At 56.8% G+C, this 57671-nt stretch carries 57 protein-coding genes (1 of these 57 running past the window's edge); 56 read left to right on the top strand and 1 reads right to left on the bottom strand.

Going from position 1 to position 57671, the window contains the following annotated elements; genetic code table 11:
• From rimP to O9H32_RS10805, 51 genes are all read left to right on the top strand, one after another.
• Nucleotides 1–159 carry the final stretch of a ribosome maturation factor RimP gene (gene rimP / locus O9H32_RS11055; protein ID WP_269866147.1) on the top strand. The gene continues 300 nt to the left of window position 1, outside the view, so the window shows 159 of its 459 coding nt (coding positions 301–459); the start codon falls outside the window, past its left edge; its stop codon occupies nucleotides 157–159.
• A 59-nt stretch (nucleotides 160–218) separates the two neighbouring features.
• Nucleotides 219–1316, top strand: coding sequence for a transcription termination factor NusA (nusA, locus tag O9H32_RS11050; RefSeq protein ID WP_269866145.1), 1098 nt, complete (start codon nucleotides 219–221; stop codon nucleotides 1314–1316).
• Between the two features lie 41 nt (nucleotides 1317–1357).
• The gene (gene rnpM / locus O9H32_RS11045; protein WP_269866144.1) at nucleotides 1358–1675 is read left to right on the top strand and encodes an RNase P modulator RnpM; all 318 of its coding nucleotides are present in this window, start codon (nucleotides 1358–1360) and stop codon (nucleotides 1673–1675) included.
• Nucleotides 1665–1961, top strand: coding sequence for a YlxQ family RNA-binding protein (locus O9H32_RS11040; protein ID WP_269866142.1), 297 nt, complete (start codon nucleotides 1665–1667; stop codon nucleotides 1959–1961). The genes rnpM and O9H32_RS11040 overlap by 11 nt, the downstream gene beginning before the upstream one ends.
• A gap of 25 nt (nucleotides 1962–1986) precedes the next feature.
• Nucleotides 1987–4938, top strand: a complete 2952-nt coding sequence (infB, locus tag O9H32_RS11035; RefSeq protein WP_269866141.1) for a translation initiation factor IF-2 — start codon at nucleotides 1987–1989, stop codon at nucleotides 4936–4938.
• Nucleotides 4939–4942: 4 nt separating this feature from the next.
• Complete coding sequence (gene rbfA, locus O9H32_RS11030) at nucleotides 4943–5299, top strand: 30S ribosome-binding factor RbfA (protein ID WP_269866139.1); 357 nt, start codon at nucleotides 4943–4945, stop codon at nucleotides 5297–5299.
• Complete coding sequence (locus O9H32_RS11025) at nucleotides 5296–6285, top strand: DHH family phosphoesterase (RefSeq protein ID WP_269866137.1); 990 nt, start codon at nucleotides 5296–5298, stop codon at nucleotides 6283–6285. The genes rbfA and O9H32_RS11025 overlap by 4 nt, the downstream gene beginning before the upstream one ends.
• The gene (gene truB / locus O9H32_RS11020; RefSeq protein ID WP_269866135.1) at nucleotides 6282–7199 is read left to right on the top strand and encodes a tRNA pseudouridine(55) synthase TruB; all 918 of its coding nucleotides are present in this window, start codon (nucleotides 6282–6284) and stop codon (nucleotides 7197–7199) included. Before O9H32_RS11025 ends, truB begins: the two co-directional genes overlap by 4 nt.
• A 109-nt stretch (nucleotides 7200–7308) precedes the next feature.
• Nucleotides 7309–8271 carry a bifunctional riboflavin kinase/FAD synthetase gene (locus O9H32_RS11015; RefSeq protein WP_269866133.1) on the top strand — a complete coding sequence of 321 codons (963 nt, stop codon included), beginning with the start codon at nucleotides 7309–7311 and terminating at the stop codon, nucleotides 8269–8271.
• 191 nt (nucleotides 8272–8462) lie between these two features.
• Complete coding sequence (gene rpsO / locus O9H32_RS11010) at nucleotides 8463–8732, top strand: 30S ribosomal protein S15 (RefSeq protein WP_269866132.1); 270 nt, start codon at nucleotides 8463–8465, stop codon at nucleotides 8730–8732.
• Nucleotides 8733–9007: 275 nt separating this feature from the next.
• Nucleotides 9008–11110 (top strand): polyribonucleotide nucleotidyltransferase, encoded by a 2103-nt coding sequence (gene pnp, locus O9H32_RS11005; protein WP_269866130.1) that lies wholly within the window; start codon nucleotides 9008–9010, stop codon nucleotides 11108–11110.
• A gap of 172 nt (nucleotides 11111–11282) precedes the next feature.
• The gene (locus O9H32_RS11000; RefSeq protein WP_269866129.1) at nucleotides 11283–12326 is read left to right on the top strand and encodes a polysaccharide deacetylase family protein; all 1044 of its coding nucleotides are present in this window, start codon (nucleotides 11283–11285) and stop codon (nucleotides 12324–12326) included.
• Between the two features lie 144 nt (nucleotides 12327–12470).
• Nucleotides 12471–13721 (top strand): M16 family metallopeptidase, encoded by a 1251-nt coding sequence (locus O9H32_RS10995; protein ID WP_269866127.1) that lies wholly within the window; start codon nucleotides 12471–12473, stop codon nucleotides 13719–13721.
• Nucleotides 13714–14169 carry a dUTP diphosphatase gene (dut, locus tag O9H32_RS10990; RefSeq protein WP_269866125.1) on the top strand — a complete coding sequence of 152 codons (456 nt, stop codon included), beginning with the start codon at nucleotides 13714–13716 and terminating at the stop codon, nucleotides 14167–14169. Before O9H32_RS10995 ends, dut begins: the two co-directional genes overlap by 8 nt.
• Nucleotides 14170–14487: 318 nt before the next feature.
• Nucleotides 14488–15387, top strand: coding sequence for a dipicolinate synthase subunit DpsA (gene dpsA / locus O9H32_RS10985; RefSeq protein WP_269866124.1), 900 nt, complete (start codon nucleotides 14488–14490; stop codon nucleotides 15385–15387).
• Nucleotides 15384–15977: a dipicolinate synthase subunit B gene (locus tag O9H32_RS10980; RefSeq protein WP_269866123.1), complete on the top strand. Its 594-nt coding sequence runs from the start codon at nucleotides 15384–15386 to the stop codon at nucleotides 15975–15977. Before dpsA ends, O9H32_RS10980 begins: the two co-directional genes overlap by 4 nt.
• Nucleotides 15978–16021: 44 nt before the next feature.
• Nucleotides 16022–17062 (top strand): aspartate-semialdehyde dehydrogenase, encoded by a 1041-nt coding sequence (locus O9H32_RS10975; protein WP_269866121.1) that lies wholly within the window; start codon nucleotides 16022–16024, stop codon nucleotides 17060–17062.
• Between the two features lie 87 nt (nucleotides 17063–17149).
• The gene (dapG, locus tag O9H32_RS10970) at nucleotides 17150–18367 is read left to right on the top strand and encodes an aspartate kinase (RefSeq protein WP_269866119.1); all 1218 of its coding nucleotides are present in this window, start codon (nucleotides 17150–17152) and stop codon (nucleotides 18365–18367) included.
• Nucleotides 18368–18642: 275 nt separating this feature from the next.
• The gene (gene dapA / locus O9H32_RS10965) at nucleotides 18643–19506 is read left to right on the top strand and encodes a 4-hydroxy-tetrahydrodipicolinate synthase (protein WP_269866118.1); all 864 of its coding nucleotides are present in this window, start codon (nucleotides 18643–18645) and stop codon (nucleotides 19504–19506) included.
• A gap of 348 nt (nucleotides 19507–19854) precedes the next feature.
• Nucleotides 19855–21531, top strand: a complete 1677-nt coding sequence (locus O9H32_RS10960; RefSeq protein WP_269866117.1) for a ribonuclease J — start codon at nucleotides 19855–19857, stop codon at nucleotides 21529–21531.
• Between the two features lie 168 nt (nucleotides 21532–21699).
• Entirely contained in the window at nucleotides 21700–22449 is a 750-nt protein-coding gene (locus O9H32_RS10955; protein WP_406627300.1) for a ClpP family protease, read from the top strand.
• Complete coding sequence (locus O9H32_RS10950) at nucleotides 22446–22679, top strand: YlzJ-like family protein (protein WP_269866115.1); 234 nt, start codon at nucleotides 22446–22448, stop codon at nucleotides 22677–22679. The genes O9H32_RS10955 and O9H32_RS10950 overlap by 4 nt, the downstream gene beginning before the upstream one ends.
• Before the next feature lie 68 nt (nucleotides 22680–22747).
• Nucleotides 22748–25351 carry an FtsK/SpoIIIE family DNA translocase gene (locus tag O9H32_RS10945; RefSeq protein ID WP_269866113.1) on the top strand — a complete coding sequence of 868 codons (2604 nt, stop codon included), beginning with the start codon at nucleotides 22748–22750 and terminating at the stop codon, nucleotides 25349–25351.
• Nucleotides 25352–25479: 128 nt separating this feature from the next.
• A complete protein-coding gene (gene sleB / locus O9H32_RS10940) occupies nucleotides 25480–26307 on the top strand; it encodes a spore cortex-lytic enzyme (RefSeq protein WP_269866111.1) in 828 nt (275 codons plus the stop codon).
• Nucleotides 26308–26391: 84 nt separating this feature from the next.
• A complete protein-coding gene (gene yfmF / locus O9H32_RS10935) occupies nucleotides 26392–27696 on the top strand; it encodes an EF-P 5-aminopentanol modification-associated protein YfmF (RefSeq protein ID WP_269866110.1) in 1305 nt (434 codons plus the stop codon).
• A 3-nt stretch (nucleotides 27697–27699) separates the two neighbouring features.
• Nucleotides 27700–28992 (top strand): EF-P 5-aminopentanol modification-associated protein YfmH, encoded by a 1293-nt coding sequence (gene yfmH, locus O9H32_RS10930; RefSeq protein ID WP_269866108.1) that lies wholly within the window; start codon nucleotides 27700–27702, stop codon nucleotides 28990–28992.
• Entirely contained in the window at nucleotides 28976–29743 is a 768-nt protein-coding gene (gene ymfI, locus O9H32_RS10925) for an elongation factor P 5-aminopentanone reductase (RefSeq protein WP_269866106.1), read from the top strand. The genes yfmH and ymfI overlap by 17 nt, the downstream gene beginning before the upstream one ends.
• Before the next feature lie 78 nt (nucleotides 29744–29821).
• Nucleotides 29822–30076 carry a DUF3243 domain-containing protein gene (locus tag O9H32_RS10920; protein WP_269866105.1) on the top strand — a complete coding sequence of 85 codons (255 nt, stop codon included), beginning with the start codon at nucleotides 29822–29824 and terminating at the stop codon, nucleotides 30074–30076.
• 237 nt (nucleotides 30077–30313) lie between these two features.
• Nucleotides 30314–31066 (top strand): hypothetical protein, encoded by a 753-nt coding sequence (locus O9H32_RS10915; protein WP_269866103.1) that lies wholly within the window; start codon nucleotides 30314–30316, stop codon nucleotides 31064–31066.
• Between the two features lie 91 nt (nucleotides 31067–31157).
• On the top strand, nucleotides 31158–31937 hold the full coding sequence (locus O9H32_RS10910; protein WP_269866101.1) for a DUF3388 domain-containing protein: 780 nt from the start codon (nucleotides 31158–31160) through the stop codon (nucleotides 31935–31937).
• Between the two features lie 184 nt (nucleotides 31938–32121).
• The gene (locus tag O9H32_RS10905; protein WP_269866099.1) at nucleotides 32122–32985 is read left to right on the top strand and encodes a helix-turn-helix domain-containing protein; all 864 of its coding nucleotides are present in this window, start codon (nucleotides 32122–32124) and stop codon (nucleotides 32983–32985) included.
• A 144-nt stretch (nucleotides 32986–33129) separates the two neighbouring features.
• A complete protein-coding gene (locus tag O9H32_RS10900; protein WP_269866097.1) occupies nucleotides 33130–33621 on the top strand; it encodes a YajQ family cyclic di-GMP-binding protein in 492 nt (163 codons plus the stop codon).
• A gap of 174 nt (nucleotides 33622–33795) precedes the next feature.
• Nucleotides 33796–35124, top strand: a complete 1329-nt coding sequence (gene rimO, locus O9H32_RS10895) for a 30S ribosomal protein S12 methylthiotransferase RimO (RefSeq protein WP_269866096.1) — start codon at nucleotides 33796–33798, stop codon at nucleotides 35122–35124.
• Nucleotides 35124–35702, top strand: a complete 579-nt coding sequence (gene pgsA / locus O9H32_RS10890; RefSeq protein WP_269866094.1) for a CDP-diacylglycerol--glycerol-3-phosphate 3-phosphatidyltransferase — start codon at nucleotides 35124–35126, stop codon at nucleotides 35700–35702. Before rimO ends, pgsA begins: the two co-directional genes overlap by 1 nt.
• Before the next feature lie 45 nt (nucleotides 35703–35747).
• On the top strand, nucleotides 35748–36995 hold the full coding sequence (locus O9H32_RS10885) for a competence/damage-inducible protein A (protein WP_269866093.1): 1248 nt from the start codon (nucleotides 35748–35750) through the stop codon (nucleotides 36993–36995).
• Nucleotides 36996–37175: 180 nt separating this feature from the next.
• Entirely contained in the window at nucleotides 37176–38231 is a 1056-nt protein-coding gene (recA, locus tag O9H32_RS10880; protein ID WP_269866092.1) for a recombinase RecA, read from the top strand.
• A gap of 123 nt (nucleotides 38232–38354) precedes the next feature.
• The gene (locus O9H32_RS10875; protein ID WP_269866091.1) at nucleotides 38355–39068 is read left to right on the top strand and encodes a RecX family transcriptional regulator; all 714 of its coding nucleotides are present in this window, start codon (nucleotides 38355–38357) and stop codon (nucleotides 39066–39068) included.
• A 289-nt stretch (nucleotides 39069–39357) separates the two neighbouring features.
• A complete protein-coding gene (gene rny / locus O9H32_RS10870) occupies nucleotides 39358–40899 on the top strand; it encodes a ribonuclease Y (protein ID WP_269866089.1) in 1542 nt (513 codons plus the stop codon).
• Nucleotides 40900–41201: 302 nt separating this feature from the next.
• Complete coding sequence (locus tag O9H32_RS10865) at nucleotides 41202–41504, top strand: hypothetical protein (RefSeq protein WP_269866088.1); 303 nt, start codon at nucleotides 41202–41204, stop codon at nucleotides 41502–41504.
• A gap of 331 nt (nucleotides 41505–41835) precedes the next feature.
• Nucleotides 41836–42630: a TIGR00282 family metallophosphoesterase gene (locus O9H32_RS10860; protein ID WP_269866087.1), complete on the top strand. Its 795-nt coding sequence runs from the start codon at nucleotides 41836–41838 to the stop codon at nucleotides 42628–42630.
• Nucleotides 42631–42766: 136 nt separating this feature from the next.
• Nucleotides 42767–43027, top strand: a complete 261-nt coding sequence (locus O9H32_RS10855) for a stage V sporulation protein S (RefSeq protein ID WP_006286829.1) — start codon at nucleotides 42767–42769, stop codon at nucleotides 43025–43027.
• A gap of 128 nt (nucleotides 43028–43155) precedes the next feature.
• Entirely contained in the window at nucleotides 43156–44106 is a 951-nt protein-coding gene (locus tag O9H32_RS10850) for a dipeptidase (RefSeq protein ID WP_269866083.1), read from the top strand.
• Between the two features lie 311 nt (nucleotides 44107–44417).
• On the top strand, nucleotides 44418–46175 hold the full coding sequence (locus tag O9H32_RS10845) for a 2-oxoacid:acceptor oxidoreductase subunit alpha (RefSeq protein WP_269866082.1): 1758 nt from the start codon (nucleotides 44418–44420) through the stop codon (nucleotides 46173–46175).
• On the top strand, nucleotides 46163–47029 hold the full coding sequence (locus O9H32_RS10840; RefSeq protein ID WP_269866080.1) for a 2-oxoacid:ferredoxin oxidoreductase subunit beta: 867 nt from the start codon (nucleotides 46163–46165) through the stop codon (nucleotides 47027–47029). Before O9H32_RS10845 ends, O9H32_RS10840 begins: the two co-directional genes overlap by 13 nt.
• A gap of 114 nt (nucleotides 47030–47143) precedes the next feature.
• A complete protein-coding gene (gene pduL, locus O9H32_RS10835; RefSeq protein ID WP_269866078.1) occupies nucleotides 47144–47713 on the top strand; it encodes a phosphate propanoyltransferase in 570 nt (189 codons plus the stop codon).
• 111 nt (nucleotides 47714–47824) lie between these two features.
• Nucleotides 47825–49291: a tRNA (N6-isopentenyl adenosine(37)-C2)-methylthiotransferase MiaB gene (miaB, locus tag O9H32_RS10830; protein WP_269866393.1), complete on the top strand. Its 1467-nt coding sequence runs from the start codon at nucleotides 47825–47827 to the stop codon at nucleotides 49289–49291.
• Nucleotides 49292–49314: 23 nt separating this feature from the next.
• Entirely contained in the window at nucleotides 49315–49761 is a 447-nt protein-coding gene (locus tag O9H32_RS10825; protein WP_269866077.1) for a RicAFT regulatory complex protein RicA family protein, read from the top strand.
• Nucleotides 49762–49965: 204 nt separating this feature from the next.
• The gene (locus tag O9H32_RS10820) at nucleotides 49966–50133 is read left to right on the top strand and encodes a hypothetical protein (protein WP_269866076.1); all 168 of its coding nucleotides are present in this window, start codon (nucleotides 49966–49968) and stop codon (nucleotides 50131–50133) included.
• 181 nt (nucleotides 50134–50314) lie between these two features.
• Nucleotides 50315–50812 carry a nickel-responsive transcriptional regulator NikR gene (nikR, locus tag O9H32_RS10815; RefSeq protein ID WP_269866392.1) on the top strand — a complete coding sequence of 166 codons (498 nt, stop codon included), beginning with the start codon at nucleotides 50315–50317 and terminating at the stop codon, nucleotides 50810–50812.
• A 415-nt stretch (nucleotides 50813–51227) separates the two neighbouring features.
• The gene (locus O9H32_RS10810) at nucleotides 51228–53456 is read left to right on the top strand and encodes a heavy metal translocating P-type ATPase (protein WP_269866074.1); all 2229 of its coding nucleotides are present in this window, start codon (nucleotides 51228–51230) and stop codon (nucleotides 53454–53456) included.
• Nucleotides 53457–53539: 83 nt separating this feature from the next.
• Nucleotides 53540–54232 (top strand): sulfite exporter TauE/SafE family protein, encoded by a 693-nt coding sequence (locus tag O9H32_RS10805; RefSeq protein WP_269866073.1) that lies wholly within the window; start codon nucleotides 53540–53542, stop codon nucleotides 54230–54232.
• Nucleotides 54233–54318: 86 nt separating this feature from the next.
• On the opposite strand, the gene O9H32_RS10800 is transcribed toward O9H32_RS10805, so the two are convergent.
• Nucleotides 54319–54759 (bottom strand): FixH family protein, encoded by a 441-nt coding sequence (locus O9H32_RS10800; protein WP_269866072.1) that lies wholly within the window; start codon nucleotides 54757–54759, stop codon nucleotides 54319–54321.
• Nucleotides 54760–55005: 246 nt separating this feature from the next.
• Between O9H32_RS10800 and O9H32_RS10795 the strand changes: the two genes are divergently transcribed.
• The 5 genes from O9H32_RS10795 (at nucleotide 55006) to O9H32_RS10775 (ending at nucleotide 57491) form a co-directional block, all read left to right on the top strand.
• Nucleotides 55006–55191: a hypothetical protein gene (locus O9H32_RS10795; protein WP_269866071.1), complete on the top strand. Its 186-nt coding sequence runs from the start codon at nucleotides 55006–55008 to the stop codon at nucleotides 55189–55191.
• A complete protein-coding gene (locus O9H32_RS10790; RefSeq protein ID WP_269866070.1) occupies nucleotides 55191–55403 on the top strand; it encodes a YwbE family protein in 213 nt (70 codons plus the stop codon). Before O9H32_RS10795 ends, O9H32_RS10790 begins: the two co-directional genes overlap by 1 nt.
• A 99-nt stretch (nucleotides 55404–55502) precedes the next feature.
• The gene (locus O9H32_RS10785) at nucleotides 55503–55904 is read left to right on the top strand and encodes a YmaF family protein (RefSeq protein ID WP_269866069.1); all 402 of its coding nucleotides are present in this window, start codon (nucleotides 55503–55505) and stop codon (nucleotides 55902–55904) included.
• A 340-nt stretch (nucleotides 55905–56244) separates the two neighbouring features.
• Nucleotides 56245–56877, top strand: coding sequence for a chromate transporter (locus O9H32_RS10780; protein ID WP_269866068.1), 633 nt, complete (start codon nucleotides 56245–56247; stop codon nucleotides 56875–56877).
• Between the two features lie 77 nt (nucleotides 56878–56954).
• Complete coding sequence (locus tag O9H32_RS10775) at nucleotides 56955–57491, top strand: chromate transporter (protein WP_269866067.1); 537 nt, start codon at nucleotides 56955–56957, stop codon at nucleotides 57489–57491.
• The last annotated feature ends 180 nt before the right edge of the window (nucleotides 57492–57671 follow it).

The raw sequence follows: 57671 nt of genomic DNA, 5'->3' as shown, positions 1-57671 counted from the left end.
GTGTTTGTTACTACATACGAGCCGGTAAACGGGCTGAAGGAATTCGAGGGGACGCTGGTGTCCTTTGACGAAGAGACGGTTGTCGTCTCCATCGGGAAGAAGGTACACAGCATTCCGTTTGCCAAAGTGGCCAGCGCCCGCTTGGCCATCTTATTTTAGGATCCGTTCGGTGCAAGTGCGAACGGTTCGTATTTTATGAGAGGGGGAACTCCATTCACATGAACATGGATTTTATTGAAGCATTGAATGAAATCGAGAGAGAGAAAGGCATCGCCAAGGAAATTTTGATCGATGCCATTGAAGCGGCGTTGATTTCGAGTTATAAACGGAATTTCAACACCGCTCAGAATGTGCGGGTTGATATTAATCGCCATACCGGGTTAATAAAGGTATATGCCCGCAAAGCCGTTGTGGAGGACGTGCTCGATCCGCGGCTTGAGATTTCGCTGCCTGCTTCCAGGGAGATCAGCCAAAACTATCAGCTCGGCGATATCGTCGAGATTGAAGTGACGCCGAGAGACTTCGGCCGGATCGCAGCGCAGACGGCGAAGCAGGTCGTGACCCAGCGAATCCGCGAAGCGGAGCGGGGGTTGATCTACAATGCTTATGTCGACAAGGAAGAAGATATCGTCAACGGTATCGTGCAGCGTCAGGATCAGCGGAACCTGTACATCGACCTCGGTAAGATTGAAGCGGCGATGCCGCTCAGCGAACTGATGCCGACCGACAAGTTCAAGCACGGGGACCGCGTCAAGGCCTACATCACCAAGGTGGAGAACACGACGAAGGGGCCTCAAATCATCCTGTCCCGTACCCATCCGGGGCTGCTCAAGCGTCTGTTCGAGCTTGAGGTGCCGGAGATCTTCCAAGGCGTCGTCGAGATCCGTTCGGTAGCCCGCGAAGCCGGCTTTCGTTCCAAGATCGCCGTGCACTCCCGTAACCCGGAAGTGGATCCGGTCGGCTCCTGTGTCGGTCCGAAGGGTATGCGGGTGCAGACGATTGTGGGCGAGCTCAAGGGCGAGAAGATTGATATCGTACGCTGGATGGAGAGCGTGGAGGACTATGTCGCGAACGCGCTGAGCCCTTCGAAGGTGCTGGAAGTCCAGGTGTTCGAAGCCGAGAAGATGGCCCGCGTCATCGTGCCGGACTACCAGCTTTCCCTGGCGATCGGGATCAAAGGCCAGAATGCCCGCCTTGCGGCGAAGCTTACGGGCTGGAAGATCGATATCAAGAGCGAGACGCAAGCGGAGCAGGAATATGGCCGCGAACGCACGTATACCGAAGAAATGCACCAGGATTCGATCAGCATCGATTAGCCTGCCGGCTGTCGCTTGTTGTACGGAAGGGGGAGAGCCGGATGAAACCCAGAAAAATACCGCTTCGCAAGTGTGTGGCCTGCAATCAGTCCATGCCCAAAAAGGAATTAATCCGGGTCGTCAAGACCCCGGATGACGTACTGCTGATTGACCTGACGGGCAAGAAGGCCGGCCGCGGCGCTTACTTGTGCGGGAAACAATCCTGCTTCAGGCTTGCGAAGAAGTCGCGCGCCTTGGACCGCGCTTTGAAGTCTCCTGTTTCTCCCGACATCTATGATGCGCTGGAGCAGGACTTCATAAAAGTGGAAGATGAGTTTATTGCCGGTAAAGAAGCGGTGGATGATAAGCATGACGAATAACAAATTTTTTAACAATTTGGGCCTAGCTATGCGGGCCGGCAAAGTGATAACGGGCGAGGACATGGTCATTGATTCTGTCCGGCACGGAGGAGCGAAGCTGGTCATCATCGCCGAAGACGCCTCTGCGGGGACCTATAAGAAAGTAAACGATAAATGCAGCTATTATCAAGTACCTCTTCATCAGTATGGACTTAGGGAGCAGCTTGGAGCAAGCATTGGCAAAGAGGCAAGGGTTGTCCTAGCCGTTACCGATGCGGGATTTGCGCGCATGTTGTTGAAACAGTAGGAAAACGTTTCGGAGGTGGACTGTATTGACGAAACAAGACAATAATAAAGACAAGCTGCGCGTGTACGAGTACGCAAAGTCTCTGAACATGAGCAGCAAAGAGATTATTACCATCTTAAAAAGACTGGGTCGTCCGGTCAACAATCATATGAGTGTAATGGAGAATGATGCGGTGGATAGTGTAGAGAAGTTTTTCAAAGACGTAAAGGCCAATGCAGCAGCTAAAAGAACAGAGAACAATGCAGTACCCGCTACGAATAAAACAGTAGCAGTAACCCCTAAACCGGAACAGCGCCAGCCATCGGCGCAGGCTTCTTCGCCTACGCGGAGCAGCGGCGACAGTGCGCCGGCAAGCCAGGCATCGCAAGGATCTAGCGATGCTCCGTCTGCTGAGCGCAGCGGCAGCCAAGGTAGCAGCGGCGGCGGTCAAGGCGGCGGCGGATACCGTGGCGGCCAAGGCGGCAGCAGCGGCGGTCAAGGCGGCGGCGGATACCGTGGCGGCCAGGGCGGCAGCGGTGGCGGTCAAGGCGGCGGCGGATACCGCGGCGGCCAGGGCGGCAGCAGCGGCGGTCAAGGCGGCGGCGGATACCGTGGCGGCCAAGGCGGCAGCAGCGGCGGTCAAGGCGGCGGCGGATACCGTGGCGGCCAAGGCGGCAGCAGCGGCGGTCAAGGCGGCGGCGGATACCGCGGCGGCCAAGGCGGCAGCAGCGGCGGTCAAGGCGGCGGCGGATACCGTGGCGGCCAAGGCGGCAGCAGCGGCGGTCAAGGCGGCGGCGGATACCGTGGCGGCCAGGGCGGCAGCAGCGGCGGTCAAGGCGGCGGCGGATACCGTGGCGGCCAGGGCGGCAGCAGCGGCGGTCAAGGCGGCGGCGGATACCGTGGCGGCCAAGGCGGCAGCGGCGGCGGTCAAGGCGGCGGCGGATACCGTGGCGGCCAGGGCGGCAGCGGCGGGGCAGCTCGGCCGAGCGGCGGAGCTGCTCCTGCAACAGGACAGCGTCCGGACTCGCGCCGCGGCAACTTCGACCAGCGCAATCGTACGGCAGCGTCCGGGGGCAAACCTGTGGCAGCGGTCATTGATAAGGACGGCGAAGAAAAGATCAAGAGAAGCCGCCCGGCCGGCAAACGGTTTGATGATAACAAACCGGGTACTGGCAGAGGCGCAGGGCGCAATAATCGCGGTAAGGGCGGACGGAATCAAGAGCCACCGAAGCCGAAGATCGACAACACGCCGAAGAAGATTATCGTGCGCGGCACGATGACGGTCGGCGAGCTGGCTAAAGCGCTCCATAAGGATGCTTCCGAAGTAATTAAGAAGCTGCTGTTCCTCGGCACGATGGCGACCATCAACCAGGAACTCGATCTCGATGCGATTCAGCTTCTGGCAGCCGATTATGGTGTCGAGGTTGAACTCAAAATTCCGGTGGAGGAAGATAAGTTCGAGCAGTTCGAAGAGAACGACGAAGAAGCCGATCTGATCGAACGTCCACCGGTTGTTACCATCATGGGGCACGTTGACCATGGTAAAACCACCCTGCTCGATGCCATCCGCAGCACGAACGTCACCGAAGGAGAAGCTGGCGGCATTACCCAGCATATCGGTGCGTACCAAGTGGAAACTCATAATAAGAAGATCACGTTCCTTGATACCCCGGGTCACGAAGCGTTCACTTCCATGCGTGCGCGCGGAGCCCAGGTTACGGACATTACGATCATCGTTGTGGCAGCCGACGACGGCGTTATGCCGCAAACGATCGAAGCCATCGCTCACGCGAAGGCGGCGAAGGTGCCGATTATCGTAGCCGTGAACAAGATCGATAAACCGGATGCGAATCCGGATAAGATCAAGCAGGAACTGACGGAGTACGAACTGGTTCCCGAAGAGTGGGGCGGAGACACCATCTTCTGCAACATTTCGGCGAAGCAGCGTCTGGGACTCGAGAATCTGCTCGATATGATTCTTTTGGTGGCGGAAGTGCAGGAGTTCAAGGCGAACCCTAACAAACGCGCCAGAGGTACGGTTATCGAAGCCGAGCTCGACAAAGGCAAAGGCCCTGTGGCCCGCGTCCTGATCCAGCACGGTACGCTCAAAGTCGGCGATAGCTTCGTAGCGGGTGTATGCTTCGGCCGTGTCCGCGCGATGGTCAACGACAAGGGCAAGAAGCTTAAAGAAGCCGGGCCATCCACGCCGGTGGAGATTACCGGTCTGACGGAAGTGCCGCAGGCAGGTGATCCGTTCCTTGCTTTCGAAGACGAGCGCAAAGCCCGCGATATCGCGGACAAACGCTCCATCACGCTTCGCCAGTCCGAGATTACGGCCAATTCCCGCGTAACCCTTGACGATCTTTACAAGCAGATCAAGGAAGGCGAGATTAAGGATCTGAACGTCATCATCAAATCCGATGTTCAAGGTTCGGCCGAAGCGCTGAAGGGTTCCCTCGAGAAAATCGATGTGGAAGGCGCACGCGTCAAGATCCTGCTCAGCGGCGTAGGTGCCATCACCGAATCCGACGTTATTCTGGCATCCGCTTCGAACGCGATCGTCATCGGCTTTAACGTTCGTCCAGAACCGCAAGCGATGAATACGGCGGATCAGGAGAAGGTAGACATCCGTCTGCATACCATCATCTACAAGGTGATGGAAGAGATCGAGTCCGCGATGAAGGGTCTTCTGGATCCGACATTCAAGGAAGTCGCTATCGGTGCGGCCGAAGTGCGGAACGTCTTCAAAGTATCTAAAGTCGGTACGATTGCAGGCTGCATGGTTACTTCGGGTAAAATCAGCCGGAACGCACAGGCTCGTCTCGTCCGCGGCGGAATCGTCGTGTACGAAGGCAAGATCGATAACCTCAAACGCTTCAAAGACGATGCTAAAGATGTAGCGCAAGGGTACGAGTGCGGTATCTCCCTCGAGAAGTACAACGATATCAGAGAAGGGGATACCATCGAAGCTTACGTTATGGAAAAAGTAGAGAGGTGATCGCATGGCTAAAATTCGTGTCGGCCGGGTTGGGGAACAGATCAAGAAAGAAATTTCCCAGATTATCCAATCCGAACTGAAAGATCCGCGTATCGGGTTCATCACCGTTACCGGAGTCGATGTAACGAACGAGTTCTCTCAGGCCAAAATTTTTCTGAGCGTGCTAGGCAGTGACGAACAGAAGGAAGCGACGCTGAAGGCTCTCGCGCGCAGCACGGGTTTCATCCGCTCTGAACTCGGCAAGCGGATTCGTATGCGCAAGGTACCGGAACTTCTCTTCAAATTCGATGCATCCATCGATTACGGCAGCAAGATCGAGTCGCTCCTCCACCAGATCAACGAGGGGAATGCGAATCTATGACCGAAGCGGATTATGCCGCCTCGTTTCGTGCGGCGGCAGACTATATCCGGGAAGGCGATGATTTTCTGGTCGTGTCCCACATGCAGCCCGATGGGGATGCGGCCGGATCTACCTTTGCCGTAGCCTGGATGCTTCAGGCCTTGAACAAAAGCTATACCTTGGTGAACGAAGGCCGCATGCCGGAGAAGTACATGTACATGGCTTCCGGCGTCGGCCCCATCCATGCTTATGATACGAACCCGCCCGAACGCAAGTTCGAGCGGGTCATATCCGTGGATTGCGCGGATTATGAGCGGATTGGCAGAGTCCACAAATGCATCTCGCCTACGGCGGCCCTGCTGAATATCGATCATCATGCGACCAACGATCATTTTGGTACGGTAAATCTTGTTGTTCCGGATGCGGCGGCGACAGTAGAAGTGCTGTATGACCTCGTGCAGGAACTGGGGCTCTCTATGCCCTTGGGACTTTGCAGCTGCATCTATTCCGGACTGCTGACCGACACCGGAGGGTTCCGTTATTCCAATACGACTCCCAAGGTGCTTGGTATCGCGGCAGACCTGCTCGGCCGCGGTGTTCAAGGACATGAGCTTGCCGAAAGGCTGCTCGAAACAATGACTTACGGGCAAGTGTCCCTGCTCAAACAAAGCTTGAACACGCTTCGGTTTTCACATCAAAACCGCATTGCCTGGCTTAGCGTCTCGCTGCAGGACCGCGAGTCCACGGGGGCTTCGTCCGAGGATATGGACGGCCTCGTGAACTATGCGCGCAATGTGGAGGGAGTGGAGGTCGGGATGCTGTTCAAGGAAAAGCAGCCCGGCGTCATCAAGGTTTCGCTGCGTTCCGGCGGAACGGCCGACGTAGCGGCCATCGCCCAAACCTTCGGGGGCGGGGGTCACGTGAAAGCGGCAGGCTGTACGTTCCACGGGACCATGGATGAGGCCGTTGCAGCGATAGTCAGTGAAGTGGGGAAGGGAATCGCATGACGCTTGAAGGCATACTGCCGGTCTGGAAACCGGCTGGGTTTACCTCACATGATGTAGTGGCCAAGGTCCGGCGTATTCTGAAGATCAAGCGCATCGGGCATACCGGTACGCTGGATCCGCAGGTGACAGGGGTACTCCCCCTGTGCATCGGCCGGGCCACGCGTCTTGTGGAATACATACAGGAGCTGCCGAAGGAATACGAGGCGACGCTCCGTCTCGGGATAGCCACGGATACGGAGGACTTGTCCGGTGAGGTGCTTCGGAGGGAAGAAGGCTTATCTTTGAAGCTGACGCCAGAAGAAGTTACGGAGGCGGTCAGCCGGTTCGTCGGCGAGATCGAGCAGGTACCTCCTATGTTCTCCGCTGTTAAAGTGGATGGGAAGCGCCTCTATGATCTCGCCAGACAAGGTGTGGAAGTGGAACGCAAAGCCCGCAAGGTGACGATTCACCGCATCGATGTGCTTGATACGGATTGGACGGGAGTTTACCCGGAAGTCCGGTTTCGCGTCGCCTGCTCCAAAGGTACGTACATCCGGACGCTCTGCGTCGATATCGGAGCGGCGATCGGTGTCCCTGCCGTCATGGCGGAGCTGGTTCGCACGTCAACCGGCCACATCGGTCCTGAAGCATGCCTCACGTTCGAACAGATCGAAGACATGCAGCGGGAAGGCTCGCTAGGGGCGCGGCTCATTCCTATGGACCAGGCTTTACAGCATCTTCCTTCGGTGTCTCTGAACGAGATACAGACCGTGAAGGCGCTGCAAGGCCAGAAGATCCGGGTACTGCCTGAGGCGGTATCCCATTTGACGGGAGGCGAAACCGCTGCCGCTTATTCTCCGAACCGGGATTTAATCGGAGTATACGAGTGGGATCCGGCCCAAGGCATGCTTCTCCCTGTGAAGATTTTTTCGTAAAATAGATGGTCAACAAGCGCGCCGGCTCTCTGCATGCAGGGAATCGGCCGCTGTGTATCCCGGACCTGCGGCGGGCTGCCGCCAAGGTCTGAAGTAGGTGAACGAAGCGATGATGAGAACGATACAACTCACATTCCCGCTGCCGCAGCCGGGGCGTGCAGGATGGCCCTGCGGGGTACTGGCGATCGGTGACTTCGACGGGGTCCATCGGGGCCACCAGGAAGTGATCAGCCGGGCCGTGGAGCGGGGCAAGGAACTCGGCTTGCCGGCCGCGATCATGACGTTTCATCCGCATCCGAGACAGGTGCTCGGTATGGACAAGTATACGCGGCTGCTTACGCCGCTCTCGGCCAAGGAAGAGCGTCTTCGGGAGCTGGGAGTCGACACCCTGTACATAGTTGATTTCAGCAAATCGTTTATGTGCGTAACCCCCGAGCAGTTCGTCGAGGAGATGCTCGTTCCGCTGGGCGTGAATACCGTCTTCGTCGGATTCGATTTTACCTTCGGACACCGGGGGGCCGGAACGCCGGATACGCTGTGCGAACTCGCAGCGGGCCGGTTTGCCGTGGAGGTGGTGCGTCCGTACCATATCGACGGTCACAAGGTAAGTTCCACCCTGGTGCGAGAGGCGCTGCTTGCCGGGAGGATCCGGCAGGCTACCCATCTGCTTGGCCGGCCTTACCACGTACGGGGCAAGGTGGTCCATGGGGACGGCAGGGGGCATTCCATCGGATTCCCAACTGCCAATGTCGAAGTGACAGCCCCTTATGTGGTTCCGGTGAACGGCGTATACGCCGTTCAGGTGGAAGTGCGCGGACACAAACGGGCGGGCGTCATGAACCTGGGCGTTAAGCCTACGTTCGGTTCCCATGTTGAGGAACCTGTGTTCGAAGCGCATCTGTTTGACTTTGACGATTCGTTGTACGGGGAAGAAGTCCGCGTGGATTTCATCGAATATATTCGCGCCGAGCGCAAGTTCGAATCCGTTCCGGAATTGATCGAACAGATCGGCCGGGATGCCCGGGAAGCCCGTTCTCTGCTGTCGGAAGAAAATTCCTCCGAACTCTCGTAATTCATTTTACTTTTTATATTCCTCTGTGCTATACTGGTTAACGTTGCTGTTTTCGCTGCAAGCGAAACGGATGCTAGCGGGATACAGACAAGCAGAAGAAACAAAGCAGAAGTAACCATGGCATGGAGACTCGATTCTCCGACGGTCTCTGGGCTAGAGGCAATTACATGAATAATGGAGGTGAATTACCAATGGCACTTACACAAGAACGCAAACAGGAACTGATTGCTACTCACAAGACTCACGAGAGCGATACGGGATCTCCTGAAGTTCAAATCGCAATCCTCACGGAAAACATCGTGAACCTGACTGGCCATTTGAAGACGCACAAGAAGGATCATCACTCTCGTCGCGGTCTTCTGAAGATGGTCGGACAACGCCGTAAACTTCTGACGTACCTGAAGAATAAGGACGTTCAGCGTTACAGCGACCTGATCGCGAAACTCGGTCTTCGCCGCTAATTGGCAAAACCACAAAGCAACCACGTTCGTCCTTTGTTCCCGCCGGACTTCCGGTAGGGGGCATGGGAACACGGGGTTGCTTTTTTTCGAGATGGGGCCGGGACAGAGGAATTGCGGTGCCATGGGATTTCAAGGGCCGCATGGTCCAATAATGTTTTCCCTAAAAGCAGGAAATACTAGCCAAGATGAAGAATGGTAAAATGAAGAAGAACCCGGAGTTTCCGGGTTCCGTGCAGCTGGGTGTAAGCTGTGCGCCAATCCTGAGGAGGTTGTTTATGCAGAAGCAGGTGCAGATGGATCTGGGCGGACGTACGCTGATCCTCGAAACCGGGCGTCTGGCCAAGCAGGCCAACGCCGCCGTCGTAGCCAAATACGGCGATACGGTCATCTTATGTACGGTGACGGCATCGTCCGAGCCGAAAGATCTTGATTTCTTCCCGCTCACCGTGAACTATGAAGAGCGCTTATACTCGGTCGGTAAGATCCCTGGGGGATTCATCAAGCGTGAAGGGCGTCCAAGCGAAAAAGCGATCCTGGCGAGCCGTCTGACGGACCGTCCGATTCGTCCGCTGTTCCCGGAAGGCTTCCGTAACGACGTACAGATCGCGAACATCGTCATGAGCGTGGACCAAGACTGCTCGCCCGAGATTGCTGCGATGATCGGTACCTCTGCGGCGCTGAGCATCTCCGATGTGCCGTTCAACGGTCCGGTAGGCGGCGTGATCGTAGGCCGTGTGGATGGTCAATTCCTGATCAACCCGACGCTCGAGCAGGCGGAGAAGAGTGATATCCACCTCGTGGTAGCGGGTACGAAGGACGCGATCATGATGGTTGAAGCGGGTGCTGACGAAGTACCGGAAGAAGTCATGCTGGAAGCGATCATGTTCGGCCATGATGAGATCCGCAAGATCGTTGCGATTCAAGAGCAGCTCGTTGCGGAAGCAGGCAAGCCGAAGATGGAAGTGAAGCTGCATGCGGTGGATGCGGAAGTCAATGCGGCCGTACGCCAGTTCGCGCAGTCCCGTCTCGTCGAAGCGATCAAGGTGCAGGAGAAGCATGCCCGCCAAGAAGCGATCGACGCAGTGAATGCCGAAGCCAAGGAACACTTTGCCATCGTCTATGCCGAAACGCCGGAGAAAATGGGCGATGTGAAGGAAACCTTGTACGACATCGTCAAGGAAGAAGTAAGACGCCTGATCACGCATGACAAAGTGCGTCCAGACGGCCGTGCGCTTGACGAGATCCGCCCGATCGAATGCGATATCAACCTGCTCCCACGCACGCATGGATCCGGTCTCTTTACGCGCGGACAAACGCAGGCGCTCAGCATCTGCACCTTGGGTGCGCTCGGCGACGTGCAGATTCTTGACGGGATCGATCTCGAAGAGTCGAAGCGCTTCATGCATCACTATAATTTCCCTCCGTTCTCCGTAGGGGAAGCCAGACCGCTTCGTCCTCCGGGCCGCCGCGAGATTGGACATGGTGCTTTGGGCGAACGTGCGCTTGAGCCGATCATCCCGAATGAGGTGGAGTTCCCGTACACGATCCGTCTGGTCTCCGAGGTGCTGGAATCCAACGGTTCGACGTCGCAGGCAAGTATTTGCGCAAGTACGCTGGCTCTGATGGATGCCGGTGTGCCGATCAAAGCTCCAGTAGCCGGTGTAGCAATGGGGCTCATCAAAGACGGCGAGCATTTCTCGATTCTCTCGGATATTCAAGGGATGGAAGATCATCTCGGCGACATGGACTTCAAAGTAGCAGGTACGGCTAAAGGGGTCACTGCGCTGCAGATGGATATTAAGATTGACGGCATCGACCGCAGCATTCTCACCCAATCGCTGGAACAGGCCAAAGTCGGCCGGATGCATATCCTGAACAAGATGCTGGAGCGGATCACCGAGCCGAAGACATCTCTCTCGAAGTATGCGCCGAAGATCATTACGATGCAGATCAACCCGGATAAGATCCGCGATGTCATCGGAGCAGGCGGGAAGATCATCAACAAGATCATCGAAGAGACGGGCGTCAAGATCGATATCGAACAGGACGGCCGCGTATTCATCGCCTCTTCCAACCAGGAGATGAACGAAAAGGCGCGCCAAATCATCGAAGGCATTGTGCGCGAAGTGATCGTCGGCGAGATCTATCTCGGCACCGTGAAGCGGATCGAGAAGTTCGGCGCGTTCGTGGAGATTCTGCCGGGTAAAGACGGGCTTGTCCATATCTCGCAATTGTCCACTGAGCGTGTAGCCAAAGTGGAGGATGCTGTGAAGATCGGGGATCAGATCACCGTGAAAGTGACCGAGATTGACGGGCAGGGCCGTGTCAACTTGTCGCGCAAAGCCGTACTCACTGCTGAAGCACCAGCACAAGCTTAAATCCTCAACCGCATATCCGTCTGCCTTCGGGCAGACAAACGAAGAAAGAGTCAGAGCAGTCTGTCTCTTTTTTGCTGTGTATGTACGCAATGAGCCAAGCAAGCACGGCGGTATAAACCTGTCCGCGTCCGCATATGTATGGGACAAACGGTGATGCGACAGGAGAATGCACATGAAACGCTATCCTATAGCAACAGCGGCGGTTTGTTTGGGCCTCGTGCTGCTGGGACTGGAGAACTCGGCGGCCGTGAACGAGTTCGCGGACCATGCGAGGCAGCGGGCCGCCGATGCCCCTGCAGCCGGCAAGGCGCCTGCCATGGAGGCGGTAGAAGCCGCCGTGAGGCTTGTAACGGGAGAGGAGCAGGAGGAAGGAAAGAGCGAGATCCGCAGGCAGATCCAAGCGGAAGCAGACAAACGCCGGGTGGCGCCGGTGAATGCGAGGCTGGACCCGGTATGGAAGGCGATACCGGGCTACAATGGGCTGGAGGTTGACGTGGAGGCGACGTTCAAGCTGGCGCAGCAGGGCGGGGGCGAGCCACTGAAGCTGATCTACAAGGAAGTGCCGCCGGCGATCGGCTTGGACCAGCTCGGGCCCCAGCCGGTCTATAAGGGCAATCCGAATAAGAAAATGGCTGGCATGATGATCAATGTGGCCTGGGGCGACGAGTTTTTGGAGCCCATGCTCGCCACCTTGCGGCAGGAGGGGGTGCACGCGACATTCTTTTTTGACGGCATGTGGTTGAAGAAGAATGCGGAGACCGCCCGGCGGATTCTGGCGGAAGGGCACGAGGCGGGCAATCATGCTTACTCGCACAAGGACATGAGCAAACTGGACCGGATGGGCAATCTGACGGAAATTTCCAAGACCGAGGCGCTGTTGACCGGCGAGGTCGGCATCCGCAACCGGCTGTTCGCTCCGCCATCGGGAGACTACAGCCAGACCACCGTGCAGGTGGCTCACGAACTCAAGCTTCGCACCATCCTCTGGACGCTCGATACGATCGATTGGAAGAAGCCGTCGCCTGCCTCCATCGTAGACAAGGTACGGACCCGGGTGGAGCCCGGTACGCTGATTCTCATGCATCCAACGGCTTCCAGCAGTGGGGCGCTGAAGGGAATGATCCAGGCGATCCGCTCGAAGGGGTTGACGCTGGGGACGGTCTCTGAGGTGATTTCGCCGGATCGGCTGCCGGAAGTTGAGTCCGCCCGCCAATAGTGATAATATCTAATGAAGGGTTTCCTGCCTTTGCCTGCTGCGGGAGAGAATCCCCGCTTCGGCTCCATTGCCCTTCTTGCAGGAGCTTCGCGTCCGGTGGACGGACTTATTTTGATTACATAGCTAGCTGAGGAGGCTTCCCGCTTGGACAAATATACATTGGACAACGGACTCAGGGTCGTTGTGGAGAAAATTCCCACATGCCGTTCCGTTGCATTCGGCATCTGGGTCAAAACCGGTTCGCGTCACGAAAGCCAGACGCAGAACGGGATCTCCCATTTTATCGAACATATGCTCTTTAAGGGGACCGAGAAATACAGCGCCAAGGATATCGCCGAAATTTTTGACGGCATCGGCGGCAATGTGAACGCGTTCACTTCCAAGGAATATACCTGCTACTACTGTAAAGTGCTCGACGAGCATCTTCCGATTGCGGTGGAAGTGCTCTCGGACATGTTCTTTAACTCGGTCCTGGATCCGGTAGAGCTGGCCAAAGAAAAGAATGTCATATACGAAGAGATCTCCATGTACGAAGACACGCCGGACGATATGGTACATGATCTCATCGCCAAAGCGGCCTTTGAGAACCATTCGCTCGGGAATACGATTATCGGTACGCAGGAGAATTTGGCCGCGATGGATTCGTCCACGCTGCGGGAGTATATGGACACCCATTATACGGTCGGCAACACGGTGATCAGCATTGCCGGCAATGTGGGCGATGATGTTCTGCCGTTGATTCAAACCCATTTTGGGGCATTCGCCGCCCAAGGGGCCGGGGGCGTGGACAGCCCGCTTTCTTTCCACAGCAACCAGCTCTCCCACCAGAAGAAGACCGAGCAGAACCACATCTGCCTCTCTCTGCCCGGCTTGTCGGCCAAAGACGAGCGGCTCTATGCGATGGTTCTGCTCAACAATGCGATCGGCGGGGGCATGAGCTCGCGTCTGTTCCAAGAGATCCGCGAGAAGCGGGGGCTCGCGTATTCCGTCTACTCGTATCACACCTCTTATCAGGACGGCGGGTTGTTCACGGTCTACACGGGCACCGCACCGAAGCAGACCGACGAGGTGCTTAAGGTCACCCTTGAGATGATGTCGGAGCTGAAGGATAAGGGCCTGACGGATGGCGAGCTGCGCAAAGGCAAGGAGCAGATGAAAGGCAGTCTGATCCTGAGTCTCGAGAGCACTTCCTCCCGGATGAACCGCCTAGGGAAGAATGAACTGATGCTCGGCCGGCACTACAGCCTCGATGAGATGATCGAGCGGGTGGAAGCGGTGGAGATGGACCACATCCGCGACCTGATCGCGAGCATGCTGTCGAATCCGTTCGCCCTTGCGATGGTAGGGCAGAACGACAATGCGATCCAAGGCTTCAGGAGGGATATACTTGTCTGAGGCATTCCACGTAGAGATCAAGAGGCTGCCGGGCAGCGAGGGACTGCCCCTTCCTCAGAAAATGTCGGAGCTGGCCAGCGGCTTCGATTTGTATGCGGCACTCGCGCAGCCGCTCACGCTTACACCAGGGGAGCGGGCACTCGTTCCTGCCGGCTTCGCCTTGGCGATGCCGGGTGAGCTGGAAGCGCAGATTCGCCCCCGCAGCGGCCTTGCGTATAAGCACGGCATCACAGCACTGAATTCCCCGGGCACGATTGACGCGGATTACCGCGGCGAGGTGAAGGTGCTCCTGATCAACCATGGGGGAGAACCGTTCGTGATCGAGCGCGGGGAACGCATAGCGCAGATGGTATTCCAGATCGTCCCGCAGATTCGCTTGACCGAAGTGGAGGAACTCGGCGCCACGGTACGGGGAGCCGGCGGGTTCGGTCATACCGGAACCAAGTAAGACAGTGAGCCGCAAACGTCTTTCGGATGACGGAAGTAACTTCCGCAATCCGAGGGGCGTTTTTTTGTTGTATCCAGAGATGTGCTATCGCCTTTCCGTACCTCCGACTTGGAACCCATCCATAGGCACCGGCATAAGATGATTTATCCGAAAGCGGCAGGCGGAGCAAACCTTCTCCTGCCGCCTATCCCGGGGGATGACGGGTTGCGATTTGCAGGCGGCAGGTACTTTCGGCCATGAAGCCGGGGTACGGCCCTTGGCATGTACCCGCCCGCGGGTTGATGTTGTCATTCTATGGGAAGAAAGAGGTGAAGATGGATGCTGACCGGAATTCAAGTGGCATTGATCGGCGGAGATGCGAGGCAGCTGGAGGTCATCGGCAAATGCTCCGAGCTGGATGCCACCGTTCTGTTGATCGGCTTCGATAACTTGCAAAACGCGTTCAGCGGTATCACGAAAGCTGAATTCACTCCTGAAGTGATGGCGGGTCTGGATGCGGTCATCCTGCCGGCTGTCGGAACCGATGACAGCGGACGAATCGATTCGCTGTTCTCCTCCGTGGAGCTTCGATTGACTCCGGAACATATTGCGGCTCTGCCGAAGCATGCCAAGGTATTCACCGGCATGGCCAAACCTTACTTACGACAGCTCTGCGCAGAGAACGGGCTTCCCCTGATCGAGCTCTTCGACCGGGATGATGTGGCGATCTATAACTCGATCCCAACGGCCGAAGGGGCCATTATGATGGCCATTCAGAACACGGACATTACGATTCACGGTTCCGATTCGATGGTGCTCGGATTCGGAAGAACCGGTATTACCTTGGCTCGGACGTTACAGGGAATGGGCGCTCATGTGAAGGTGGGCGTGAATAAACCCGAGTATTACGCGCGGGCCTATGAAATGGGACTGAATCCGTTCCATATGGAAGAGTTGAAAACACAGGCAGCCCGGGTCGATTACGTGTTCAATACGATTCCCGCCCCGGTCATTACCGCTCAAGTAATCGCCCAGATGCCGCACCGCGCCTTGATCATCGACCTGGCCTCCCGTCCGGGAGGGACGGATTTCCGCTTTGCGGAGAAGCGCGGAGTGAAGGCGATGCTCGCTCCCGGGCTTCCCGGCATCGTGGCGCCGAAGACGGCAGGACGGATCATAGCCGATACGATTACCCGCATTATGATGGAAGAGGCAAAAGCGAGGAGGAACGAGGGATGAACTGGAAAGAGATTACGGTCGGTTTTGCACTGACGGGCTCCCACTGCACGTTCGAGGAGGTCATGCCTCAAATCCAGCGGTTCATTGATGCCGGAGCCAAGGTGGTTCCTATCGTTTCCAATACGATTCTGACGACGGATACCCGATTCGGCACTTCGGCAAATTGGCAAAAACAGTTGAAAGACATCACAGGAAATGATATTATTTCTTCAATTGTAGAAGCAGAACCGCTCGGACCTTCGAAACTGCTCGATGTCATGGTCATCGCTCCTTGCACGGGGAATACCACAAGCAAGCTGGCGAATGCCATGACCGAAAGCCCGGTACTGATGGCCGCCAAAGCGCAGATGCGCAACGGCCGTCCTCTCGTGCTGGCCATTTCTACGAACGACGGATTAGGGCTGAACGCAATGAACGTAGGCAAGCTGCTCATCACCAAGAATATCTATTTCGTGCCTTACGGGCAGGATGCGCCTACGGCGAAACCGAACTCTCTTGTAGCACGTATGGATCTTATCATGGAAACTTGCGAGGCTGCCCTCGCGGGCAAGCAGCTGCAGCCAATGATCATCGAACGGTTTAACTATTGAACTAGATTCCATTCATTCATCATTAATAGGGGAGAGACGAACACATGTCGGATCAGAAATTGTTTAATGTCGCAGTAGTGGGCGCAACAGGTGCCGTTGGAGAACAAATCATCCGTTTGCTTTCGGAGCGGGATTTCCCCATTAACGAATTGAAGCTGTTATCTTCCGCACGTTCTGCCGGTAAGAAGATCGAATTCAAAGGCCGTGGGATTACGCTTGAAGAAGCGACTCCGGACAGCTTCCAAGGCGTGGACATTGCGCTCTTCAGCGCCGGCGGCGACGTCAGCCGTACCCTGGTTCCCGAAGCGATCAAGCATGGCACGGTATGCGTGGACAACACGAGCGCATTCCGGATGGACCCGGACACGCCGCTCGTGGTACCGGAAGTCAACATCGACAAGGTCAGCGACCACAAAGGCGTGATCGCCAACCCGAATTGTTCCACGATTCAGATGGTACAGACGCTCAAACCGCTTTATGACCGTTACGGCATCTCTCGCATTATCGTTTCGACGTACCAAGCCGTCTCGGGAGCGGGTGCCAGCGCGATCAACGAGATGCTCCGCCAGTCCCAGGAAGTGCTTGCAGGTAACGCACCGGAGCCGCAGATCCTGCCGGTAGGATCCCTGCCGAAGAAGCATCAGATCGCATTCAACGCTATCCCGCAGATCGACAAGTTCGTCGAGAACGGTTTTACTTATGAAGAAATGAAGATGATTAACGAAACCAAAAAGATCTTGGGTGACGAATCGCTTGAAGTGACAGCTACCTGCGTCCGCATCCCGGTCGTGTACGGTCATTCCGAATCCGTGTATGTGGAGCTCAAAGAAGATTTCGACATCGAAGAAGTGAAGAATCTTCTTGCGGAATCGCCGGGCATCGTGCTTCAAGACAATCCGGCCGAACAGCTGTACCCGCTCGCTACGGAAGCAGCCGGTAAGAACGAGACGTTCGTTGGCCGGGTGAGACGGGACCTCAGCAACCCGCGCGCGCTGAACATGTGGATTGTTTCGGATAATCTGCTCAAGGGTGCCGCTTGGAACGCCGTACAGATTGCGGAGTACATCGCCGTGCAGCAAAATTAATAGAACGGAAGCCGGCTTCCTGTATACTGCAGGGAGCCAGTCTTTTGATTGCTTTTAAATTTCAGGTGGAAAGAGAGAGGGATCTTCATGAAGATCTTGGTGCAGAAGTTTGGAGGCACGTCCTTGTCCACCGCCGAGGCCAGAACACACGTCATAGAACATATCCAGGATGCGCTGAACGAGGGCTATAAGCCGGTTGTCGTGGTATCGGCCATGGGCCGTAAGGGTGAGCCCTATGCTACGGATACGCTGCTCGGATGGGTCGCATCGAATGGCAATGCACTTCCCGCACGTGAGCGCGATATGCTGCTCTGCTGCGGTGAATTGATCTCGGCGGCAACGCTATGCAGTCTGCTGAACGAGCAGGGCATAGCGGCTTCTGTTCTTACGGGCGCACAGGCGGGGATCCGCACCAATGCGGATTTTGGGAATGCGCAGATACTGTCGATCGACCCTGTTCGTATTCACGAAGGGCTAGCGAACGGCCAGGTGGTCATCGTCGCCGGGTTCCAGGGTCAGACCGAGGAAGGCGACTTTACCACCTTGGGCAGAGGTGGCAGCGATACGTCGGCGACGGCGCTGGGAGCTGCCTTGCATGCGGAGATCGTCGATATCTTCACCGATGTAAGCGGGATTCTCACGGCTGATCCGCGGATCGTCGAGGATGCGAAGCCGCTGCCGGTCGTATCCTATGTCGAGATCTGCAACATGGCGCATCTCGGAGCCAAGGTGATCCATCCGCGCGCGGTTGAAGTGGCGATGCATGCCGGCATACCGGTAAGGGTTCGTTCGACGTTCTCCAAAGACCCAGGAACGCTGGTCACTCATCCTTCGGGACTGAAATCTGGAGCGGGCTCGGTTCAAGACCGGTTCGTTACAGGAATTGCCCATGTGGCGGGGGTATCGCAAATCCGTGTGGGGGCACAGGAGGGAAGCTTCGATCTGCAGCTTAGCGTGTTCAAGGCTATGGCACAGGAGAAGATCTCCGTCGACTTCATTAACGTGAACCCGTCCGGCGTTGTCTACACGGTCTTTGACCATGAGGCGTCGAGGGCGGCCGCGAAGCTGAAGGAGCTTGGGCTCACACCCGATGTCACTTCCCACTGCGCCAAAGTATCCGTGATCGGCGGAGGGATGAACGGGGTACCCGGCATCATGGCGCACATTGTCGAAGCGTTGACGAAAGAAGATATCAGCATTCTGCAGTCGGCAGATTCCAATACGACGATCTGGGTGCTAGTGGAAGAGCAGGATATGGCCAAGGCGGTGCGCGCACTGCATAAACAGTTCGAGCTTCACAGGTAAGAGGAAGGTCCAGGGAGCCCCGCGGCTCCTTGGACAGTCTGTTCCTGCGAAGGCGGCCTGCTGCAGACGGATACTGTAAGATGGTAAAGAGATAAAGCGTTACTCTGGGACCGGATAAGCCTGCTTCCTTGCCCTGCACGGCTCTATGCCTCCGTTATAACGAAGCATCCCTTTCGTATAGCGGCATTGAACCAAAGCAAGAATAACAGAATTCGCAGGCTGTCCTGCGGCATAGCTGGAATTGCTCTGCAATTTCAGGATAGGAGGAGTACACCTTGGATTTCGGAAGACTAATAACAGCGATGATCACTCCCTTTAACAGTGATCTAAAGATCGATTGGGACGGTTTTGCAAAGGTATTCGACTATCTGATCGAAGAACAGGAAAGCGATTCCCTGGTGATCTGCGGGACGACCGGCGAGTCGCCAACCCTTACCGAAGAGGAAAAGCTGCAGCTCTTCGAAGCGGCGGTGAAGCGGGCAAAGGGCCGCTGTAAAATTATTGCAGGCACGGGAAGCAACGATACGGCGCATAGCATCCATCTGTCGCAGGCTGCCGAGAAGCTCGGTGTGGATGCCCTGCTTCTCGCAGCCCCTTACTATAACCGTCCTTCCCAGGAAGGGCTGTACCAGCATTTCAAAGCGGTTGCCGAGTCGGTATCCATCCCTGTGATTCTCTACAATGTTCCCTCCCGGTCGGTGGTGAACATTGATGCGGATACGACGGTCCGGCTGTCCCATATACCGAACATCGTCGCCACTAAAGACTGTGCGGGCACCGATCAGCTGACGCGGATCGTTAGCGGTGCGGCAGAAGACTTCCTGGTCTACAGCGGGGACGACAGCAGCGCATTGCCGGCCTTGTCCGTCGGTGCGCACGGCATCGTCAGCGTGGCCAGTCATGTGGTAGGCAAAGAAATGAAACGGATGATCGAGGCGTATTCGAGCGGAAATGTGAAGGCAGCGGTCCAGCTGCACGCTCAGCTGCTTCCGGTATTCAGCGGACTCTTCACCTTCCCGAGTCCGGCCCCGGTGAAGCATGCGCTCGCCCTCAAAGGACTGCCGGCCGGCGGCGTACGCCTGCCGCTGCTGCCCGCAACCGAGGACGAAGGCAGGTTTATCGCTTCCCTGTTCCAATAAAGGCATCTCTTAGAAACCGGATCGCTGCGCTCCGGTTTTTTTGATATATAAGAATCTGTATCTCGCCAGGGCTCGATCCTGTGATCTTATATCTCATAAATGTGCATTGTTCTAAAAGGACGGCGAAGCCGTTTAACTTATTTGCGCCGCAGCCGTTAGACCGCGGTTAATTCCTGGGTAATGGTAAGAAATACGGGGGATTTCAGGCGAGAAAGGCAAACGGACAGGCTTCGCTTGTAAATGGAACTTTTTATCATGTATAATGGTTGCAAGTGACTGGTGCGGTATTTTATGGTTTGCAGCTCATAATGAAATCGTCGTCAATTAACTAGAGGAGGTTTATCAACATTGTCTAAGAAAAACACGGAAAAATTATCGATCTTTGCCCTGGGCGGCGTGGGCGAAATTGGTAAGAATATGTACGTTGTACAGTATAATCAGGATATTGTCGTCATCGATTGCGGTTTGAAGTTTCCGGAAGAGGATATGCTCGGGATTGATATCGTCATTCCGGACATCACGTACTTAACGGAGAATCGGGATAAGATCCGCGGGATTATTATCACCCACGGACATGAAGACCATATTGGCGGCCTGCCATACGTGCTGAAGCACTTGAATGTTCCGATCTATGGGACAAGGCTGACCATGGGTCTGATCGAGACGAAATTGAAAGAAGCGAATCTGCTCGGCGAGACGAATCGGATTGTCATTACGGCGGATTCCGAGCTGGAGTTGGGGACGATGACGGCGACGTTCTTTAAAACGAACCACAGCATCCCGGATTCCGTCGGCGTGTGCCTCGAGACACCGGAGGGCAACGTAGTCCATACGGGGGACTTCAAATTCGACCAGACGCCGGTCAATGAACAATACGCGGACCTGCACCGTATGGCCGCCATCGGGCACAAGGGCGTACTGGCCCTTCTGTCCGACAGTACGAACGCGGAGCGCCCGGGCTATACAGGTTCGGAGCGCAGCGTCGGAGCGGAGATTGAAGAGGTGTTCCGCAAAGCGAAGCAGCGCGTGATCATTGCGACCTTCGCGTCGAACATCCACCGGATTCAACAGGTGATCGATGCCTGCGTAACGACCAAACGGAAACTGACGGTGATCGGACGCAGCATGGTGAATGTAGTGACGATCGCCAGCGAGCTCGGCTACCTGCATATTCCGGACGGCATGCTGATCGAGCCGGAGGAAGTGAACAAGATGGCGGCGGACCGCGTAGCGATTCTCTCGACAGGATCGCAAGGCGAGCCAATGTCGGCGCTTACACGGATGGCCCGCTCCACGCACCGCAAGGTGGATATCCTGCCGGGCGACACGGTGATCATCGCGGCTACGCCGATTCCGGGCAATGAACGGTATGTTGGCCGTACCGTGGACGAGCTGATGAGAATCGGCGCGCATGTGATCTACGGTCCAGGCTCTATCACCGGCGTTCACGTCTCGGGACACGGCAGCCAGGAAGAGCTGAAGCTGATGCTGAACATCATGCGTCCGAAGTATTTTATCCCGGTTCACGGGGAATACCGGATGCTTCGCCAGCACGGACTCCTGGCGGAATCGGTCGGCGTAGCGCGGGAAGATATCTTCATCGTGGACAACGGCGATACGGTGGAAATCCAGGACGGCGTAGCACGCAAAGGCTCCAAAGTGCAGGCCGGCAACATTCTGATCGACGGCCTCGGCGTCGGAGATGTGGGCAACATTGTTCTGCGTGACCGCAAGCTGCTGTCCCAGGACGGAATCCTGGTTGTAGTCGTGACTCTCAGTAAGCAGGACGGCACCATCCTCTCCGGACCGGATATCATCTCCCGCGGCTTCGTGTATGTGCGCGAGTCCGAGGGATTGCTTGAAGAAGCGAACCGGATCGTGACGTCGACCCTGCACCGTCTGATGAACGAGAATGTGAACGAATGGGCATCCCTTAAGACGCATGTCAAGGATGCCCTCGGACGATTCCTTTATGAACAAACCAGAAGAAGACCGATGATCCTTCCCATTATTATGGAAGTATGAGAGTCGGCATTAGTCACTTAACCCCTTAGAGGACAAGAGCTTCCCACGCCAAGCGAGCTGCTGCGTGCGGGAGCTCTTTTTGCTTTTTCTTTACATATTTTCATCCGGGGGACCCATACTATAGGAGATTTCAGAAGATTACCGGGGAGTGTGCAGACCTTGTCCAATATGAAGCAGGAACAACCGCCGGCCATGCCGCAGCAGAATCCGCCAGGTGCGCCGGGTGAGGAAGTACGGAAAGGAACGACCGTCGAAACGATCCAGCAGCTAGGACAGACCGTGGCACCGAGCGGAGAATCGAATGTATTCTGCATGACGATCATTGGCCAAGTGGAAGGGCATATGGTCCTTCCTCCGCAGAACAAAACGACGAAGTACGAACATTTGATTCCCCAGCTGGTGGCCGCGGAACAGAATTCGAAGATCGAAGGCGTGCTGATCATTCTCAATACGGTGGGCGGAGATGTGGAAGCGGGCCTCGCGATTGCCGAGATGATCGCGACCCTCTCGAAGCCAACCGTGACGCTTGTGCTCGGCGGAGGCCACAGCATCGGTGTGCCGATCGCCGTATCGGCGAACCACTCGATTATCGCGGAGACCGCAACCATGACGATCCACCCGATCCGCCTGAACGGGCTTGTCATCGGCGTGCCGCAGACCTTCGAGTATCTCGACAAAATGCAGGAGCGGGTGATCCGCTTCGTGACGCGGCACTCGAATGTCCACGAAGACAAGTTCAAGGAACTCATGTTCAAAACCGGAGAATTGACCCGGGACATCGGAACGACCGTCATCGGCTCCGATGCGGTCAAATACGGTCTGATCGATGCGATCGGCGGGGTGGGGGATGCCATAAGCAAGCTCAACCTCTTGATCGATGAGCGCCGCAGAGGCCAGAACGGGGGCTTGGTGCAGTGACCCACTATACCATTCTGCCTCTGGAAGCGGTGATGGAAGGCTGGGGGGAGACCGAGGTGCAGCAGCCCGTGGAGATCGTCATGAACGGGGTGATGATGCAGGTACAGCCGCTGAACGGGCAGCAGGCTTCCATCGTCCGGCTGCTGAGCTGCAACCCGCAGGATTATCTCAATCCCCAGTATGCGCCGGGCCGGTTAATCGAGTTCCAGCCCATGCCTGCCGCCGAGTAGGAATTCGCTGCGCCCTTACCGTTTTGCCCCCAGGTTATGGTATAATGAGTCCTCGGGGGTGAGCGGCCTTGTCCAAGAAAAGGAAAAAGGGCAAAGGAATCAAGACGAATGTGAAGTTTGAGCTGTATGGAATTATGATTCTGACGCTCTCCATCATCGCGCTTTCACGAGAGGGCTCTGTGGCCCGCTCACTTACATACTTGTTCCGGTTTTTGATCGGAACCTGGGATTTTCTCATTCCGCTCGTATTCATATACGCCGGACTCTACGCGATGATGAAGCGGGAATGGCCGGTTTGGCGTACGCCGCGCAAATACGGGATCGGGCTTATTTTGCTGTCGCTTCTGCTCATGAGCCATATTTCCGTCTTTGCGCAGCTGTACCCGAAGACGGATTTTACCGGAAGTCAAATCTGGTCGCAGACCTGGTACAGCATGAAAGAAGGCTTGAAGCCGACCGAGCAGGGGCAAGCGATCCTGCGGGATGAGGTGGGCGGAGGCATGATCGGCGCCTCATTGTATTCGGTCCTCTTCATGCTGTTCAGCAACCTGGGTGCCCGGCTGATTCAATACACGCTGTTCGCAGCCGGATTCATGATGGTTACCGGCTTGTCGGTGGCCGATATCGTAGAGAAGGTCCGGGGCCGCAAGGCGTTCAAGGATACGCTCTTCGGGCGCTATCTTCAGCGCAAGCTGCAGGAGAGGCAGAAGCAGGCGGCGAAGGCGGCTGCCGCTTCGGAGAAGAAGCGCAAGGCGGCCGAAGATGCGGCAGCGGCTTATGAGGCGGAGGACGAGGATGAGTTCGACGAGGAGACGCTGAAGCCTCAGCGGAAGGAACGCCCGAAGACCCCGAAGCGGTCCGTATTCATGGAATTGATCAAGGGGAGCCGGCTGGACGAAGAGAAGCCGGCCAAGAAAGCCAAAGCAAAAAGCGCGGCATGGGACCAGGACGACGAGGACGGCAGCGGGTATTCCGGCGAACGTCCGCTTGCCACTTCAAGCGCTTTTGAGCAGCAGGCGGACCTGGACGAGCCGGCAGAGCCGGTCGTGCCTGCCCGCAGGCACGACCCTGCGATTCCGGTGATCCGGGATTTCCAGGAGCAGGTGCAGCAGGAAACCTCCGTCAAGCCTGCAGACACGGCTCCTTCTCCCGCCGCATCCTCCGCAGCCGGAGCGCCGGGAGCAGCCGAAGAGGGCGTGGCTCCAGCGTCGGGCGAGGAGTTCGACATCAAGAGCAAGCCGCTGGCCATCCCTTACGAGCTGCCGTCACTCGGCCTGCTGTCCAAACCGGCCGGGAGCAAAGGCGGCGATTCGCTGGATTACAAAGCGGTAGCCCGCAAGCTCGAGGCAACGCTGGAGAGCTTCGGCGTCCGGGCCAAGGTGCTCGAAGTCGTCAGAGGTCCTGCGGTGACGCGGTACGAGATCCAGCCGGACGTCGGCGTGAAAGTCTCGCGGATCGTCTCGCTGACGGACGATATCGCTCTGGCACTGGCGGCCAAGGACATCCGGATGGAGGCTCCGATCCCGGGCAAATCCGCCATCGGCATCGAGGTGCCGAACATGGAGGTATCGGTAGTAACAATGCGTGAGGTGATGGAGAGCGGCGCATTCCAGGATGCGGCCTCGAAGCTCTCGATCACCTTCGGGCGGGACATCTCGGGACAGCCGATCGTCGGCAACTTGGCCCGGATGCCGCATATGCTGGTGGCCGGGGCGACCGGCTCGGGCAAATCCGTCTGCATCAACGGCATTATTACGAGCGTGCTCTACAAGGCGAAGCCGGATGAAGTCAAGTTTTTGATGATCGACCCGAAGATGGTCGAACTCAACGTATACAACGGCATCCCGCATCTCCTCGCACCGGTCGTCACGGACCCGAAGCGCGCTTCGCTTGCGCTGAAGAAAGTGGTGGTCGAGATGGAGAAGCGCTACGAGCTCTTCTCGAAGAGCGGCACACGCAACATCGAAGGCTACAATACGATGCTCCAAGAGACCCAGACGGGCGCTCCGCTTCCGTATATCGTGGTGATCGTGGACGAGTTGGCGGACCTCATGATGGTCGCGGCCAACGATGTGGAGGATGCCATCTGCCGGCTGGCCCAGATGGCACGTGCGGCGGGCATTCACCTGATTATCGCTACCCAGCGTCCATCCGTAGATGTCATCACAGGGGTCATCAAGGCCAATATTCCTTCCCGGATCGCCTTCGGTGTGTCTTCGCAGGTCGACTCCCGGACCATTCTGGACTCCGCGGGCGCAGAGAAGCTGCTCGGCCGCGGGGATATGCTCTATTTGCCGATGGGCGCTTCCAAGCCCGTCCGCGTACAGGGCGCATTCCTCTCCGACCAGGAGGTCGAAGCGGTGGTTAATTTCGTGCGGACACAGGGACAAGCGGAATATGTCGAGGACATGGTACCGATGGTGGAAGAGAAGCAGGATGACGGGGATCAGTACGAGGACGAGCTCTACGAGCAGGCGGTACAGATCATACTCGAAGCGAAGCAGGCGTCCGTCTCCCTGCTTCAGCGCCGCATGCGGGTAGGGTATACGCGTGCTGCCCGGCTGATCGACACGATGGAAGCACGGGGGGTCGTTGGCCCGTACGAAGGCAGCAAGCCAAGAGAAGTGCTAATGTCTTTGGAACAGTATCAGGTCATGCGGATGAGTTCTTAGCCGGATGAGGGTTCCAGGGACTTCCAAGAATTTGCGGTCCTGCCAAGTGGAATAGAAGCTGACTCCCTTTCTCATAATAACCTATAAATAGGCTGCCATTACGAGAATGAGAAAGGTGAGTATAGCGGATGAACATACGTCTGATCTTCATTACAGTCGGTCTGGTACTCCTGATGTTCGCCGGATTTGAAGTCAAACACCGGTTCAGCGCGGAGATGACCTTCAGCGGCAATGAAATTAGATACGGCACTTCCGGCACGGCGGACATCTACGAACTGCAGGGCCGCCTGAAGCACCTCGGCTTCTACAAAGGAGCGGTGGACGGCGATTTCGGATACAACACCCTACGGTCTCTGAAATGGTTTCAGTCCGAGTTCGGGATGAAAGCCGACGGCGTCGCCGGCGCCAAAACCAAGCTGAAGCTCTATGAAGCCACGAAGGATTGGAAGCCTACGGCAGCCGATCTGCCTCCTTGGGTGGTCAAGGGGGGCAAGGCTCCCGCGGCAGGAGGCAGCGGCAGCGCGGGAGCGGGTACTACGGGCGGAGGAGGTACCGTAACAGCCTCTGCGGCCGGTATGACCCCATCCACACGGCTTGGTCTCTCCAAGCAGGATCTGGACATTATGGCCAATGCCGTACACGGCGAATCACGGGGAGAGCCGTACATCGGCCAGATCGCCGTCGCCGCGGTGATCCTGAACCGCGTGAAGAACCCGAGCTTCCCGAACACCGTATCGGGCGTGATTTTCCAGCCGGGAGCTTTCACGGCTGTAGCCGACGGACAGATCTGGCTTACGCCCAATGAACAGTCCCGCAAGGCTGTTCAGGATGCCTTGAACGGTTCGGACCCTACGGGAGGGTGCATCTACTATTTCAATCCTGCCACCGCCACGTCCAAGTGGATCTGGAGCCGACCACAAGTCAAGACGATCGGCAAGCATATTTTTTGCAAATAGAGCATGGAGTAGAAGTAACCGGCGCACTGCGGTTGCTTCTTCTGTTTATGGAGGAATATAATACAAGGAAGGCAGGAGAAGCACATGAGAGGAGTTGTATCGTCTTTGAAGCAGATCCGATTTGAACGGGGAACGCTCGGCCCTGTGCGTGTACATGTTCTACCCACTGAGCAGTTCAAAACGTTCGCCGTCTCCGTTTATGTCGGCAGTCCCTTGCAGGAGGACACGGTAACCCCCACGGCACTCATCCCCTTCGTGCTGCGGCGCGGCAGCCGTACCTACCCGGAGACGAAGCAGTTCCGCGAGCGCCTGGATGACCTGTACGGCGCAGGCTTCGGTTTTGACGTCTACAAGCGGGGCGATTACCAGATGGTGCAGTTCCGTATGGACGTCATACAGGATGCGTTCGTATCGAGCCCAGAGTCGCTGCTCGAAGGCGCCCTGCAGTTCATCGGCGAGGCTGTGACGCGCCCGGCGCTCGAAGGCAATACACTGGTTCACAAATACATCGACTCCGAGAAAGCTACGCTGCGTAAGCGTCTCGAATCGATCGTTAACGATAAGATCCGTTATGCCGCGGAGCGCTGCATCGAAGAGATGTGCAGCGGGGAGCCGTACCGCCTTCATCCGCTCGGCCGCATCGAAGCGCTGGATCGCATCGACCCGGCCTCTCTGACGGAGCGTTACAAGCAGTGGCTTCACTCTTCACCGATCGACGTATACGTAGTCGGCAGCACGACGCTGGAACAGGTAATGGGTCTGCTCCAGCGGAGCCTGGACCTCGGAACGGGCAGCTCGCAGGATTACGTGATGAAGACGGAACACCGGCAGGTGGGCGAAGTCAAGGAAGTCGTCGAGCGTCTAGACGTGAACCAAGGCAAACTCAATATGGGGCTGCGGCTGCCGACGTCCTACGGGGATGCCTCCTATCCTTCTTCCCTGATGTATAACGGCATTCTCGGCGGGTATCCGCATTCGAAGCTGTTCACGAATGTCCGCGAGAAGGAGAGCCTGGCCTATTACGCGTCCTCACGTCTTGACGGACACAAGGGCATCCTGACGATTCAGTCCGGCATCGAGATCGGCAACTACGAGAAAGCCGTCCAGATTATCAAAGAGCAGCTCCAGGCGATGGAGGACGGGAACATCTCCGAGACGGAGCTTCAGCAGACCCGGGCCATGATTACCGGGCATCTGCGCGAGCTGCAGGATTCGGCCTTTGAGCTGATTGCCTTCGATTTCAACAACCGCCTCTCCGGCGCGGACCGCACGGTGCCGTCCCTGATCGAAGCCGTGGAGAACACCACGCCGCAGCAGATCCAGGAGATTGCGCGGCGCGTGCAGCTCGATACCGTGTACTTCCTACGCGATAACAAGGGGGGCGAATAACCTATGCAGACGATCCCTTATCCTCATGTTAAAGAAACGCTGTACACCGAGACGCTTCCGAACGGGCTGACCGTATTCGTGCTGCCCAAAGAGGGCTTCCAGAAAACGTATGCGACCTTCACGACCAAGTACGGATCGATCGACAACCACTTCCAGGTGGAGGGCGCGGAGGCACGCAAGGTGCCGGACGGTATCGCCCACTTCCTCGAACACAAAATGTTCGAGGAGCCGACGGGCGACATTTTCTCGGTATTCGCAGCGCAGGGCGCTTCAGCGAATGCGTTCACGAGCTTCGACCGTACCGCGTATCTCTTCTCGGCTACCGAGCATATTCACGAGAACCTGACGACGCTGCTGAACTTTGTCCAGAACCCCTACTTTACCGATGAGAATGTCGACAAAGAAAAAGGGATTATCGGCCAGGAAATCAAAATGTACGAAGACAATGCCGACTGGAGAGCGTACTTCGGTCTGATCGAGACGCTGTATCACAACCATCCGGTCCATATCGACATTGCAGGCACGGTGGAATCGATCGGCGAGATTACCAAAGACATGCTCTACGAATGCTACCGCACCTTCTACCATCCGAGCAATATGAGTTTGTTCGTCGTAGGGGGCGTAGAACCGCAGGAAGTGATGGAGCTGGTCCGGAAGAACCAGGCGGGCAAGAGCTTCCCTGCCCAAGGGGAGATCCGCCGCTTCTTCGATAATGAGCCGAATACAGTCAAGGCCGAGCGCAAAGTGACGGTGCTGCCGGTCTCTCTGCCGAAGTGCCTCTTCGGGTGCAAGGAGCCGGGACAGCCGCGCCGCGGCCGCGAGATGCTGAGACGCGAGCTCGCGATGAAGATCGTCATGGATGTCCTCGTCAGCCCGAGCTCGGCCATCTATCAGAAGCTCTACGATGAAGAGCTCATCTCGGATTCCTTCGGTTCCGAATACAACATCGCCGAAGGCTACGGATTCTCGGTCATCGGTGGAGATACGAAGGACCCGGACCGCCTGATCGCCAGAGTGAGAGAAGAGATCGATCTGGTGAAAGCAGCAGGGCTCGCGGAAGCGGACTTCGAGCGGAGCAAGCGCAAGAAGATCGGGGCGTTCCTGCGTCAGCTGAACTCCCCCGAAGCGATAGCCAACGAATTCACGAAGTACCGGTTCAAGGATTCCGACCTGTTCGACATCCTGCCGGTGTACGAAGAAATCACGCTTCAGGAAGTGAATGCCAGCCTCCGCGATCACTTCGACTGGAGCCGGCTTGCCGCTTCCATCGTAACCAGCCGTGGGGACGGAGCCTAACTTGTTCAAACCGTTCACGGAGCAGACGGTCCTCGTCACCGGAGGCAGCCGCGGGATCGGAGCGGCCATAGCGGGCCGCTTTGCTTCCGTCGGCATGAATGTGGTGATCCACTATCTGCAGTCCCATGAGGCCGCCAACGAGACGGCCCGCAGCTGCATGAAGTCGGGTGCCAAGGTATTGACGGTTACAGCGGACCTCCGCTCCCGTGACGGGATTGAACGGCTGCAGGAGAAGCTCGCCCAGCATGACATGCTCCCGGATATCCTCGTCAACAATGCGGGCGTATCCCATTACGGGCTGCTCTCCGATGTGACAGAAGAGCAGTGGGATGAGATTATGGGGATCAACCTGAAGGGCACGTTCCTGATGACGCGGCAGTTTATGCCGCGGATGGTATCGCAGAAGTACGGCCGGATTATCAATGTATCATCCATATGGGGCATCTCGGGCGCTTCCTGCGAAGTGGCTTATTCCACCGCCAAGGGCGGAATCAACGCATTCACGAAAGCGCTGGCGAAGGAGCTTGCGCCATCCGGCGTGACCGTGAACGCCGTAGCTCCCGGAGCTGTAGATACGCAGATGCTGTCCGGATTCGATGCGCAGGAGAAGGCGGCGATGGAGAACGATATCCCGGCGGGCCGCTTGGGCAAGCCCGATGAGATCGCTTCGCTCGTTTATTTCCTGGCGCTTCCCGAATCAGGCTATATTACCGGCCAGATCATCTCGCCGAACGGCGGCTGGCTGACCTGAGGCCCTTCGCATAATCCCGCCTCCTTTTGCGAATAGTAAGCTTGTAATGAACCTAAACGCACAAGGAGGAATTGCGACATGGCTACAGTCCTGAAGGTATTCGAACGCTGGAAAGAATTCTTGGGTGAACGTGTAGAGCAGGCCGAAAGAGCGGGGATGAGCGAAGATCTGATCTCCAAGCTGGCTTACCAAATCGGCGAGTTCCTGTCCGACAAGGTGGACCCGGAGAACAAAGAAGAGCGAGTCCTCAAGGAACTGTGGGACGTTGCTGACGAGAATGAGAGAAGAGTCATGGCCAGCATGATGGTCAAACTCGCCAAAGCCAACAACTAATTATAGCTGCAATTGTGCGAGCCTCCTATCAGGGAGGCTTTTCCTTCTTTTTTCTGGTATACTGGGGAAAGCAAAAAAAGAGTGAAATCGAGGATGAATGAAAGCATGCGGCATGAAATGGTTTCCCCCAAAACGCTTGGCCTGTTACAAAAAACGGTGATCCGTGTAAGTATGATAGGGCTCCTTGCCTTAGTCTGCGGGTGCGGTAAGAGCATTCCAGCTATCGAACCGGCGCTCTTGGAGAAAAAAGCCTCTCTGCTCGTTGTCACCGGTCCATCGCTGGCGGAAGCGGACAAAACGTCGCTCCAGAACGCCCTCGTCCAGTGGCAGAATACGAAGCATCTGTCCTATGAATGGGTACAGGATGCGGACAGTACGAAAGTCTGGTCTCCTGATATGATCGCCAAGGCGGGATCAAGAGGGTATGATTATATTGTGGTAACGGGCCACGACCTGTCGCGGAGCGCGCTGCCTGCGGCGCAGCAGACGACGGCGCGCAAGTGGCTGCTGCTTGACGACGGGTTGACGAGGGATACCGTGCAGGTCAGTGGAGGCCACATTCAGCTCAAAATGGTGCAGGATGCCGAGTTCCGTGCCTTGTGGGATCCTTGGGTGAAGGAGCAGACCGGTTCGGGACGTACGATCGAATGGGTCACGACTTCAAGCTATCCGGTGCCTTCCGAATGGGCGCCATCCGAAGAAGCGGAGTATGTGTCGCTAGCCGATGCAGAAGGGTGGTACACACCGTTCCAGCAGCAGGTGAGGCGCCATGGTCCCGCCTGGATCGCGGTATATGCGCCTGTCGACGAGGCCATGGTCCAGCGGATGCGCAATCTTCAGATTCCGGTCATGAACTTGGCCGGAACCAAAGTGCAGCTCCAGTGGAACGGCATCTTGACCTTGCTGCAGGAGACCATCGACGGCAAGCCGTGGACTTCGGGGATACAGCCCTACACGGAGAGCGAAGCCAAAATAATAAAACAGGAATAAGCAAATACCGACCCAAGCGGGAAGGATTCTATCGAATATTGTAGAAATAATTCAATCGGAACCTTATCAATGGACGAACGGAGCATAAGCAATGACAATGGAATCCAGCGAAATCAAGCAGTGGTACATGGAGTACAAAATACATAAGAACCGCCCGGGGCTGCTGGGCGATATCGCGTCCCTCATGGGGATGCTCGATATCAATATCGTCACGATCAACGGAGTCGAAGACCGGACCCGAGGCATGCTGCTGCAGACCAAAGATGAAGAAAAAATTGAACTGATGGGTAAAATGCTCAAAAAAGTGGATAATATAACTATAACGGCACTTCGTACGCCGAGACTGGTCGATATTCTGGCCGTCCGTCATGGCCGTTATATCGAACGGGATTCCGACGACCGCAAGACTTTTCGTTTTACAAGGGACGAACTCGGACTCCTGGTCGATTTCCTCGGTGAGCTCTTCAAGCGTGAAGGCAACCAGGTGATCGGCCTGCGGGGCATGCCGCGCGTAGGCAAGACGGAATCGATCATTGCCGGCAGCGTCTGCTCCGGCAAACGCTGGACCTTCGTGTCCTCCACCTTGCTTCGCCAGACGGTAAGAAGCCAGCTGTCCGAGGACGAGATGAATGTCAACAACGTCTTCATTATCGACGGGATCGTCTCTACGCTGCGCTCCAACGAGCGGCACCATTCGCTGATGCAGGAGATTATGGCGATGCCTTCGACCAAGGTCATCGAGCATCCGGACATCTTTATCCGCGAATCGCAGTTCACCTATGAACACTTCGACTGTATTGTCGAGCTGCGCAACAACCCCGAGGAAGAGATCTCGTATGAGACCTTCACGGGCGGGTTTGATGACTATTAGAAGCAGGGCTGGATCGGCGCGGCGGCTTTCTTTTGGCGAATAACGCCAGGAGGGACGCTCCCGCGCCTGGACCCGGGTCTGCTGAACAGGGACCGGCGTAAGGCGGCATGCAGCCCTGCGCCGGGCACCGGTATAGAAGGGCGGCCGCAAGCCGCCCCGTAACATCAAGGGAAGGGGTGACCCCATGTCCGATCTAGGCCAACTTCTGAAGAAAGCCCGTCTCGACAAAAAAATATCGCTTGAGGACCTGCAGGAAACCACCAAAATCCGCAAACGTTATCTTGAGGCGATCGAAGACGGCAACTACAAAGTGCTTCCGGGCAATTTTTACGTCCGCGCCTTCATTAAGAGCTATGCGGAAGCTGTGGGACTCGATCCGAACGAAGTATTGAATCTGTACCAGAATGTCATTCCGGCAGCGGAGCCGGAGCATATCGAGCCGATCCGGAGCAAGCGGAACTCCCGCAATTCCGAGAGGTTTGGCAAATGGGCGTCTAGCGCCATGCTCATCTCTTTTGTCGTGCTGATCTTCGGCCTCGGTTATTATTACGTCAGCAACAATTATGAAGGCACGAGCGGGGCGAGCCAGGATCTGCCGACACGCATTACGGATGACGCCACTCCTGCGCCGCAGACGTCCGCTCCGGCGCCAACCGGTGCGGGGACCGCGACGGAGAACGCTGCTGTGCAGACGCCCGCTCCGCCGCCGACACCGCCGCCAACTTCTGCTGTGGAGGTCAAGCTTGCGAAGAGCGAGCGGGGGACGGACTATTACACCGTGTCCGGGACGGACAAACTCGCCATCAAGATCACAGTCAAGGGCGACGCCTGCTGGCTTGAAGTGGATGAGATGGGAGCGAAGCGCAATACGGTGGACCAGGGAACGTATAAGAATGGCGAAACAAAGACCTATGAGCTCACGAACCCGGCATTCCTCATCTTCGGGAAGGCCAGCGCCGTCGATCTGGTTGTTAACGGAACACCGGTACCGGTCGGCGATGTAGCGAACGTGAAGAAGATTCAAGTCGATTTTGCAAAAGCATCCTAAGCGTTATTTCCCATCTGAGAAGCGGTATAACTCCAAGAAGATTACCCGAGACACGCGGACGCTTTGTGCTGAAGGTGTCTTTTTTGCTACAATATAGTGTAATCGAGATCTATGTATTGGATCGAAAAGGAAGGATGCATGAGCATGAGCAGTGAGAATTCATTTGATATCGTATCAAAGCTGGATATGCAGGAAATGAACAATGCCATCAACCAGGCGGAGAAAGAGATCGCGACCCGCTTTGATTTTAAGGGCAGCAAGAGCAGTATCGCGCTCGACAAGGAAGAGCTCGTCGTCGTATCCGATGACGACTTTAAGCTTCAGAACGTGCTCGATATTCTCCAGTCGAAGATGGCCAAGCGCGGAATCTCGCTGAAGAACCTGGAATACGGCAAAGTGGAAGGCGCGTCTTCGGGTACCGTACGCCAGCGTATTAAAGTGAAGCAGGGGGTCGACCAGGACAACGCGAAGAAAATCAATATCCTCATCCGCGATTCCAAACTCAAGGTGAAGAGTCAGATTCAGGGTGACCAGATCCGCGTCACTGGCAAGAGCAAGGACGATCTTCAGGCGGTCATGAATCTGCTGCGAAAGGCGGACCTGCCCCTGGACTTGCAGTTTATCAATTTCCGTTAAGCACAGGAAGTGACTGGAACCGCTGCGCGGGAAACCCGCCTGGTTTGTTTCCGCGTGCGGCCTTCCTGGTTTTGACACCTTTTGAGAGGGTATATTATACTGGGATCGACAGCCTTAACGGGAAGTAGTGACAAGCAATACTAGAGCAGAAACACCACAGCTTGGAGGAAAGTTATGACGGAGAAAGTGAAAGTGGTGACCCTCGGCTGCGAGAAGAACCTGGTTGATTCCGAGATTATGTCGGGCCTGGTTCATGAGCGTGGGTACACCTTGGTATCGGAGAAAGAAGAAGCAACGATTATTATCGTCAACACCTGCGGATTCATTGATGCGGCCAAGGAAGAGTCGGTGAACACGATTCTCGATATGGCGGATCTCAAGCAGACCGCGAATCTGAAAGCGCTCATCGTGTCGGGATGTCTGACCCAGCGCTACAAGGAAGAGCTTCTCAAAGAAATGCCCGAGATCGACGGGATCGTCGGTACCGGGGATTTTCACAATATCAATCAAATCATCGACGAGGCGCTGGCGGGCCGTATGCCGGTCTATGTCGGCAACCCGGTGTTCAATTATGAGCAGAAGCTCCCCCGCCGGATGGCAACGCCCCGCTACACCGCCTATGTTAAGATTGCGGAGGGCTGCGACAATGCCTGTACGTTCTGCAGCATCCCGATCATGCGCGGGAAGTTCCGAAGCCGGAGCATGGAGTCCATCCTGGACGAGGTAGGCCAGCTGGCGGCCCAGGGCGTAAAGGAAATTTCCCTGATCGCGCAGGACTCCACTAATTACGGCACAGACCTGTATGACGGCTTCAAGCTTCCCGAACTGATGAACCGGGTGAGCGAGGTAGAGGGCATCGAATGGGTACGTCTTCACTATGCGTATCCCGGCTTCTTCACGGACGAGCTGATCGAAGTGATCGCGACGAACCCGAAGGTCTGCAAGTATATCGATATGCCGCTGCAGCACAGCTCGGACAGTATCCTGAAGCGGATGCGCCGTCCCGGCCGCCAGCGCGACTCCCGGGAGCTCATCCGCAAGATCCGCGACCGGATTCCGGGCGTATCGCTGCGCACCTCGATTATCGTCGGTTTTCCGGGAGAGACGGAGGAAGATTTCGAGAACCTGAAGTCCTTCGTTAGCGACGTACAGTTCGACCGTCTGGGTGTCTTCACCTACTCGAAGGAAGAAGATACGCCAGCTTCCCGTCTGCCGGATCAAGTCCCGGACGAGGTAAAGGAATACCGCTCCAACGTGCTCATGGAGCTGCAGCGCCAAATCTCCAATAACCGGGGCAGCGGACGGATCGGCCAAGTGATCGATGTCCTCATCGAGAAATACGACGGCCGCAATGACGTCTATGTCGGACGGTCCCAGTTCGACGCGCCAGAGATCGACGGCGAAGTCTTCGTGGGGGGCAAAGAACTCGCCATCGGATCCATCGCGAAAGTGAGGATCACCCACTCGTTCGAGTTCGACTTGTCCGGGGAGGTCGTGGCGTAATGAATCTGGCCAACCGGATTACCTTGGCCCGTATTTTTCTGGTGCCGATCATCATGCTCTTCCTGCTGATCAACGTCAAGTTCCCGCATGTGCGCATCGAACAGTTCAGCATCACCTACAACCAGATTATCGCCGCCCTGATCTTCATTGTGGCGGCGAGCACCGATTCGCTTGATGGGTATATCGCCAGAAAGCGGAAGCTTGTCACGAACCTCGGCAAACTGCTGGATCCGCTGGCCGACAAGCTGCTTGTCTCAGCGGTATTGATCTCGCTTGTGGAGATGGACAAAGTGGACGCCTGGATTGTCATTGTCATTATCTCCCGCGAATTTGCCATTACGGGGCTTCGGCAGATTGCCCTGTTGGAAGGCGTGGTGCTGGCGGCAAGCAAATGGGGCAAATGGAAGACGGCGGCCCAGATTACGGCCATTATCGCACTGCTCATCAACAATTTTCCCTTTGCGCTGATTCATTTCCCGTTCGACCAGATCGCGAGCTGGATTGCAGCCATCATTACGATCTACTCCGGCATCGACTATTTCGTCAAGAATAAGAATGTGATCAATTTCAGCGATTAACTGCAGTGGAAGCACATATCCTGCCGAAACCGGAGGCGACAGACGATGAAAGCAGAGATTATTGCCGTCGGTACCGAGCTGCTGATGGGCCAAATCGTGAATACGAACGCACAGTACATATCCCGCGGGCTCGCAGATGTCGGGGTGGGGGTCTACTATCAGACCGTCGTCGGGGATAATGTCTCGCGGATCAAAGAAACCCTCGCTATCGCCAAATCACGGGCGGACTTGATCATCTGCACGGGGGGCCTCGGGCCTACGCAGGACGATCTGACGAAGGATGTACTGGCCGAGGTTCTCGGACAGAAGCTGGTGATTCACCAGCCGTCTTATGACTACATGGAAGGGTTCTTCCAAAGCCGCGGCATTCCGATGGTGGAGAGCAACATCCGGCAGGCCTATATGCTGGAAGGAAGCGATCCGCTGCCGAACGACACCGGGCTTGCTGTCGGCAATGCCATCACGCACGAGGGAACGCACTATATCGTGCTGCCCGGACCGCCCAAAGAAATGAAGCCGATGTTCGATACATATGTAATTCCTTGGCTGACGGGCAAAATGGACGATGTCAAGCCGCTGTTTTCCACGATGATAAAGTTCGCGGGCATCGGAGAATCATCATTGGAGCATACGCTGATCGACCTGATCGGTTCGCAGACCGATCCGACGATTGCCCCTTATGCCAAGGAGGGGGAAGTCGCGGTCCGGCTGACGACCCGGGCCGCCTCCTTGGAAGAAGCGACGGAGAAGCTGTGGCCTCTGGAGCGGGAAATCCGCAGCCGTCTCGGCGACCATGTCTACGCTTCCGAGGACATTACGCTCGAGCTCGAGGTGCTTCGCCTGCTGACGGCGGCGAACAAGACGCTGGCAGTAGCCGAGAGCTGCACAGGGGGCCAGCTCAGCGACCTGCTGACGGCGGTTCCCGGCGGTTCCCACTCTTTTGCCGGAGGGGTCATTTGCTATACGAACCACGTGAAGAACAAGGTGCTCGGCATTCCCATGGAGCAGCTTGAAGGCCCTGACGCGCCAGGAGCGGTTAGTGAAGAGACGGCCAAGGCGCTCGCGGAGAACGTACGGAAGCTGGCGGATGCCGATTACGCCGTGTCGTTGACCGGGGTGGCAGGACCCACCGAGTCCGAAGGTAAGCCTGTCGGATTGGTTTATGCCGGACTTGCCGAACGGGGCGGGGAGACAACGGTAGTGACACTTCGCCTGTCCGGAAACCGGGAAACAATCAAGCTGCGTGCTTCCAAAACCGCGCTCTACCATCTATGGAAAAAGATCAAATCTTAGTTGATTCCACAGGTAAAATCAAGTATAATAGATTGTAGCGGAAGAACCGTAACATTTCTCAATGTCGTGTTACGGTTTTTATTTTGCACCGCGACCGAATGTATGTTCGGGGAATGTCTAAAGTCTTCCGTTTATATCTCACCCTGCGGGGTACTAAATAATAAAAAGGACGTGATTTGTTTGGCAGATCGTCGCGCAGCACTGGAGAACGCCCTCCGTCAAATCGAAAAACAATTCGGCAAAGGATCCATCATGAAACTCGGTGAGTCCACGCATATGCAGGTGGAAACCATCTCGAGCGGCTCCTTGGCTTTGGATATCGCTCTTGGCATCGGCGGCTTTCCGCGCGGTAGAATTATCGAAGTATACGGACCGGAATCCTCCGGTAAAACGACGGTGGCTCTGCATGCCATCGCGGAAGTGCAGCGGACCGGCGGAACGGCCGCATTCATCGATGCGGAGCATGCGCTGGATCCCCTGTATGCGAGCAAGCTCGGCATCAACATCGACGAGCTGCTGCTCTCCCAGCCGGATACCGGCGAACAGGCGCTGGAGATTGCGGAAGCGCTCGTACGCAGCGGCGCGGTAGACATTATCGTTATCGACTCCGTAGCCGCTCTCGTGCCGAAGGCGGAGATCGAAGGTGAGATGGGGGATTCCCACGTCGGTCTGCAGGCCCGTCTGATGTCCCAGGCGCTTCGTAAGCTGTCGGGCGCGATCAATAAGTCGAAGACGATTGCGATCTTCATCAACCAGCTTCGGGAGAAAGTCGGGGTCATGTTCGGTAACCCGGAGACAACGCCGGGTGGACGCGCACTGAAGTTCTACTCCTCCGTGCGTCTTGACGTGCGCCGGATCGAGACGATCAAGCAGGGCAACGACATGGTCGGTAACCGCACGCGGATCAAGGTCGTGAAGAACAAAGTCGCACCTCCGTTCAAGCAGGCCGAGATCGACATCATGTACGGCGAAGGCATCTCCCGCGAAGGCAGCATCGTGGATATTGCCACTGAGATGGAGATTATCCAGAAGAGCGGCGCCTGGTATTCCTTTAACAACGATCGTCTCGGCCAAGGCCGTGAGAACGTGAAGCAGTTCCTCAAGGAGAACCTTCAGGTGGCTGAGGTCATCGAGAAAAAGATCCGCGAGAACAGCAACCTGACTGCTGTGGTCGGTCCGAACACGGACGAAGAAGAGGACGACGAAGAGCTGGCACTGTTCGAGCAGCAGCAATAATCGGATGCATACAGGATTGCACCGCTATTCGGATGACGGACAGCGGCGCAGAGCAAGCCAGGCGGAAGCACCTTTACTCCTAAGGGTAAGGTGCTTTTTGCCTTTTCGATGGAGGGGATGGGTATGGAAGAGGAGCAGGAGAAGGAAGCGGAGGTCATTCCCCAAGGCGGAACGATCACCAAGGTAGAGCAGCAAAAACGAACAAAGAGCCGCTACAACATTTACATAGACGAGTCCTTTGCCTTCTCGGTGCATGAGGACATACTGATCCGCCACCATCTCCTCAAAGGGGAAGTGGTCGAGCGGGAGACCCTGGTGAAGATTTTAACGGAGGAGGAGAGGAACCGCGCTTATCTCGATGCGATCCGGCTCTTGTCCAGCCGCCTCCGGTCGGCTCACGAGATCCGCAGCCGGTTGAAGCTCAAGGGCTACGGACCCGACCTAATCAGCGGTGTCGTAGAGCGCCTGCGCAAGGAGAATTACTTGAACGACGCCGAATTCGCGCAGATGCTGACCAAGCAGCGGGTCCTCTCCCAGAAGAAAGGACGCCACTTCATCAAGCAGGAGCTGCAGCAGAAGGGCGTTGCGAAAGAGGAGATTCTAGAGGCGATCGCCGGAGTGGATGAAGAAACGGAATATGAGATGGCCCATCAGCTTGCCGTGAAGCGGTATGCAGGCGAAATGCGCAAGGACCCGCTGAAGGCCAGACGCAAGATTGCAGGCTTCCTGCAGCGCAGGGGGTACCCGGGCTCGGTCGTGAGCCGGGTGCTGGGCACTTTACCCCGCCACTCGGACGAAAGCGAGTGGGAAGACCCCGAGGAATTCGAGGAACCATAGAGTACACCTTGACAAGCTTCTTTCCCAAAAGCTAAAATAATCATGTATATTCATTATACACCATGAATCGTCCCGAACAGCCCAGGGAAGATTCCAAAGTAAAATCGCCAATTTTTACTTTATTTCTGGATGGTGCTGCAAAGCCGGCAGCATTCTTCCAGCAAACCGTGGCGGCCTTCCGTACAAACGCTTTTGTAGCAAGGCCCGGGTATCCCAGTTAGCAGAATGGATTAAAAACCACATTATCCCAAGCTTAGCCCTTGGAGAAACAACGAGGGAGGTGAACTGGATGGAGCCAGTCCTCACGATATTGATTTCTCTCTTAGTTGGTGCTCTTGGCTTCGGGGTCGGTTATTTTATCCGCAAGTCCCTTGCAGAGGCGAAAATTTCTAGTGCTGAACAAGCTGCCGCACAGATCGTAGACAATGCGCGTAAAGAGGCGGACGCACTGAAAAAAGAAACGGTTCTTGAAGCGAAAGATGAAATTCACAAGCTGAGAACCGAAGCTGAAAAAGACATTCGTGACCGTCGGAATGAAACACAACGACAAGAGAGACGATTGTTGCAAAAAGAGGAGTCGCTGGATAAAAAATTAGAATCTCTCGAGAAAAAAGAAGAGCAGGTCGCCAACAAAGAGAAGCGAATCGAAGAAACCCAGTCTCAAATCGATCAGATCTACAAAGATCAAGTTTCCGAGCTGGAACGGATCTCGGCCCTCACCATGGAGGATGCGAAGAACATCATCCTGACTAACGTGGAGCAAGAGGTTCGCCATGAAACCGCCCAACTCATTAAGGAAATCGAGCAGCAAGCGAAAGAAGAAGGCGACAAGAAAGCCAGAGAAATCATTACGCTGGCCATTCAGCGCTGCGCCGCAGACCATGTGGCGGAGACGACTGTATCGGTTGTAGCGCTTCCTAACGAAGAAATGAAAGGCCGGATCATCGGCCGTGAAGGCCGCAACATCCGGGCCCTCGAAACATTGACGGGGATCGATCTCATTATTGACGATACGCCGGAAGCGGTCATACTGTCGGGCTTTGACCCGATCCGCCGCGAAATCGCCCGTACCTCGCTGGAGAAACTGGTAGCGGACGGTCGGATTCACCCGGCACGCATCGAAGAAATGGTCGAGAAATCCCGTAAGGAAGTGGACGAGCGGATTCGCGAATACGGCGAACAAGCCACATTCGAAACCGGCGTGCACGGACTGCACCCGGATCTGATCAAGATTCTGGGACGTCTCAAATTCCGTACGAGCTACGGTCAGAATGTACTGAAGCACTCGATGGAAGTGGCTTACCTCGCCGGTCTGATGGCTGGAGAACTCGGAGTAGACGTGACATTGGCGAAGCGTGCCGGGCTTCTGCATGACATCGGGAAAGCATTGGACCACGAAGTCGAAGGCTCCCACGTGGAGATCGGCGTCGAGATTGCGAAGAAGTACAAGGAACATCCGATCGTAATCAACAGTATCGCATCGCACCACGGCGATACAGAAGCCACATCGGTTATCGCCATGCTGGTCGGTGCTGCCGACGCTCTGTCGGCTGCTAGACCAGGAGCGCGCCGCGAGACGCTCGAGACGTACATCCGTCGTCTGGAGAAGCTCGAGGAAATTTCGGAGTCGTTCGAAGGTGTCGAGAAATCGTACGCCATTCAGGCCGGCCGCGAAGTCCGCGTTATGGTGCAGCCTGAGAAGGTGGATGACGCCGAAGCGTTCCGTCTCGCGAGAGACATTACCAAGAAGATCGAAGGCGAACTGGATTATCCAGGCCACATCAAGGTCACGGTAATCCGTGAAACCCGAGCCGTGGAATACGCCAAATAATCGAACCTTCACACCGCAGAGAAGTGGCCGACTGGCTACTTCTCTTTTCTTGGTACGGCCAGCATGGGCGTCACTCGATATGGGCAGAGCGGCAAGTTCTCGGGCGAACAAGCATAATAAGGACGGGGATGCCGTGTGGAACAGGAGCCGCGTATGCCATGGTACTTAAACAACAAGTTCCTCTGGCTCATATGTACCCTCACCCCTCCAATCGGCTATCTTCTCGTGCTCTGCAACCGAAAACGCTGGAGCCATAAAGAAAGAATCGGATATCTGCTCTACGCCACAATCCTTACCTCCCTGTGGGTGCTGAAGTTCATATCGAAGGAAGTCCAACTGACCGCCATCATTCTTACGGGAATTGTTCTAGCGATGAGATCCGGCAAACGGTGACGATCGAGGGCCAGCCTGACAGCCAGTGCGGTACGCCTGGCGATCCAGCGATGCAGAAGCACGGGGGCGGAGCGAAGCCGCAGGAAGCCGTTGCCCTACCGCCCTCCATCCTGGCAGCCAGGGCGGCACGCCTGGCGATCCAGCGATGGCGCGCACTGCGTACCGCCAAGCACATATCTCCACCCCGCGAGCCGCTCGAACAGGAGCTTTGATCCGCAAGGGTCAAGGCGGCTCCCAACCACGCAGCCCCACACCTCCGCTCGCCAATCGCCATCCACGAGTAGGGGGCATAAAGCGGCGGAAGAACAGGGCAGTCAAGCGTGTCTGCTCGGGGGAGGCTGCCGGCGCAGGCGTCAGCCAAGCGCCGCAGCCCTCCCCTGAGCAGACGAAAGCGATCCAACCACCCCAGCCCCCATCAACGCCGGCCCCGTCCCTCATTCGCGCCCTTCCGGGGTCCAGGGGCGGAGCACCGGTCCTCCCCCTTCTCAGGAGAAGGGGGAAAGAGGGGGATGTGACCTAACTTAAGGAGTGTACAACATACAGATGAGATTATTATTTATCGGGGACATTGTAGGTTCCGTCGGACGAAAAGCGCTGAAAGCCTGCCTGCCAGGCCTGAAATCAAAGTACAATCCAACCTGGATTATTGCCAACGGGGAGAATGCCGCGGCGGGCCGGGGAATCACGCAGCCCATTACGAAGGAGCTCTACGAGATGGGCGTCCACGGCATTACGATGGGCAACCACACGTGGGACCAGAAAGAGATCTTCGACTTTATCGATAAAGAAGAGCGGATGGTGCGCCCGGCGAATTTTCCGGCCGGCACGCCTGGCCGCGGCATCATGTACATCAAAACGAAAGAGGCGGAGCTTGCGGTAATTAACCTCCAGGGACGCACCTTCCTGCCCCCGCTCGATTGTCCGTTCGAGAAAGCAAGTGAGCTGGTGCAGCAGGCGCGCAAGCGGACCAAGTATGTCTTTGTGGACTTCCATGCGGAAGTAACCTCGGAGAAGCTCGCCATGGGATGGCAACTGGACGGCAAGGCTTCGGCCGTAGTCGGCACCCATACGCATGTGCAGACGCACGATGAGCGGATCTTCCCGCAGGGAACGGCTTATGTGACCGATGTGGGCATGGTAGGGCCGCGGGACGGCATCCTCGGAATGGAGCGCACCGCTGTCATGAAGAAGTTCATGACCCAGCTGCCGACCCGGTTCGTGGTGGACGAAGGCAAGTGGCATTTTCACGCGGTGATTATCGATCTCGATCCGGCAACGGGACTGGGCCGCAAAATTCAGTTGATTCGCAAGGACGAAGATACGGTCATGTTTGAGTAAAATCCTTCTTTGGATGAATTGACACAAAATTCAAAACTTTTCGAACATACCTTCTTCGGTAGGAAGGAATTAACTTCTAATTCCTAGAATATGATTAATACCGGAAGCAATCATCATTCCCGAGGAGGTACTTTTCATGGAAGTATTAAAAGTTTCAGCAAAATCCAATCCAAATTCCGTAGCCGGCGCATTGGCGGGGGTGTTGCGTGAACGCGGGGCTGCGGAGCTTCAGGCGATCGGGGCCGGGGCGCTGAACCAAGCGATCAAGGCGGTAGCGATTGCGCGAGGATTTGTTGCTCCCAGCGGGGTTGATCTGATTTGCATACCGGCATTTACCGATATTGTGATAGATGGGGAAGACCGCACAGCAATCAAATTAATCGTGGAGCCAAGATAAGATACCATGGCAGCCTGTCCATAGAACCATGACCGTACAACGCCTGTTTACTCCGTAGACAGGTTTTTTGTTCTGTTTGGATACAGAAAAGGCGGAGCCGCCCGATCGAAGGGAGACGTGTTACCCTGATGAACAGTCCGATTATTGACGGCCACTGCGATGTCTTGTTCAAGCTGTACAACAACGCCGGCATCGACTTCTATAATCCGCTGGAGAGCCGGCTGGACGTGACATATGACCGGCTGCGCGGCTCGAATGTAAAACTGCAATTTTTTGCAATCTACTTGCCGGAGCGTATAACGGAGGCGCGATTTGACCATTACTTGGAATACATCGATCTGTTCCACTCCCGGATCGAGTGCCCGGGGAAGGTACGGCTTGTGCGCAGCCAGCGGGACTTGGATGAGGTCATGGCAGGCTCCGAGACGGGAGCGGTTCTGACCCTTGAAGGAGCGGACGCTCTGCATGCCAGTCCGCTGTACACTCGGATCCTGTTCCATCTTGGCGTAAGGCTGATCGGGCCCACCTGGAATTACGGCAACTGGGCCGCGGACGGCATTCTGGAACCCCGGAGGGGTGGCTTCTCCCGCAAAGGAAAAAGCTTTATTAAAGAATGCGGGGATTTGGGCATTCTATTGGATGCATCCCATTTGTCCGTCGCTTCGTTCTGGGACTTAGCCGCCCACTCATCCGGCCCTTTCGTTGCCACGCATTCCAACGCCAAAGCAGTATGCGGGCATCCTCGCAACCTCGACGACCTCCAGATCGAGGAGCTGATCCGCAGAGACGGCCGGATCGGGATGACCTTTGTTCCTTACTTTGTGGGGAGCGGCGCTTCGGCGAGCATCGGGGGGATACTGAAGCACATCGAGCATATTTGCTCTATGGGAGGAGTGGAGAAGATTGTTCTCGGTTCGGATTTTGACGGGATTGCGGAATGGATACCGGGACTGGAGCATGCGGGACACTATCACCGGCTCGAGGCAGAGCTGAGGAAGCATTATTCGGATGCGCAGGTGAACGGGTTTCTCAGCCGCAACTGGTATACGCTTCTTCATCGGCATCTGCCGGTTAGCTGAACCGGTGGAACGGAGTACCTGGCATGGGTGGCTTTTACGGGCTTTCGCACGTTCCCGTCACAGGGGGGTGCCGGCGAAGCGGAGGTTCCATGAAACGTTATATTCCTAACCAAGATGCAAAAGCAGTAAACTATTCTCGCTGCGGTATGAATACGATCTAAAATAACTATCTTTCAAAATTGCCAATAACTCTTGCTTTTTAACTCTTGACATCATAAAATTTGTGAGACAACTGAAAGAGCCATGTGCTCTCTCAGGGAGCTTTGGGCTCAGCTGCTTAAGTCAGCGACATTCAAAAGGAGTGGACAACGGTGATTAGCCAATTATCTTGGAAGGTCGGAGGACAACAGGGGGAAGGCGTGGAAAGTACGGATAAAATTTTTTCCACGGCACTGACCAGACTGGGGTACTACCTGTACGGCTACCGTCATTTTTCCTCGCGGATCAAAGGCGGACACACGAACAACAAAATCAGAATCAGTACGAAACCGATTCGTGCCATTTCCGACGATCTCGATATTCTCGTCGCATTTGACCAAGAAACAATTGATGTAAACGCACATGAGCTGCGTGAGAACGGCGTCATCATCGCCGATGCGAAAGTCAATCCGGTCGTACCGGAAGGCGTAAAAGCAAGATTGTTCCCTGTGCCGATTACGGCAATTGCAGAAGAACTCGGCACGTCCCTGTTTAAGAATATGGCCGCTTCCGGCGCATCCTGGGCTCTGCTCGGCCTGCCGCTCGAAGTGTTTAATAAAGCAGTAGAAGAAGAATTCGGCCGTAAAGGCGCAGCTGTCGTAGAGAAAAATATCGAAGCGGTCCGCAAAGCGGCTGAATTCGTACTCGAACTGAACGGCGGTCCACTGCCGGAATTCCAGCTCGAGCCTGCCGACGGCAGACAAAAGCTGTTCATGATCGGGAATGATGCGATCGGCCTCGGCGCTGTTGCAGCGGGATGCCGGTTCATGCCGGCTTACCCGATCACTCCGGCGTCCGAGGTCATGGAATACCTGATCAAGACGCTGCCGAAATTCGGCGGTACGGTCATCCAGACGGAAGACGAGATCGCAGCATGTACGATGGCGATCGGCGCCAACTACGGCGGTGTGCGCTCCCTGACGGCTTCCGCTGGTCCTGGTCTCTCCCTCATGATGGAGGCGATCGGCCTGGCCGGTATGACCGAGACGCCTATCGTAATCGTGGATACGCAGCGCGGCGGTCCGAGTACGGGGCTTCCTACGAAGCAGGAACAGTCCGACGTACTCGCCATGATCTACGGTACGCACGGTGAGATTCCGAAGATCGTTCTCTCCCCATCGACGATCGAAGAATGCTTCTACGATACGGTCGAAGCGTTCAACTTGGCGGAGATTTACCAGCTGCCGGTCATCCTTCTGACAGACCTTCAGCTGTCCCTTGGTAAGCAGACGGCTGAACCGCTTGATTTCAAGAAGGTTCAAATCGACCGCGGCACGCTTCAGCAGGGCGAGCTTCCGACCAATGAAGAGAACAAGCTCTTCAAGCGTTACGAGTTCACGGAAAGCGGCATTTCCCCGCGTGTCATCCCTGGCCAAAAATATGGTCTCCACCATGTAACCGGCGTAGAGCATGACCAGGAAGGCCGTCCGTCCGAGAGCCCGGAGAACCGCAAGAAGATGATGGATAAGCGGATGGGCAAGCTCAGCACGGTATCGAAGAAGGTGACGAACGCCATCAAGGTGGACGCTCCTCACGAGACGCCGGATCTGCTCATCATCGGCATGGGCTCCACTGGCGGTACGATCGACGAAGCCAGACGCCGTCTGGACGAGAGCGGCATCAAGTCGAACCACATCACGGTCCGCCTGCTGCATCCGTTCCCGGTCGAAGAGCTCTGGCCATACCTCGAGAAAGCAAAGCAGGTTGTTGTCGTTGAGAACAACGCTACGGGTCAACTCGCGTCCCTGATTAAATTGAACGCGGGATATGCCGATAAACTCAACAGCATGCTGAAATATAACGGTAATCCTTTCTTGCCTGCCGAAATCACAAAATATTGTCAGGAGCTGAACCTTGTATGGCAACGTTAAAAGATTTCCGTAACAATATCAAACCGAACTGGTGCCCGGGCTGCGGCGACTTCTCCGTCCAAGCAGCGATCCAAAGAGCGGCTGCCAACGTAGGTCTGGAGCCGGAGCAACTCGGCGTTGTTTCGGGGATCGGCTGCTCGGGCCGGATCTCGGGCTACATCAACGCTTATGGCTTCCACGGCGTACACGGTCGTTCCCTGCCGATCGCCCAGGGTCTCAAAATGGCAAACCGCGAACTGACGGTCGTCGCTGCAGGCGGCGACGGTGACGGCTTCGCGATCGGTATGGGCCACACGGTCCATGCGATCCGCCGTAACATCGATATGACGTATATCGTCATGGATAACCAAATCTACGGTCTGACCAAAGGCCAGACTTCGCCGCGAAGCGCAGAAGGCTTCAAGACGAAGTCCACGCCGTCCGGTTCGATCGAGTCCGCTTTGTCGCCGCTGGAAGTGGCTCTGGCTGCCGGTGCTACCTTCATCGCCCAGTCGTTCTCGAGCAACCTGAAGCAGCTGACGCATCTGATCGAAGAAGGCATGAAGCACAAAGGCTTCTCCTTCATCAACGTGTTCTCGCCTTGCGTCACGTTCAATAAAGTGAATACGTACGAATGGTTCAAGGAGCACATCGTGGATCTGGAAGAAACGCCGGATTACGATCCGTCCAACCGCGTGTCGGCCATGACCAAAATCATGGAGACGAACTCCCTGGTGACCGGCCTGATCTATCAGGACAAGTCCAAGCAAAGCTACGAAGATCTCGTGACCGGCTTCAAGCCGGAAGGTCTGGCGAAGCAGAATATTGCCCTGACCGAGCAAGAGTTTGAAAAATTGGTGGCAGAATTCAAATAATTTCTTGACAGTCTTCGAAGCATACGGCCCAGGCCGTATGCTTTTTTATTCGAGGATGGGTATAATGGAGTAGAGAGAAAGCCGATTGGCATTATAAGGAGAGAAACCATACCTATGAAAAAAGTACCCGTAGGCGTATCCGCCAGACATATTCATTTATCCGTCGATCATATCGCCGCCCTGTTCGGAGCAGGCTATGAACTCAAAGTGCTCAAAGAGCTGTCGCAGCCCGGCCAATTCGCGGCAGAAGAAACGGTTGCCGTCATCGGGCCCAAAGGCCAGTTCGCCAAGGTCCGCATCCTCGGTCCCGCGCGCGGCAAGTCGCAGCTCGAAGTGTCGCGTACGGACGCGTTCAGCCTGGGGCTGACCCCGCCGGTGAGAGAGTCCGGGAACACGGCCGGCACGCCGGGCATTAAGATCGTCGGTCCGGCAGGGGAAGTGGAGCTGGAAGAGGGCGTGATCGTAGCGGCCCGGCACATTCACTTCCATACGGACGATGCGGCGCGCTGGGGCATCCAGGACAAGCAGAAGCTGACCGTTCGCGTTGGCGGCGAGCGTGCGGTGATCTTCGAGGAAGTGCTGGCACGCGTGTCCGACCAGTATGCGCTGGATATGCATATCGATACGGACGAAGCGAATGCGGCCGGCATCAAGAACGGGGACGAAGCAGAGATTTTGTCCTAGCAGCTATCCGGTTTTTTCTTTGAAATGCCAGCAGGGTCAATGCTATAATGGAAGGGTTAACCACGGCATGGGCCGCACTGCAAGCTTCAGGAGGAAACGGAATCTATGGCGATGAACTCTAAGGCGAAGGACTATTCGATATATTTTCAGCCTCCCTCCCTAAGTGACGCCAAGAAGCGGGGCAAGGAAGACATCACGGTGCATTACGACTTCGACATCCCCGGGGAACTGCGCGAGCTTGGACGGGACAAGCATTATCTCATCCAGACGTACGGCTGCCAGATGAACGAGCACGATACCGAGACGATCAAAGGGCTTCTCGAGAGCATGGGGTACCGGGCGACCGAAGACCGCAGGCAGGCGGACATCATCCTGCTCAATACCTGCGCGGTCCGCGAGAATGCGGAAGACAAAGTCTTCGGCGAGCTCGGCCACCTCAAGCACCTCAAGATCGAGAAGCCTTCTCTGCTGCTCGGCGTATGCGGCTGTATGTCCCAGGAAGAGTCTACGGTGAACCGTATTCTGAAGAAGCATTCCTTCGTGGATCTCATCTTCGGGACGCACAACATTCACCGCCTGCCTTCTCTCGTGAAGGAAGCCATGTTCAGTAAGGAAATGGTGATCGAGGTGTGGTCCAAAGAGGGCGACATTATCGAGAACCTGCCGAAGAAGCGCGAAGGACTGAAGGCGTGGGTCAACATCATGTATGGCTGCGACAAGTTCTGTACATACTGCATTGTTCCGTATACCCGCGGCAAGGAGCGTTCCCGCCGGCCGGAGGACGTGATATCCGAGGTCCGGGAGCTGGCCCGTCAGGGGTTCAAGGAAGTGATGCTTCTCGGTCAGAACGTGAATGCCTACGGCAAGGATTTTGAAGATATCGACTACCGCTTCGGCGACCTGATGGACGATATCCGCAAGATCGATATTCCGAGGGTTCGCTTTACGACGAGCCATCCGAGGGACTTTGACGATCACCTGATCGAAGTGCTGGCGCAGAAAGGCAACCTGATGGAGCATATCCATCTGCCGGTGCAGTCGGGAAGCAACGAAATCCTGAAGCGGATGAGCCGCAAGTACACCCGGGAGCAGTATCTGGAGCTCGTGGGCAAGATCAAGGCCGCCATCCCGGATGCCGTGCTGACGAGCGACTTCATCGTAGGCTTCCCCGGAGAAACCGAGGAGCAGTTCGAGGAGACGCTGTCACTGGTCCGCGAAGTCGGTTACGATTTTGCCTATACGTTCATATACTCTCCGCGGGAAGGGACGCCGGCGGCGGACATGGAAGATACGGTGCCCTCCGACGTGAAGAGCCGGAGGCTGCGCAGGCTGAACGACTTGCTGAACGAGAACATGAAGCGGAGCAACGAGAAGCTGATGGGCCGAACCGTGGAAGTGTTCGTCGAAGGGGAGAGCCGGAACAATGCGGCGGTGCTTGCCGGCCGGACACGTACGAACAAGCTGGTGCATTTTGAAGGGCCGAAGGAGCTTGTGGGCAAGTTGGTGCAGGTGCATATTACGGAAACACCGACGTTCTACATCAAAGGGGACTGGGTGCAGGAAGCCGTAGTACAATAAGAACAGACTAGGGGTGCACGGCAATGGCTGAGATTAAATATACGAACTGCGGCATGGAGCAGTATACGAATACCGAACTGATCGTTCGGGAAGACATTCTCGCGAAGGCACGCGAGCTTGCCGAAATGATCTCGACTTCGAACGAAGTCCAGTTCTTCCAGAAGGCGGAGCAGCAGATCTCCGGCAATGACCAGATTCAGACGCTGATCAGCGCCATCAAGAAGAAGCAAAAAGAGATCGTGGCGTTCGAGTCGTTCCAGAACAAGAACATGGTCGAGAAGATCGAAAAGGAAGTCGACGACCTGCAGGATCAGCTCGATTCGATTCCGATCGTAAGCGAGTTCAAGCAGTCTCAAGAAGATATCAACTATCTGCTTCAGCTCGTCATGGGTGTGATCCGCGATTCCATCTCGGAGAAGATCAATGTCGAAGAAGGCCAGGCGGAAGCTTCTTCGAGCTGCAGCGAGTAAGCAGGATTTGACAGTCCGGACCGATAGCCGTCTCCCTCCAGGAGGCAGGCCGTCGGTCCTTTTTGTTGGGCAGCGAAGGAAAAGGTGGGGAAGCGGGGGACCCCGGGCGGAGAAGGAAGGGGCATAAAACAGGAAGAGGAGGGATATGCTTCCTAAGGAGAACGTTGGCTTAAGGAGAAGGCTGACTTAAGGAGGGTACAGGAAGTGGACAAGGACATCGTCAAATTCACGGTGAATCCCGAGAACGCGGATGAGCTGATCGCCCTGATCGATGAGATCAATGCCCATGCGGCGTTATCGGAAGAAGAAAAGTCGCAGCTTATGCACGAAGTGGCCGAGCTGCGTCACCAGTCCCCGGAAGATTTGTTGTAGTCGGAAGATTTGTTGTAATGCCGCCCCGCCGCGGGCGAGTCTATGTTGCCCGTGCCCGCAGAAGCACAGGCGGCCTTTTTTTCCAAGCCCCCAACTCCCCCGTGCTGCCGACTGCCCAGGTATGCTACAATAGAGGGATAGGATTAGAGAGTCGAATGGGAGGGTGACGGGTGTGACGGGAATGGAAAAAGACGTGCTGACCCGCTTCGGCGTCTCCATGCCGGACGAACTCGTAAAGCAGTTCGACCGCTATATTACGGAGCAGGGGTATACGAACCGTTCCGAGGCAATCCGGGATCTGGTCCGGCGTGTGCTGCTCGAGCCCAGCGCCCTGCAAGGTACACAAGCCGTGGCGGGGACGATCGTCATGGTCTATGACCATCATATGACGGATCTGCCGCTGGTGCTGATGGAGCTTCAGCACGATTATCACCATGACATCATTTCGACCATGCATGTACATTTGAATCATGACCAATGCATGGAGGTCATCGTCGTCCGCGGGGTGTTGTCCCGTCTGCGGGAGCTGCATCAACGCATTCAAGTACAGAAAGGCGTACTGTACGCGGAGCTTTCCGTTACGTATGCGGATGGGAGGGGGACGACGGCGCCGGGAGACCACGGCCATGTCCATTCCTCATCCAAAGGGAAGATGGGAGAGAGCCGTCGTCCCCTATAAGTCAAAGGAAAGCCGGCCGGCAGGCCGGTTTTTTGTATATTGTAGAATTTCTAAAATGTAGATGTATCCGGAGTATTAGAAGGTATTCATGACTATGCATACTGAATCACGAATCGCTTGGAAGAAGCGGGAGAACGCATAGAAGAGTAAAAGGGATGGGGATGAGGTGGAAGAGCGAAGCGACCGCCTTTACAGTCATGTGACTACCGCTAGAACATAAATTCATGTCCACAGGACTGTAACAGCGGCTGGAACCCCATATTCATCCCTCTCCACGCAAAAACGTTTGAACAAGCACGTACTTTCCTTTTTTTCTTTTTGGTGACGCTGGAACCGATACAGTCATGAACCCCGCTGCCCGTCCATATATTATATCAGTTGATATAGATGTGTACGGAAAGCGGGGGATTCATAGATGTCGACCCAATCGCTGGCGCAGTGGACCTTCGATATTACCGGCATGACCTGCGCAGCCTGTGCGGCCCGGATCGAGCGGGCGGTAGGCAAGCTGGACGGCGTGGAGGAAATCCACGTGAATCTGGCGCTTAGGCGGGCGTCCGTGACCACGGACCCGAGCCGTACGGACGAACAGCGGGTGATTGCCCGCATAGAGGGGCTCGGTTTTGGCGCTTCACCCAAGGAAGAGGGAAGGGCAGAGGAGGAGGCGGAAGAGGAGGTACGGCGCAGCCGGAGGAGCTTCCTGGCCGGTGCGGCAGCGCTGCTGCCCTTCCTCTGGGCTATGGCACCGCACCATGCGTGGTCGGCTTCCTGGTGGGTGCCTCCGCTGCTGCTGAACCCTTGGTTCCAGTTGGCGCTTGCGACACCAGTGCAGTTCGTCCTCGGGGGTCCGTTCTATTACCGGGCCTGGAAGGCGCTGCGGGCCGGAGGAGCATCGATGGATGTGTTAGTGGTGCTCGGCAGCTCGGCGGCGTACTTCTACAGTCATTACCGGCTGTTGAACGCGGGAGGAGATCCGCTCCTGGGTCCGGGAGGCGGGCATGTCCATGCCTCTTCCTATTTCTTCGATACGAGCGTGATGATCTTCACGATCGTCTGGCTCGGGAAGTGGCTCGAGTCCGCCGCCAAACGGCGCACGGTAAGCAGCATTACCGCTCTGAGAGAGCTGCAGCCCAGGGAAGTAACGATATTCGAGGAGGGCCGGGCCGAGAGGCGCCGCGCGGACGAAGTGCGCGAGGGCACGATGATCCTGATCCGGCCGGGCGAACAGGTGCCGCTGGACGGTGTAGTCTTGGAGGGCCGGTCGGAGGTCGATGAATCGCTGGTGACCGGCGAGAGCCTGCCGGCCGAGAAGAGGCCGGGAGCTCTTGTGCTGGCCGGCACGCTGAACGGAAGCGGTGCACTGACCGTGCAGGTGACAGCGCCCGAGAGCCGCTCCACGGTGGCCCGGATGGTCCGGATGGTCGAGGAGGCGCAGGGCACCAAGGCCCCGATCCAACGGATTGCGGACCGGGTGTCCGGCATCTTCGTGCCGCTGATCGTGATGACGGCCCTCGTGACCTTCGCCTGGTGGTATGTGTGGGGCGAACCCGGAGCCGCCGCTCATGCCTTGGAGAAGGCGATTGCGGTGCTGCTCATCGCTTGTCCCTGCGCACTGGGGCTTGCTACCCCGGTATCGGTTCTCGTCGGATCCGGCCGGGCCGCCCAGCAGGGCGTACTGTTCCGGGACGGGCGGATGCTCGAAGAGCTTCAAGGCACCGATGTGCTCCTGCTGGATAAGACCGGCACGCTGACAGCGGGGAAGCCGCGGGTGACCGGGCTTTACCCGGCCGCGGGCTTGACGCAATCCGCGCTGCTGCAAGAGCTCGCCGCGGCGGGACAGTCCTCGGAGCACCCCTTGTCGCAGGCGGTCGTCAGGGAAGCACAGCGGCGGGGTCTAGCGCTGTCTGCCGCTGCGGAATTCGCCTCCGTGCCCGGCTGCGGCGTACGGGCCGTCGTCCGCGGCCGGACGCTTCACATGGGCAGCCGGCGGTGGCTGGAGAGCCTGGGCATCGCCATCCCGCCGCTGGACGCGCAGGAGGCGAAGTGGCGGAGCGAAGGCAGACAGCTGCTGTATGCGGCTGCAGACGGACGCTGGAGCGGGCTGGCTTCCTTGAACGACCCGCTGCGTCCTGGCGCCCGGGCTACGGTAGAGAAGCTGAAGGCGGCCGGTGTGGACGTCGTACTCGTCACGGGCGACCACGAGGAGGCGGCGAGACGGACAGCCGCTCAGGCGGGCATCCGGCGTTGGTACGCGGACATGCGGCCAGAGCAGAAGCTGGAGCTGGTCCGCCGGCTGCGCCGTGAAGGGCGGCGGGTCGCGGCCGCAGGCGACGGGATTAACGATGCCCCGGCGCTGGCGGCAGCGGATGTAGGCTTCGCGGTCGGAAGCGGCACGGACGCGGCGAAGGCGGCGGCCGGTGTCCACCTGCAGACCAGCGATATACGCAGCATCGCGGCGGCCTACCGGATCTCCCGCAGGACGATGCGGGTCATCTACCAGAACCTGCTGCTCTCCTTCGGCTACAATGTGTTGGCCGTTCCGCTCGCGGTCACCGGCCAGCTAGCCCCATGGATGGCCTGCACGGCGATGGCGCTGAGTTCGGTGACAGTTGTCTGTAATGCGCTGCGTCTGCAGCGCGCTTAAGGCTTCACTAAGACGTGATTGAGGCGTGTCTTAAGCGCTTATAAGCTTCGGAGGATGAGGAACGAGAGAGAGGAGGCAGCCTCATGACGATGCCCTGGAGTGATGCGGTCTTGGCGCTGCTGGGCGGGCTCTTCGGCGCCCCGCACTGCATCGGGATGTGCGGGGGGACCGCTGCCGGTTATGCGCTTGAAGCCCGCAGCGGTCCGCTGCGGGCGGTTCTGTTCTACAACGCGGGCCGGGTGCTGACTTACACTATGCTCGGTGCCTTCATGGGCGCCGTCGGTTCTTTCATCGACGGGGCGGGGCGGATCGCCGAGCTGCAGGGGGCGGCGACCTTCGTGGGCGGATGCCTGATCCTTCTGTGGGCGCTGCGGGGCACGAGGCTGCGGATTCCGGTGCCGGCCGCGCTGCGGCGGCTGCGCGCCTCGGCAGAGCGCAGAGGCCTCCGCTGGAAGGGCAAGGGCACCCCCGCAGCGGCGCTGCTGGGCGGCCTGCTTCTCGGATTCCTGCCCTGCGGCTTGACCTATGCGATGCAGATGAATGCGGCAGCCGGGGGCAGCCCTTACAGAGGAGCGCTGCTCCTGGCGGCCTTCGGGCTCGGCACCGTACCGGCGCTGCTCCTCGCGGGCTTGACGGCCCGCCGGCTCGGGCGCGCCTTGCGCAGCCGGGCCCGTGCCGCCGGAACGGCCGTCGCTGTGACGATGGGCGTGCTCTGTATTCTGCGCGGCCTGGCCGCAGGCGGCTGGATCCCGTCCGTGCACCCGTGGCTGTGGTAGCCGGGGGGAGTGCTTACCGGGAAGCGGCCCCTGCCGGTCCGATGCTGCCGGCGGCAGGAGCTCACTCAGCCCATGGGAAGAACACACTAACGCTCCGCCAAGAAAGGATAATCCACCTTAAGCACAGCACCCCCCGCTCCCTTCACGGTTACTTCGGCCTTCTGGCGGCCTGCCATCAGCGGTATGCCGCTGCCCGTATAGCGTCCAGGCTCCGTCTCGCCGAGCTCGGCCCGGGAGGTGCCGCAGAACATATCCGGCATATCGATCGCGAGGAGCAGCTGTGCTCCGGTGACCGGCATGCCGTCTGCTCCCTTAACCGATACGGTGAACATCTTCTCTTGAAGGACCCGGGCCGTTCCTTCGTTAGAGGCCACGACGATCGTATATCCATCCACTGCATACTCCCTTTGCACAGCGTAATCCGCTCCCGCAGCATCATTCGGATGGGCGGTGCCGGCGCCGCCCCACAGACCTGCTGCCCCTGCGAGCGTGACGCCGGCCAGAAGCCACGGCCATTTCCGTCTCAATGGGCGCTCCCCCTTTTCGCACAACTGCATCCCTAATAAGTACCCGGGTCAGGGGCTGAATATGCTTTTCATCAATTTGTCACCGATCCGAAAAGGGCCGAGGTGTCATTTTGTGCGGAAATATGGTAATTTGGTTGGTGGGGCAAGAGCTCCCGCCTGGCTCCGGATCCTGGCCCCCAGCTCAGATCTCATAGCCCGGCCAGTTCATCCAAGGGCCAGATTCCAGAAAGGGGCATCACGTAATCCATGGCAACCATCAAGCTGCTGCTCAGCCTCCTCGTCATGGGGGCATTTTTCAGCGCGGCCTTCGTGCTGTTCTTCCAGAAAAGAAAAACGATCGCTTGGACCTGCATCGGCTTCGGCTTCGTAAGCGCCTTCCTGTTCTACTACGCCATCTATACCGGCTGGCTTCCGCTGCCGGAGACCCAGTGATGGTGCCGGGCGGCAAAAGCCGCAAAGACATCCGGCCCGGGCTCGAAGTAGCCGTTGTCCTGAAGCAGGACCAGCGTACAGGCAAGCGGACCCGCGGGATCGTGAAGGACATTCTGACGAATTCCCCTTCGCATCCCCACGGCATCAAAGTACGGCTCACCGACGGACAAGTCGGGCGCGTACAAGAATTGGCGAAACCGGAAGAGAAATGACTTCCGGTTTTTTGGCGTGACGGCATACGCCGTCCGCCTGGAAGACATGTCGTGCGCCTCTGCTGCGTATACATGGGAAGGAAGGAAGGGAGGCGCGCCATGACGATGCAAAGCGGGGCAGAGCTGCGGCTGCCAGAGCCGGAGGGACCTTCCCATGCCCACGCGTTCTGGCTTCAGAGCTCGGCGGAGCTCGGGCACAGCCATCTCATGCTGGTGTATACCTACGCGGTCAACGGGACTGGGCAGGACGGCCACATACATACCTTCCAGGGACATACACGGCTGGCGGCGCGCCATTTTCACCGGATGATCGGAAGGACGGGGCCGCCTATCGCGCTTCCCGACGGGACTCATTACCATGAGGTGCATGGGGAGCTGGACGACGAGCCCTTCCGCCCCGAGCCCGGCTATTATACAACGGTCCTGTCGATTCCCCGGCATATCCATCTCTACGCGGGCCGCAGCGGACCGCCGATCGGGGTAGAGCCGCCGGGATGGTAGGGGGGAGCCTTGGAGGCATCGGCGGATAACACAGGGGTACAAAACGGAACTTGGGCGGGAGTCCAAGTTTTTTTCTGTTATACGAAAGAAAAGGGAGCCGAATTCAGTGTATTCCCATGGAGATGGGGGAGTATAGTTCAACTTGGTTAAAACTAGGGCATACGTGGTATTCATAAGTAGAGATTATGAGAATCTTTAAATGTTCTAATGCGGATATGTGAGGAAATACGCGTTTGATTATTTCATAATGATAAAAAGTAGAGTATAATGAAGCTATAAAGTAGAGGGGGAGCCGTGTCTTCCCTTGACATCATAGAGAAAGGCAAGAGGAGGAATTCGAGTGAGCACACTTCTTATGAAGATGTTCTGGTCCTTTGTCCGGATTTCGCCGATGTCCTTCGGCGGAGGATATGCCATGATCCCGCTGCTCGAGCGCGAATTCATAGACAAACGGCAGTGGATCTCCCGGGAGGAGATGAGCAGCGGGTTATCCGTAGCCGGATCGGCGCCCGGTGGCATCGGTGTCAATGCGGCGGCTTTTATCGGATACCGGATGAAAGGCGTGCCGGGGGCCGTTGCCGCCGTACTCGGGATCACCCTGCCGACTTTCCTGATCGTCCTGGTGCTTGGCCTGGCGTTCGCGCAGGTCCAGCATTATCCGAAGGCGGCAGCCGCCCTGGCGGGAATTCAAGCGGGGGTGGCGGCGCTGATCCTGGTCTCTGCTTACAATATGGGCAAGTCCTCTCTCGTGGACCGCGGCACACAGATCACGGCGGCCGCAGCCCTGGTGCTGCTGCTAGTGTTCGGCGTGCACCCTATGCTGCTGATTGCAGGGGGGCTTCTCTTGGGCCATGGGCTGGTTCTCCTCCGGACCCGGCGGGACGCAGGGCACATGACGCGCCCGGAGCCGGCAGCCGCCGCAGCGGTGCCTTCGTATAAGTACGCGGACTATTTCATCGCTGACGGGATATGAGGACAGCAGAAGGCTGCAAGGTGAAATCATCCGGATTATTCACGTAATCATAAGAATAAGGAAAGGAGGCGGCCCCCGTGCTGTGGACTATGTTCATCACGTTCCTGAAGATCGGATTGTTCTCGTTCGGCGGCGGCTATGCGATGATCCCGCTGATCCGCCACGAAGTTCTGGGTCACGGCTGGCTTGCGGATCAACGGTTCACCGAGCTGGTCGCGCTGGCTGGCATGGCGCCAGGCCCGGTCGCCACCAACAGCGCTACGCTGATCGGGTATGAGGCAGCGGGTGCGCCCGGTGCCTTCGCCGCGACAACCGGGATGATTCTGCCCTCGCTCATCCTGATCATCGTCCTGAGCGCCTTCCTCTTCCGGTGGGAGAAGGCGGACTGGGTGGCCACGACCTTTTACGGACTGAAGCCCGTGATTACCGGGATGATTTTTTATGCGGCCGTTCATTTTTTGCTGCCGCGGGAAGGACTGCCCTGGCTGACCTGGCATACAGCCGGCATGTTCGTCATCGTAGGTCTGTCGCTCTTCGCGCTGGTAAGGTATAAGCTTCACCCGTTGGCGGTCCTGGCGCTGTCCAGCCTCCTCGGCATCGCTTTTTTTCAGTGAACGGCACCGCAGTGAAGAGTGCGCAAGGGTAAGGTGAAAGAGTTCCCTGGGGATTAAGGAGGCCACTGAAGAACTAACGCTTTTTCATCGGGAGTCTCATAGAAGTTACAAAAAAGACATCTGCCTCCATTTTTTAGGGAGCAGATGTCTTTTTTAATGGCTCAAAACGGGTTTGCCCGA

Source organism: Paenibacillus caseinilyticus (assembly GCF_027533645.1).
GTDB classification, from domain to species: domain Bacteria; phylum Bacillota; class Bacilli; order Paenibacillales; family NBRC-103111; genus Paenibacillus_G; species Paenibacillus_G caseinilyticus.
This window is presented reverse-complemented; position numbering and strand designations above follow the sequence as displayed.

Excerpts from the sequence above, each read along its gene's own strand:
- nusA (WP_269866145.1), top strand. The coding sequence starts at position 219 with ATGAACATGGATTTTATTGAAGCATTGAATGAAATCGAGAGAGAGAAA.
- rnpM (WP_269866144.1), top strand. The coding sequence starts at position 1,358 with ATGAAACCCAGAAAAATACCGCTTCGCAAGTGTGTGGCCTGCAATCAG.
- O9H32_RS11040 (WP_269866142.1), top strand. The coding sequence starts at position 1,665 with ATGACGAATAACAAATTTTTTAACAATTTGGGCCTAGCTATGCGGGCC.
- rbfA (WP_269866139.1), top strand. The coding sequence starts at position 4,943 with ATGGCTAAAATTCGTGTCGGCCGGGTTGGGGAACAGATCAAGAAAGAA.
- O9H32_RS11025 (WP_269866137.1), top strand. The coding sequence starts at position 5,296 with ATGACCGAAGCGGATTATGCCGCCTCGTTTCGTGCGGCGGCAGACTAT.
- truB (WP_269866135.1), top strand. The coding sequence starts at position 6,282 with ATGACGCTTGAAGGCATACTGCCGGTCTGGAAACCGGCTGGGTTTACC.
- O9H32_RS11015 (WP_269866133.1), top strand. The coding sequence starts at position 7,309 with ATGATGAGAACGATACAACTCACATTCCCGCTGCCGCAGCCGGGGCGT.
- rpsO (WP_269866132.1), top strand. The coding sequence starts at position 8,463 with ATGGCACTTACACAAGAACGCAAACAGGAACTGATTGCTACTCACAAG.
- pnp (WP_269866130.1), top strand. The coding sequence starts at position 9,008 with ATGCAGAAGCAGGTGCAGATGGATCTGGGCGGACGTACGCTGATCCTC.
- O9H32_RS11000 (WP_269866129.1), top strand. The coding sequence starts at position 11,283 with ATGAAACGCTATCCTATAGCAACAGCGGCGGTTTGTTTGGGCCTCGTG.
- dpsA (WP_269866124.1), top strand. The coding sequence starts at position 14,488 with ATGCTGACCGGAATTCAAGTGGCATTGATCGGCGGAGATGCGAGGCAG.
- O9H32_RS10980 (WP_269866123.1), top strand. The coding sequence starts at position 15,384 with ATGAACTGGAAAGAGATTACGGTCGGTTTTGCACTGACGGGCTCCCAC.
- O9H32_RS10975 (WP_269866121.1), top strand. The coding sequence starts at position 16,022 with ATGTCGGATCAGAAATTGTTTAATGTCGCAGTAGTGGGCGCAACAGGT.
- dapG (WP_269866119.1), top strand. The coding sequence starts at position 17,150 with ATGAAGATCTTGGTGCAGAAGTTTGGAGGCACGTCCTTGTCCACCGCC.
- O9H32_RS10955 (WP_406627300.1), top strand. The coding sequence starts at position 21,700 with ATGAAGCAGGAACAACCGCCGGCCATGCCGCAGCAGAATCCGCCAGGT.
- sleB (WP_269866111.1), top strand. The coding sequence starts at position 25,480 with ATGAACATACGTCTGATCTTCATTACAGTCGGTCTGGTACTCCTGATG.
- yfmF (WP_269866110.1), top strand. The coding sequence starts at position 26,392 with ATGAGAGGAGTTGTATCGTCTTTGAAGCAGATCCGATTTGAACGGGGA.
- yfmH (WP_269866108.1), top strand. The coding sequence starts at position 27,700 with ATGCAGACGATCCCTTATCCTCATGTTAAAGAAACGCTGTACACCGAG.
- O9H32_RS10920 (WP_269866105.1), top strand. The coding sequence starts at position 29,822 with ATGGCTACAGTCCTGAAGGTATTCGAACGCTGGAAAGAATTCTTGGGT.
- O9H32_RS10910 (WP_269866101.1), top strand. The coding sequence starts at position 31,158 with ATGACAATGGAATCCAGCGAAATCAAGCAGTGGTACATGGAGTACAAA.
- O9H32_RS10905 (WP_269866099.1), top strand. The coding sequence starts at position 32,122 with ATGTCCGATCTAGGCCAACTTCTGAAGAAAGCCCGTCTCGACAAAAAA.
- O9H32_RS10900 (WP_269866097.1), top strand. The coding sequence starts at position 33,130 with ATGAGCAGTGAGAATTCATTTGATATCGTATCAAAGCTGGATATGCAG.
- rimO (WP_269866096.1), top strand. The coding sequence starts at position 33,796 with ATGACGGAGAAAGTGAAAGTGGTGACCCTCGGCTGCGAGAAGAACCTG.
- pgsA (WP_269866094.1), top strand. The coding sequence starts at position 35,124 with ATGAATCTGGCCAACCGGATTACCTTGGCCCGTATTTTTCTGGTGCCG.
- O9H32_RS10885 (WP_269866093.1), top strand. The coding sequence starts at position 35,748 with ATGAAAGCAGAGATTATTGCCGTCGGTACCGAGCTGCTGATGGGCCAA.
- O9H32_RS10875 (WP_269866091.1), top strand. The coding sequence starts at position 38,355 with ATGGAAGAGGAGCAGGAGAAGGAAGCGGAGGTCATTCCCCAAGGCGGA.
- rny (WP_269866089.1), top strand. The coding sequence starts at position 39,358 with ATGGAGCCAGTCCTCACGATATTGATTTCTCTCTTAGTTGGTGCTCTT.
- O9H32_RS10860 (WP_269866087.1), top strand. The coding sequence starts at position 41,836 with ATGAGATTATTATTTATCGGGGACATTGTAGGTTCCGTCGGACGAAAA.
- O9H32_RS10855 (WP_006286829.1), top strand. The coding sequence starts at position 42,767 with ATGGAAGTATTAAAAGTTTCAGCAAAATCCAATCCAAATTCCGTAGCC.
- O9H32_RS10850 (WP_269866083.1), top strand. The coding sequence starts at position 43,156 with ATGAACAGTCCGATTATTGACGGCCACTGCGATGTCTTGTTCAAGCTG.
- O9H32_RS10840 (WP_269866080.1), top strand. The coding sequence starts at position 46,163 with ATGGCAACGTTAAAAGATTTCCGTAACAATATCAAACCGAACTGGTGC.
- pduL (WP_269866078.1), top strand. The coding sequence starts at position 47,144 with ATGAAAAAAGTACCCGTAGGCGTATCCGCCAGACATATTCATTTATCC.
- miaB (WP_269866393.1), top strand. The coding sequence starts at position 47,825 with ATGAACTCTAAGGCGAAGGACTATTCGATATATTTTCAGCCTCCCTCC.
- O9H32_RS10825 (WP_269866077.1), top strand. The coding sequence starts at position 49,315 with ATGGCTGAGATTAAATATACGAACTGCGGCATGGAGCAGTATACGAAT.
- nikR (WP_269866392.1), top strand. The coding sequence starts at position 50,315 with ATGGAAAAAGACGTGCTGACCCGCTTCGGCGTCTCCATGCCGGACGAA.
- O9H32_RS10810 (WP_269866074.1), top strand. The coding sequence starts at position 51,228 with ATGTCGACCCAATCGCTGGCGCAGTGGACCTTCGATATTACCGGCATG.
- O9H32_RS10805 (WP_269866073.1), top strand. The coding sequence starts at position 53,540 with ATGACGATGCCCTGGAGTGATGCGGTCTTGGCGCTGCTGGGCGGGCTC.
- O9H32_RS10795 (WP_269866071.1), top strand. The coding sequence starts at position 55,006 with ATGGCAACCATCAAGCTGCTGCTCAGCCTCCTCGTCATGGGGGCATTT.
- O9H32_RS10790 (WP_269866070.1), top strand. The coding sequence starts at position 55,191 with ATGGTGCCGGGCGGCAAAAGCCGCAAAGACATCCGGCCCGGGCTCGAA.
- O9H32_RS10785 (WP_269866069.1), top strand. The coding sequence starts at position 55,503 with ATGACGATGCAAAGCGGGGCAGAGCTGCGGCTGCCAGAGCCGGAGGGA.